The following is a 57,671-nucleotide window of genomic DNA, read 5'->3' on the forward strand; positions in this document are numbered from 1 at the left end:
GCCGGCGGGATTGGCGATCTGCTCCCACGCGGTGAGTTGGAGCAATTGCGCATAGGCTTCATGGACGAGATCGCGCGCTTCATCCTCGTCGATCGTCCAGCGCCGCGCGTGCCAGATCAGGTCGGTTTCGTGGGGGAGGATGGACGCAGCGAACCATGCGTCGATCGGGCGAAGCCAGGACATTGGGGGTCGGAAAGGGCCTGATGGAGAGCGTCGCCGCTCTCCTACGCCGGCAAGGATACGGAACCGTGACAGTGGAGCGTCGCGGCGGAAAAAGCCCGGCGCAGGGCGGCTGCACCGGGGCGGCATGCGGCCTATTTGCGGAAGTTCGGCTTGATGATCAGGCCGAGCCAGACGGTGCGGCCCACCGGATAGCGCGTCTGCAGCAATTCGCGATTCTGCCCGAGATGCGCTTCGAATGAGGTGTTGGTCGCGTTCTGCACCTGACCCATCAGCTGGAGCCAGGATTTGACGTTGTAGCTTGCCTGCAGATCGAGCTGATCGCGTGAATCCTGCCAGATATCGCGCCACGCATATTGCGAATCGACCGACACCGGCGAGGCGCCGATCCGATTGAAGGCGGCGCGGATCGTGAACGGGCCATCGGCATAGAAGATGGTCGCGTTATAGATATGGTCGGGCTGGTTGAAGAGCGCGCCGATCCGCCGGCTCTTGCCATCGGTGACGAAGTTGAAATGCCCATCGAGCCACGTCGCGTTGAGCGATACGCCGAGATTGGCGAGCGGCCCCGGCAGGAAATCGAGTCGGTCCTTGACGATCTGTAGTTCAGCCCCCTTCACCATCGCCTTGGCGGCGTTGACCGGTTGGTTGATCGTCGCATTGTAGGTATGACCGTCGACATAATAAACGGCGGTGCCCTGCGTCGTCAGGTTAAAGATCTCGTCATGGATGTCCTTGTAAAACAAGGCGGCCGAGATCATCCCGCCGCGTCCCAGATAGAGTTCGCCCGACAGATCGTAATTCCACGCGCGGCGCGGCTTCAGATCGGGATTGCCCTGGCTCACCGTCAGCGGCCGTGCCACGTTGGAGCTGTCGAACGACTGGGTCGTCGTCGCGCCATATTGGCCATAATCGGGGCGGCCGATCGTCTCGCTGACGCCGGCGCGCAGCTTGAACGCGCGCGTCACATTCCACGTCGCGATGCCCGACGGCAGCGCATAAGCATAATCGCGCTGGCGTGACACGAGCGCGCTGGTGCCGTTGACATGGGTGGTGACGCCGACTGCCGTGCTGTCGTAGCGCAGGCCCGCCTGCAGGTTCACCGCGTCGCTCTGCCAGCGGATCTGGCCGTAGCCGGCGGTGATCAATTCGCGCAGCTGGTAGAAGGCGTTGTTGCCATCGGCGACGCGGCCGGCGTTCTGGCGGAACCATTCTGGATGGTCGAGCAGGACGCCCTGCGCCTTGGCGGCATCGATCAGGTAGAAATTGATGCCCGGCGCCGAGACCGGAGTCAGCACGGTCGGCTGCGAATATCGATCGAGATTGCCGATCAAAGCTGCCGACGCGGCATCCTTGGCGAACCATTCGCGATAGTTGAGGTCGCTCAGTACATTGGTCAGCGTCTGGTTCACGCCGGCCTGCAGGCCGAGCCCGCGATCATCGGCCGCGAAGTTCCACGATAGTTCGCCGCGCAGGCCGCGCACCTTGTTGTCGATGTCATAGACGATGTTGCGCCAGTAACGCGGCCCGTAATTGGCCGGGTTGGCCGCCGCCGCCGGATCGTTCATCGTGATCGTCGGCTGGCCGTTGATGTTCTGGTAGCTATAACCGTAGGCCGCCTGGTTGGATGTCGCGGCCGAGGTGGCGGTGATCACCATCCCGGTATTCCACTTATACATCCAGCGATTCTCATTATATTTCGCCCGCGAGTCCGATGCGCCGAGCGTCAGTTTTAGCTTGTCGTCGAAATCGTAATGCGCATTGCCGTTGATCAGCCAGGTGCGGCGCTTCTCGGGCTGGCCGACGAGGCCGAGCTGGTAATTGCCGGTGTTGAGCTTGCCCGTGTCGGCGGTGGCGCCCGGCGTGTAGCTGGTCGACGGCAGAGCGAGCGCCTCGTAGCAATTCTCGTCGGACAGTTCGTGATAGTAACCGCCGAACAAAGACGCGCCGAAGCGCTCGCTCGGCCGGAATTCTAGCTTGCCGTTGATGCTGTAGCGCTCGCGCTTCTCGTCGAAGGCATAATCCTGCACGCGCACCGGCACGGCGCGGCCGGTCGAATTGGGGATATCGCCAGTCTGCGCTCCCGCAGCGGTGTAATAAGTCCAGCCCGCGCCCGCGGTATCGCCCGGCAGGCTCGCCAGCGCCGATGCGTGGAGCTGCTGATATTCGCCGGACAAGACGAGGCCGAACTGCTTTTCGGCACCGAACAGGATCGCGCCGGTCGCATCCGCGCGGATATTGGCGTGATCGTCGGGAACGACCCTGCCGGTCTGCGAGGTCCAGCCGCTCAGGACCTGGGCCGCGAGCATCGTGCCGGTGTCGAACGCGCTTTTGGTGACGAGGTTGAGCTGGCCGCCCAAAGCGTGCGGATCATATTGCGCGGTGACCGTCTTGATCGCCTGAATCTCGCCGACCAGAGAGGCCGGCAGCAAGGCGAGTTGCGCGCCGCGATAGCTGCTGTCGGCGCTCGCAATCTGACTACCGTCGACCGTGACCAGATTATAGCGGCTGTCGAGGCCGCGGATCGTGACATATTGATAATTGTCGTGACCGCGGCTGGAATCGCGATCGGAGATCACCGACAGGCCGGGAATGCGGCGCGCAGCCTCGACGACGTTGACGTCGGGAAGCTGGCTCACGTCGTCCTGGCTGATCGAGTCGATGATCTGGTCGCTCTTGCGCTTCGTCTCGATCGCGCGGCGCGTCGCCAGCCGAAAGCCGCGCACGACGATCTCGTCGGCCGTGTCCGCATCGGCCTGCGCCGCTGCCGACGTCGGTACGCCGAGCAGGATATGGCCGCTGCCCACCTCGACGATCGCCAGATTGGTGCCCGCGATCAGCCGGCGGACCGCATCGACCGGCGCCATCCGCCCCTTGAGCGGCGCCATCCGGTGGCCGGTCGCGCTTTCGTAGGGGAAGGAGATCTGGATGCCTGCCTGGCGGCCGAGCTCGTTCAGCGCCGCAGGCAGATCCGATGCGGGCAGGTCGAAGGCGATCGACTGTGCCGCAGCGGGCGCCGGTGCGGCGGTCTGCGCGCCGACGGGTGCGAGCGCGAGCACGGCACTCGACAAGAGGAAGACGGTGGCTGAACGGCGAAGCATAGATCGGTCCCCTAACGTGCGGCGATTTGCCGCTTCGTCGTTCCGATGCTTCGGCTGCCCAAAACCGCCATGCGCGCTCGAGGTTTTTCCGCAGCTGCGAATGTCGTCATTCGGTCATATCCCGCGACCACAGGACTCCGGTGGTGCTGAGCGGCCACGTGCACGCCTTCGTCGCCGGCAACATCCGTCACCCGGATCGCCCCGACGGCGCGCGGATCGCCGCCGAGTCCATCGGCGGATCGATAACTTCGATAAGCCATCATCCGTCGTGGCATGAGGAGGCGAAAGCCAATCCCGGCATCCGGTTTGTCGAAGGCGACCTGCGCGGCTATGGCCGCGTCGACCTCCATGCCGCCGGCGCGGATATTGCCTTCCGCGGACTCGCGGAATCCCGCATCGGCGATCTCGACCATCGCCCGCTTCGAGATCGAGCCCGGCATAGCCGGCATTGCGAAGACCGAGCCCGTTTAGAGGGACGTCTCGTCGTCTTGAGCGGCTAATCGCGGTACCTGACCAGTATCGCGGCCGTTAAGCGGCGCTGGGCCTTTTCTCGAAGCCGGGCGCCCTGGCATGCGGAGCAAGATCAACCGAGTGAATGCTACCCGACAATCGGTAGCCGACAAGGACGTTCGCCCGCGGTGTCCACCGCGGGCGAACGGCCAGATCAGAATAGTCTAAAAGTTGATGCCCGCCCGCGCGCCATAGGTGCGCGGCGCGTCGACATAGACATTGGAATAGGCGCCGACGAGCACGCCACCGACGCGCAGTTGGCTCGGCGTGAACGAAGAATATGTCGCCCGATTCTCGAGATTTCGTCCCCACACGCCCGCATACCAGACATTGCTCGGCGCATGGTATGTCAGCGAGACATCGGTCTTCCAGAACGACGGCTGCTGCCCCGGGAACACCGGCGAATGGGTGTAATCGAGCCACTTGCTGCTCTCGTGATGGGTCGAGACATTCGCAGTAAAATTGCCGCCGCTCGCGAGCGGGAAAAGCTGCTCATACCCCAGATTCAGGGTGACGTGGGGCGAGAACGGCAGATCAAACCCATGCAAACTGGGATCGATCGCGGGGAAGCCATTCGCTCCGGTTTCAGTGCGAGGGAGACCGTTAAGCTGGATCACGGCCAGACGCGTGAAGCCACTATCTATGATTTTCGTGTTGAGCAGGCTCAGGCCGACCGTCGCAGTACCGTTACGAATGATGCGCGCGTTGAGATCGATGTCCGCACCGTAGATGCGAGACTTGCGAATGTTCGCATAGGGCGACTGGAAAACATTGGGGTTCGTTGGATCGGTAACGCGCTGCGTAACCTGGAAGTTCTTATAGTCGTAATAGAATCCTTCGGCGTTGAGCTGGATGCGATTGTCGAAAAAGCGCGACTTCACGCCCGCTTGGTACGCTGTGACCTTTTGGGACTTGTACCGCCGGCCAAGACCGAGGCTGTTCAGCACCGCGGTCGTCGCAGTCTGATAGGCACCGGGCAGATAACCGGTCTGCACATTGGCATAGGTCAGGATGCGGTCCGTGACGTCATATTCGACGCCTGCCTTCCAGGACAGGTTCTTGAAGTTCTTGAAATTCGATCCGTTGATATCGACCTTCTCGTTGCTCAGGAAACCCGTATCGTGCTTGATATCCCAGGATTGCCGGGTCCCCGCCTCGAGGCGGAGCTTCGAGGTGATCGGCACGGTGATGTCACCGAACACGGCATAATTGCTTTCGGTCGGGCTGTGCGGGCCGTTGATGAACGGGCCGGCGCGATAGGCAACCTGGACGACGTTATCCTGAGCCTCGAAACGGTGCTGCAGCGCGCCGATGACGATCGTCACCCCGCCGCGCTGATAGGTTCCGCGGACCTCGTTCTGAAGATCCCAGGAATCCTCTACATAGTAAGTGCTGGCATAGTTGATGAAATAGGGACCGGTCTTGTTGGTGAACGCATTATCCTGTTGCCCCTTATGGTCGAAATAACCGGCCACGTAGGAGAGCTTCACATCTTCGGTGAGTTTGTAATTGATCTCGCCGTTGAGAAGATAGGACTTTTCACGCAGGAAACCACGATTGTGGTTATCGTTGAAGTTGGCGAATCCGACTACACCCGAGCTGGGGACCGGCAACACGACGTAAGGGTTCTGCCCAGCTTCGGTGGGACGCGGAAAGTTTATCTGGGCGAAGCCATGACCCTTACGGTCCGCGCCGGTGGCCGAAAGGAAGATCGACAGGCGGTCGTTGAGATCGGTCTGGAAGCTCAGGCGCCCCGCAATCTGGTCCAGATCGTTTTGGCCATTGGTGACATAGCCGCGGTGGAACTGATAATCGACTGCGGCACGGAAACCGGCATTGTCGCTGACCGGCAGGTTGAGCGCGCCGAAGCCGTGCATCAAGCCATAGTTTCCGAGCTCGAACGAGGCTTCGCCGCCGATATGGCTATAGGTCGGCCGCTTCGAATTGACGAGCACCGCGCCGCCGATGCCATAGCGCCCATAAAGGATGCCCTGCGGGCCTTTGAGCACCTGGATGTTGCCGATGTCGAACAGGGCGAACTGCTGGCCGGAGCGCGGCAGCGTCAGCCCATCCTCCTGCATCTCGATCGCCGGCGATGTCTGATACTGGGCATCGGCTTGGCCCAGGCCCCGCGAAAACATGTAAACGCTCTGGCGGGATGGCTGGATGATCAGACCGGTTACCTGTGTCTGCAACCGCACGATATCCGTGACGCCATGATCGACCAAAGCGGCAGCGCCGATCACCTGGACGGCAGCGGGCGTATGCTGGAGCGTCGAGTCACGCTTCTGCGCGGTGACGACGATATCGGCTATCCCCGTGGTCGCCGCGGGCGGATTGCTTTCTTGTGCGCTTGGCGCCGCCGCTCCGGCGGCAGCCGGGTCGGTGCCGGTCGGATTGGCCTGGGCAAATACCGTCGTCGGTGCGAGGAGCGCCAGCGCGGACGCGCATCGCAGAGCGCGGGTTTTGTAAGTCATGTTTCTCTCCCTATTGAACAATTATCGTTGGCATTACCGGCGACCGTCTATCGGGCATCGCGCCAGTAAACGGGCCGGCCGCGCGTAATGACCGAGCATTCTTTAGCTGATCCGTGCCTCCTGCTCCCGGGGGACGGTTGGCGCAGCAGCGAAACTCGCTACCGAACGCGCCTCTTCAGCGAGCAAGCCGCGCTCGATCTTATGGAGCAAGGTCAGCAGAACCTCGCGCTCTCCTGGCGCCAGGTGTCGGGCAAGTTCGCTCTCAGCGCAGGCATGGCGTGCGAGCAAATCGGTAAGGACTGCGTTTCCCGCAGGGGTAAGGTAAAGCCCCCTGCTGCGCCGATCGCGCCCGGCGCCGCGCATCAACAGCCCCCGCCCCTCCAGCCGGCTCGCGACCTTCATGCCTACTGAGCGGTTGCCTGCCAACGCCCGCCCCAGCACGGTCTGATCACATCCGGGCTGCTCCCGGACCAGAAGAAGCGCGGTGGTGTCTGCCGGCCGGAAGCCTCCGTCTCCGAGACGTCGACGCAAGCTGCGCATCGCGGCGCATCGCGTCATATCGAGCTGGTAGCCCAGGATTTCGGTTAGCTTCAACGGCGACATCGGACCACCGGATTGTATCACATTGATACAATCCGCAAGCCAGTTCCTATCAAGCCTGCGGATTATCCCGCGCCCGAAGCTCGATTTTGGAACGTGCCACCCCGGAGCGCGCTCCTGAAGGCTGGCGTCGCAATGCGCTTCCACTTTTAGCTATGCGTCGCACGACCGATCATCCCCATTCGTCGATGAGATCGATGCCCGCCGACGTAATGTCGGGTTACGACGTGTCGCCAGCACGCCGAATTGCGCCATAGCAATAGTAACGATGTTGGACCCGCCGCCGGCGATCGAGGACCGAGCCGGGTAACTCCGCCAGCGCGCTCGGTTTTTGCGGCGCTACAATGCGACTTCTGGCGCGGCCGGGGCCGTGTCAGGGTAACGTGATAGCCTTCACGCACTTAAAGCAAAATCGAAACGCTTTGCTCAATCTCCCGTGCGGCAGCGCGAAGCGGGGGAAGGATGTCGGAAACCAGCTGTTCGACAGATTTGGAACTGACCGAAAGAGCCGCCACGATCGCGGCGGTCTTACCTCCCCCCAAGGCCAGGGAAGTCGCGATGGAACGCTGCCCAACGAAGATTTCCTGATCGTTGATCGCATATCCCGTCTGGCGGGCTTCGACGATCTGACACATGAGTTGAGAGCGATCGGTCACGGTGTTGGGCGTGAATGGGCTGAGTTCCCATCCTTCCAATTGCTGCTCCAGCCTGGCATCGCTCAGGCTCGCCAGAAGGACCTTGCCCGGAGCGGTGGCATAGGCAGGAAGACGGGCACCAACCTGAATAAAAAACGGTTCGATGTGCTTGTGCGTGCCGCGCGCGACATACACGACCTCGCGCTCGTCAAGCACGGTGATGCAGCAGGTCGCCTGAAGTGTTGCCGCCAGCTTGGTCATCATCGGCTGCGCGATATCGGAGAAAGGCTGAGACGACAGATAGGAGAAACCAAGTTTGAGAACACGGGGGGTCAGGCTGAAGCGCCCATCATTCGCCTCCGCATAACCCAGGACTTCCAGCGTGCGGAGGATGCGGCGGGCGCTGCCCGGGGTTAGTTCGAGCTCGCGGACGATCTGGCTGAGCGTCCACTCGGTGCTATCGCGGCCGAACAGCTCGAGCACCGCCAGCCCTTTTTCGAGTGAAGGAAGGTAATCATCGTCGGGTTGGCGCGACGGACGCTGCTCATCGGGAATTGCAACCACTGACTTGGCCATAGCCTTCCTCGTGACGGGCCAAACCGGCTCGCGTGATGGAAAGAACCCTCTTGCGTGTTCCGATCGGCTGAATCAACCTGACCACGACAACACGGAAGTCCACTGCCGCATGGGCCGCCGATCGCGCTTCCATCTCTCGATGCAAGGCATCGCGATCGGAGCAAGGTCTGATCGAATCCGCGGGTCATGCGCGATGACCCGCGGCCCGATTATCAAAAACGCTTCTCGACCGTCAGATAAAGTTGGCGAGGTGGTGCCGGTTGGGCCTCGGTGTAGGCAGAGCCGAGCGCCTGTGAATCGAACACGTTGTAATAATAAGCCTTGTCGAACAGGTTGGTGGCGCCGCCGGAGATGCTGAAACCATATTTATCGTTATGGTAGGTCAGCCGTGCATTGAACACCGAGCGCGCCGGCAGAAGATTGTTGAACGCGGTTGTCGTGCCGCCCACCACCTGGCTCGATTCAAAGACCCAGTCGAGCCGCGGCGTCACGGAGCCGCCCAGCGCCGGGATGTTCCAACCATATTCGATGCCCGAATTGGCGGTCCAGAATGGGGTATTCTGACGCTGGTTGACGGCCCGTTTGCTGATGTCCGGCGCTGTAAGCTTGGTGTATCCGACCGATCCGTTAATCAGTAGCCCGGCAATCGGATTGAACGTGTATTCGGCCTCGACACCACGGATCTTGGCTGGCTGATTGACATAATAGGTCCGCCCCAGGCACGAGATGCCGGTACCAGCGGGAACCAATACGGGGCTGCACTGGGTCGACCCCGGCGGACCGTCGGGAAGGGGTATCAGCGCGCGATTGCCCGGCACCGGCTTTCCGTTCGCGTCGAGCAGCGCCTCCGATCCCGAGATCGATGTTGGCCAATTCTTGAAATCGGTATAGAAAGCGGCGAGGTTGAGCCGCAATTTCCGATCGAACAGATCGAGCTTCGATCCGATTTCGTAGGCGATATCGTCATTGCCATCGAATTGCTGGATCTGAGATGGCTGCTGCGGGCGCGGATCGAAGCCCGGCAGAGAGTTTCCGGTCGCCGCCGAGGCGTAGAACAATACGTGTCGGGTCGCTTGGAAATTGACGCCCGCCTTCCAGTCCAGTTTGGTTTGCTTCGGCGTGATGTTGAAGACCGTGTCGCTCGCGCTCGGTGAAGTATCGAGTACGTTGTAAAAACGGACGACCTTCTTGTCGTCCGAATAGCGCAGTCCGCCGACGAAACCCAGGCGATCGCCGAAGGGGCGCACGGTGACGTTCCCGAACACCGCCTTGCTCGTCGGATCGAATTGCGAATCGATCAACCGCTGGAACGCGCTTTGCGGCGAGATGAAGCTTCCGTGCTGCAGGCCGTCGGCGGTGAAATAGAATGCGCCCAGGACCCAGTCTGCCAGCGACGACTTACCCGACAGTCGGCCTTCCGCGGTCCAATAATCTTCGACGAAGCGATTGGCGCGCAACACGACGTTGAGCGGCGATCCATCATCATCATAAGCGTGGGTTTCATCCATGCGCCGATGCGAGACGACCGCCAGCAAATTCACGCTGGGCGCGATATCCCAGCTGAGCTTGCCGGACACGCCCCAGTTCGTCAGATTGATATTCGGCGAAAACCGCGCGCCGCCGCGCACGGAGACGCCGTTCACCTTGAGCCCGTTGTAGAACGCATTGCCCGGGATCACCGTGCCCGCGCCGATCGGGTCGTTATAGCTGGCATAGGTGCTGTAGGGACTGCCCGTTACGAAGCGAGCGTCATAAGCGACCCCGAACTGGTTCGCCGCGGACACCACGGTCGCCGAGACGCGCCCCGGAATGATATTGACGATCGTATCGGCAGCATTCTCGCTCGTATCGCGCGTATAATCGCCCGTCAGCGTGATTTTGATCCCGGGGGCCGGCTTCCACAGGGTCGAAGCGCGGATGGCGTGGACATTCTCGCCGCCGAGATGGCCGACGGTACAATCGCCCTGCTTGAATTGTGCCGTGGGCGCGTTTTGGGTCGTGCTGTAGGGCAGCGATCCAGCGAGTTCGGGCGTGCCCCGGCGCTGCATCTCACAGGTGAAGTCGAGAAGCTTCTGATAACCCGTGCGCTTCTTCGCCACCCCGGACACCGACAGAGCGAGATTATCGCTGAGCGGTAAATTCAGCGAGCCGCGGAAGTCGAGCCGGGCATAAGATCCGGTCGTGATTTCGACACGGCCTTTGATGTCCTTGGTCGACGGCTCGCTGCTGACGATATTGACGGCACCGGCAAGCGAATTTCTGCCGAACAGCGTGCCCTGCGGGCCGCGCAGAACCTCGATATGATCGATATCGAGCAGATCGAAGTTCGAGCCGAGCAAGGTCGGGTAATAGACATCGTCGAGGTAGAAGGCGACCACCGGCTCGCTCGCGAGACTGGTATCACGCTGATTGATTCCGCGGATCGTCGTCTCGACTCCGGGGCCGAACGATCCTTGCGACTTGCGGAACTGCGCGTTCGGAACCACCGCGGTCAGATCGGCGACGCCGGTGATGCCCTGCTGCGCCATGGCTTCGGCCGTCACGGCAGTAATCGCGATTGGCGTGTCCTGAAGATTGGTCGCCCGCCGCGTCGCCGTGACGACGATATCCTGAATGCCGATCGCCTGCACCGATTGATCGACCGCTGCGGGCTGAGCACTTGCCCCCCGGCCGTCGTCTGCGCCGATCCTACGCTGGCCACCAACACAAGCGGCAAAGCCAGCGAAGGAATAGCCGAAATCTTTTCTTTTTTCATTGGCACAATCCCCTCCAAGTCTCGCTAAAGGCGCAGAAGCGGCGATCGGCGGCTTAGACCGCTTCTGACACCGTTCCAGGACCGGAAATTTTTCCGGTATCGACCCGCCCTAACGTAATGCGTGCGGATCACCAAATGAAAATCACGGTGCGACAATAAATTTTGCCGAATTCGCGTGGTACCGTCGCCTCGGTTCTTGACGCTTCTCCAAGCACCACCAATCACGCCACACGAATGGCATGACAAATCTATCGAATAAAATCCCAACGCACCGCTATTGTCGCCGATTAGAGGATTACGGTGCCGCCCGTGGCAATTCTCTTCCAAAGAACGGCAAAACTACTGCCCTGAAGCGATCAGCGACCCGATTTGTATGATTTCCCTGATACACCTCGAACACATTTGCTATTGCATAGGAGTCTAGGTTTTTATGCAACATTGTCGCGGCTGAAACGATCGAGTCCTCATTGCCGACGTCGATACCGATCCTCGCATAGGTGCGGAGTGCCGCGATGTGCTGATCGATGAACGCGAGGGGCGCGTTTGCCGCGCGCTTGGCGAGGATGTCATCGCGCACCTTCCCATCGGCATCCACAGCCAGATCGACGAACAGCGGCGGCTTGCGCGGGTTCGGCGAAAAAGCCGCCGCGGTCGCCAGCGGCCCGGCATATTTGAATGGCAGACCGATCGCCGCCGCGGGCGATTTCAATGCCGCGATTTCGCCCACCTCCTTGGCAGTGAGACCCTGGACCCCCAAAGGCAGCAGGCAGCATGGCGACATCAGGTAAAGCGCGCCGAACCGCCCAGGGTGCAGCGCGCCGATCCGGGCCGTGCCATAGCCCCCCATCGAATGCCCCATCAAACCCCGTGCGGCCGGTTTGGCGATCGTCCGATAGTGCGCGTCGACGAACGCGGGCAATTCATCGGCGATAAACCCCTCGAAATCGCCGGTCACCATGGACGATACGAAGAAAGATCCGCCATATTCATTGCCGCCGTCGGGAAAGACGAAGATCATTTCCGGCGTACCCGCGGCGAATGCGGCCTCCAGCGCCGATTGGGCGTGCAATTCGTCCATCCACTTTTCGGGGCCGATGCCGAAGCCATGCAGCGCATAGACCACCGGGTAACGCCGGCGCGGATGAGTTCCATACCCGGGCGGCAACAGGACAAAGACCGACCGCTCGGCCGACGTGCCGAGCAGGTTTCCGGCGATGGCGGCCGAATGGACGATCTGCCGCTCGATCTGCACGGGGGCGGTCGGGCCGGATGCAACGGCCGGCGGCTGCGCGCCCGCATCGCATGTGATGCCCACCGCAAGAAGCAGCCATGCCAAGGAGGCGAGGGCCGAACGAGCCCCGGCACGCTTGCGTACCGCCAAATTACCTCTCCGAGTCTTGAAAGACCTAATAACCCATTGTAGTAGGCTTTACATCACGAGCGGTCAAGTTGGCGATGGTTACGGAGGATCCGGAGGGCGCGACGCGGGCCCATCGCCGGCGGGCGAAACGAGAGGCGACGGGCTATCCGGCACCCTGATCGGACAATCTCCCCGGCGCCTTCTGAAGCACGATCAAGGCATGATCGGCGTGTGCGCGCGGCTACGGATCGTCACCGGTTCGATGGAGGGGATGAAGGGATGAAGGATATGCGGAGCGGCGAACGCTTCCGGCAGAGGCTTGGCTCGGGCGAACCGATGCTCGGCACGTTCATGAAGGTGCCGGCGTCGCAGAATTGCGAGGTGCTTGGCCTCGAAGGGTTCGACTTCGTCGTCCTCGACGAAGAACATGCCCCGTGGAATCGCGGCTCCCTCGATCACGCGCTGCTCGCCTGCCGCGCCTATGACATAGCCGGTCTGGTGCGCATCGCCCGGCCCGACGCCAACAGCGTGCTAAGCGTCCTCGACGATGGCGCCGCCGGTGTCATGGTTCCCCACGTCGCCAGCGCGGAAAAGGCGCGCGAGGTCGTGTCATGGGCGCGTTACCTCGGCGGAAGCCGTGGTTCTGGTGCCAGTCGCGGTGGCGAATATGGCGGACGGGGCGAAGACAATTATCGCATCAGCGACGATATCGCGACCGTGATCTGCATGATCGAGGATCGCGACGCGATCGACGCGGCGGGCGACATCGCGGCAACCGACGGTGTCGACGCTCTGTTCGTCGGTCGCGCCGATCTGGCGCTTTCGCTTCGCAATGCGAAGGGGCCGGCACCGACGATCAGGGAAGCGGTCGAAACGGTCGTCGCGGCAGCCCGTGCCGCAGGGAAGCCGGCGTCGGCGGTCGTCCAGTCCTTTGCCAGCGACGAGGCCAAATGGCTGATGGATCTCGGTCTGACGACCCTGATGGTGGCGTCCGATCTCGGCTTGCTGCGCCAGGCGGCCCGCGGCGCGCTCACCGATTTCCGCCGGGCTGTCGATCGACGGAAAGGCTGAAGGCCCGCTCGACGGCCGGTGCACCCACAGGGTGCCGACAAGATCGATTTACAGGAGAGACGAATGATTGCCCTACGCGGAAAAGGACACCGGAAGACCCTGCCTCTCCTGTCGGCTGCGATTGCGCTCGCGCTGGCCGGCGCGGCTGCGACAAACGCCCGTCCGCGCGAAGCCGCACCTCCGATCGTTCTGGCCGATCAGGGCTCGTTCGAGGCGGGCGGCACGGTGATCGGCGCGGGCGCGACGGAAACGGCATGCGATTATGGCCATGTCGAATATCAAATTCCGGCACGCGCGCGGCAAACGCCCCTCTTCCTCTGGCACAGTTCCTCGGTCGCCGTATGGCAACGCCGGTGGGACGGCGGGGAAGGCTATCAGAATATCTTCCTGCGCCGTGGTTTCCCCGTTTACCTCTGGGATGGTCCCCGCGTCGGCCGCGCCAATTATGGCTGCGCAAGCTACACCTACACCCCGCAGGAAGGCCGCGATGCGCAGAGCTTTCTCGCGTGGCGGCTGGGACCTCAATTCATGGAATTCTACCCCGGCGTCCAGTTCCCGACGGCCGACCGGAACGCATGGGATCAGGCGGTACGCGCGCGCTATGACGAATTCGACACCGTGTTCAACGCGCAGCTCGAATCCAACGCCGCCGCGAAAGCCCTCGATCGCATCGGGCCTTCGGTCCTGGTCACCAATTCGGCCGGCGGCTTCCGGGCGATGCTGACCGCGCTCAAGACCGACAACGTAGCCGGACTGGTCGCCTATGAGACCCCCGGCTTCGTCTTTCCGGAGGGAGAGGGCCCGAAGCCCGGGACCGGCCCGTTCGGCCCAGTGTCGGTACCGCTCGCCGACTTCAAGAAGCTGACCCGCTTTCCGATCCAGCTGGTTTACGGGGACTACCTCGACAGGGCCCCGCAATGGACCCGCGCCTTCGAGCGCGCCAAGGAATGGGTCGCCATCGTCAATGCGCACGGTGGCCATGCCGAGGTGCTGCACCTGCCCGATCGGGGGTTGCACGGCAATACGCACATCGCGTTCGCGGACCTGAACAACGTTGCCGTGGCGGATCTCTTGTCAGAGTTCCTTCACCGCAACGGCCTGGACAAGCGGGCATCAAAGGCCAGGACCGGACGATGAAGGCGCTCGTCTAAAGCCGCTCCACCGCCAGCGCGAGGCCCAGGCCGACGCCGACGCACAGCGTCGCCAGACCGAGCCGCCCTCCGGTCCGTTCGAGCTGGCGGACGAGCGTCAGCACCAGCCGGGCGCCCGACATGCCGAGCGGGTGACCCAGCGCGATCGCTCCGCCATTGGCGTTGACGTGGTCCGCATCGTCCGGCAGCCCGAGCTGGCGCAGGACGGCGAGCGACTGGCTGGCGAAAGCTTCGTTCAGCTCGATCGCGTCGAAATCACCGATACTGAGGCCGAGCCGGCTCATGAGCTTGCGGGTGGCCGGCACCGGCCCCATTCCCATGATGCGCGGTTCGACCCCGGCCGAGGCCATTCCCAGGATCCGGGCGCGCGGCGTCAATCCGTGCGCCTTCGCCGCCGCTTCGGTCGCGACGATCATGGCGGCGGCGCCGTCGTTGATGCCGGACGCGTTACCCGCCGTGACCGTCCCATGCGGGCCGAATAGCGGCTTGAGCCTGGACAGAGCCTCGATCGTCGTGTCGCGGCGCGGATGCTCGTCCACCGACAATGCTACGGTCTCGCCTTTGCGCCCGGTGGCAACACTGACCGGAACGATCTCCCCGTCGAAGAAGCCGTTGCCTTGCGCCTCGGCCGCGCGTCGCTGGCTGCGCAATGCGAACGCATCCTGATCGGTCCGGCTGATGCCATGATCCACCGCGACATTTTCGCCGGTGCGGGGCATGGTTTCGGTGCCGTAGAGGCCGTCGAGCGCCGGATTGACGAACCGCCAGCCCATCGTCGTATCCTCGAGGGTCTGCGCGCGACCGAAGGCCTGATCGGCCTTGCCCATCACGAACGGCGCGCGGGTCATGCCTTCGACCCCGCCCGCGACCGTCAGCGCCATCTCGCCGGCCGCGATCGCACGCGCGGCCACCCCGACCGCTTCGAGCCCGGAGGCGCAGAGCCGGTTGATCGTGACGCCCGGCACGCTGCACGGCAGCCCTGCCAGCAGGAGGCTCATGCGCGCGACGTTGCGATTATCCTCGCCCGACTGGTTGGCGCAGCCGTAAAAGACCTCCTCGATCGCCGCCGGATCGAGGTCCGGATTGCGCGCCAGCAAAGCCGCTATCGGCAACGCGCCGAGATCGTCGGTACGCACCTTCGCCAGACCGCCGCCATAACGGCCGATCGGCGTACGCACGGCATCGCAGATAAACGCCTGGGTCACGACGCCCCTCCCCCATCGGCCCACCGCAACGGCACGCCGGTCAAATCCTGCAAGGCATCCAGCGTCAGCCCGTCGATCGTTTCGACCACCGATGCTCCGTCCGGTCCGACATCGAACACCGCATGGTCGGTGTAGATACGCGACACGCAGGCCAGACCTGTCAGCGGATAACTGCAGTGCTCTACCAATTTACTCTCGCCGCCGCGTGTCAGCAGATCCATCATGACGAACGTGCGCTTGGCACCGATCGCAAGATCCATCGCGCCGCCTACGGCCGGGATCGCGCCGGGCGCACCCGTATGCCAATTGGCAAGATCGCCGTGAACCGAAACCTGGAAGGCTCCCAGCACGCAGATGTCGATATGCCCGCCGCGCATCATCGCGAAACTGTCGGCATGATGGAAGAATGCGCCGCCCGCCAGCAACGTGACCGCTTGCTTGCCGGCGTTGATCAGATCCGGATCCTCTTCACCTGCGGCAGGCGCCGGCCCCATGCCGAGCAGGCCGTTTTCACTCTGCAGGATCACCTCGCGATCGATCGGCAAAAAGTCGGCAACCCGGGTTGGCAGCCCGATCCCCAGATTGACGTAAGCGCCCTCGGGAATATCGCGCGCCACGCGGGCGGCCATCGCATCGCGGTCGAGACGTTTCATCATGCTCTCCCACTCAGGCTGCTTGCGCAATCGTCGGTCGAACGGCGACGATGCGCTGCACGAAAATGCCCGGCGTCACGACCGTTTCAGGATCGATCGCGCCAAGCGGCACGATCTCCTCGACCTGAACGATCGCCGTCCGGGCGGCCATCGCCATGATCGGGCCGAAGTTGCGCGCGGTCTTGCGATAGACCAGATTTCCCCACCGATCGGCGCGATACGCCTTGATCAGCGCGAAATCGGCATGGATCGGATATTCCAGGACATAATCGCGCCCGTCGATGCGGCGCGTCTCCTTGCCCTCCGCCAGCAAGGTGCCGTAGCCGGTCGGCGTGAAGATGGCACCGAGGCCGGCGCCCGCGGCCTGAATGCGCGCGGCGAGATTGCCCTGCGGCACCAGTTCCAGCTCAATCTCGCCGGCCCTGAAGCGCGCGTCGAAATGATGCGAATCCGACTGGCGCGGGAACGAGCAGATGATCTTGCGAACGCACCCCGCCTTGATCAGCGCCGCCAGTCCCGTCTCACCATTGCCGGCATTGTTGTTGATGATGGTGAGTCCGGCCGCGCCGCGATCGATGAGCGCGTCGATCAGTTCGTCGGGCATGCCCGCCGTGCCGAAACCACCGATCATCACCGATGCGCCGTCGCCGATGTCGGCCACCGCCTCCCGCACCGATGCTACCGTTTTATCGACCATCATCTGCTCCTGGCGCGCGGGGGCGAAGGCTCCGCTGGCGCGCGATCAATTCGTAAGGCTTAGGGCCGTCGAGGCCGCCGATCGGCGCATGCGCCGTACCGCAAGCTCGCGCCCCGCATCGTCTCACCCAGAGCGGGTGCGTTCGGTCTCGAACCGTGCGGCGATCACGATCAGCACGCCCCCCAATGCCGCCGCGGCGGATACGACGCCCATCGAATAGCGCAGGGCATGGGCGCCGTGGGCGACGAAGATCGTATCGTTCATCACGCCGATGATCGTCGGACCGATCAGATCGGCGATGAGGTTGCTGAGCAGCAGCGCGAAAGCCAGCCCGGTCGCACGCAAGCCGACGCCCGAAACGTCCATGCAGATCGCGATGGCCGAGGCCTGCGAGCCCATGATCATGATCCCGGTCAGGAGATAGGCCGGGATCCAGACCCAGGCGCTGTCGGCCATCAGATAGGTCAATTCCATCGGCGTGCCGAGCATCAGCATCACACCTGGGACCCAGAAGCGCCAGCGATGGTCGGCTCGGGCGAAGCGATCGGTCAGCCAGGCGCCGAGCAGCGAGCCGACCAGCACGGCGGGCCCGCGCGATATGCCGGAGAGCAGGCCGATCTCGGCGGGCGACAATTCCCGCACGCGCGCCAGGAAAGCCGCTGCCCAGGCGCTGTTGGCCTGAAGCGTGACACCCGACAAGGCGAAACCGCCCAGCACCAGCAGGAATGCGGGCGAACGACGCCACTTGGCCCATGCGTCGCGCAGGCTGACGGGGCCGACCGGCTTGCCATCGGCACCTTTCTCGCGGCCCGGCTCGGGCACCGTGAACAGCATTAGCGGCACGAACAGAATAGCGGGCAGCGCAAGAACGTAGAAGGATGCGCGCCACCCATAGATATCGGACACCACGCCGAGCCCGCTCATCATCCCCAGCACGACCAGCGCGCTACCAACCCGCATGCATGCCAGGGCCATGCGACGGTTGCCAGGCGTTACGAGGTCGTTGACCAGCGCACTGGCCGGGGCATTCCCCGACGCTTCCCCCACGCCGAGCAGCATGCGGCTGACGAGCAGCCCGCCGAAGCTCGTGACCATGCCGATCAGGCCCATGATCATGCTGTAGAAGCCGAAGCCGATGGCGATGATGTTGCGGCGGCTCGAGCGATCGGCCAGCCGCGCGAGCGGAATGCCCGCCAGCGCATTGAGCAGGAAGAAACCGATCCCCGTTGCGATGCTCATCTGGGTGTCGGAGGCGTGAAGCTCGAGCTTGATCGCTTCCAGATTGAGCGCGAGCAGCCCGCGATCGACCATGTTGAAGCCCGCGAGGACGCCAAGGATCGCCAGGGCCCATATCTGGCGACCCGTAAAGCGGGTACGCCCGGCGGATTGTACGGCGGACGGATGGGAGAGCGCCGTCATTCGCGCGGCCCTCCGCCGCCACGGCGCGATTTGACCTCACCGGGTTCAAGGACACCATCGTGATTCTTGTCGAGCTTGGCCATGGCCGCCGGATCCCTCCCGGCCGCGCGCCATTCGGCGACTGAGATGCGCCCATCATTGCTGGTATCGATCGCCGCCAACGCGCCGAATTTGGCTGATGGCGGCAACGGGTGCGTATTCGCCAGCCCGGCCACGCCGAGGGCCGCCGAGAGGATCGCGAGGCTCATCCCAACAATCTGCGGCCGATCCATTCTGATCCTCTCCGAACGCCCTTTGTTGCTAAAACCCATACATCTGGTTTTTAGGTCGGTAAAGGCCCGCCGACATCTCGCTTCGGCTCATTTCGACTTGATGTTCAGCCGCACCACGTCCCCACGGTAGATGTTGCGCGCCAGCAGCGCGATCACGCCGTCGGCATCCATCGCATAGCGTTCGATATACGCGACCGGCGCATTGAGCGGGATCCGCAGGGCATCGGACGCGACCATGTCGGCGACGCCGATCGTCATGATCTGCTCGACGTCCGTGATCGTCAGCCCGCTGACATCGTCCACGAGCTTGAGCGCAGTCTTGCTGGTGAAGGCCGAACGCGGGATGGCGTTGACCCAGCGTTCCGATACGAACACTTCCGCCAGCATATAGGGCTGCTCCTGGCGCCAGTGCCGCCGGCGCAGTTTACGATAAGACTGATCGGCGATCCCGAATTCGACCGTACCGCTGATGGCGACCTTGCGTTCCTCCGAAAGCAATTCGATCTGCGCACCCTCGCGCGCCTGCAGGAGGCCGAGGAAGTTCGTCTCCAGCTGGCACCAGACCTGATCGCGCGGCGTCGCCGTCACGAACGTGCCCTTGGCCCGATGACGGCGAATGAGGCCGTCGTCCGCCAGCATGCCGAGCGCCTGGCGCACGGTTTCACGCGCGACATTATAGGATTGGGCCAATTCGACGACGGTCGGAATCTGGCTGCCCACCTCCCACGCCCCCGTCTCGATATGGCGACGGAATACGGTGGCGAGCTGGTGATAGCGGGTGATCCCCCGGCTATCGATGTCCGCGGCCCCCCTCGCCGCGTCACCCGACGATGTAGGCGGCGCGCGTTCGATCGACCGGGGGATTGTCGGTTTCATTGCTTAGCTCCCATGTCGGCGGGACATTATCCGACTACCGAATATGCACAAACCGTGTTGCTCCAGAGACCGCATAGACATGTTTCGCCGGCCATTCCCTCTTCAGTCCGCCGCCGCGGGCGGAAGATATTCGGCCGCGTTGAACACCCAGTTGCGGGCAATGAAATCGTCACGCGGAGGCGCGAAGACATCGACCAGCACATGGCGCCCCTCGCCGACACCTTCGGTCGTGTGGATGATCTCCGGCGGAATGGCGATGACGCTGGCCGGGCCCGCCGCAAGGTGCGCATCGTCCTGCCAAAGATCGGCATCGCGGCCCCACGGCGTCCGCAGATGGTGAACGAAATTCCCGGCGATCGCCAGCGAGGCTTGTTCGAAATCGGTGTGCGCATGCGGGCTGAGCCCGGCTCGATCGCGCACGCCTTCATATTCGACCCAATTGATGCTCATCGTCTCGCTCTGGAGAAAGCGGAGCCGGCCATTGTCGGGCGGGATCGCGATCTCCGTGATCGGATGGATGCGAACCTCGTCATGACCGACGACCCGTCGGCGTGGCGCGCCGACCGCACGCACGCGATCGTCGCGCGGCGGCGCACCGGCATCGTCCAGATCGCTGCGATCGGTCGACAGGATATAGACGTCCCCGGAGCCCGCCAGTTCGATGCGGTACGAACCCCGCGGCACGATCACCACCGCGTGGCCTGGCAGATCCGCGTCGCGATCGCCCGTCAAAGCGGCGCCGATCACGGGGAGCAGCAGAATAGTTTCGGTCCGTGCGGCAAAGGCGAAGCGGTCGCCTGCCACGCCATGAAGGCGCTCGATGCTGAAGCGCTGCGTCTGCATCAGAGCCCGGCCAGGCGCATCGGCGGCTGGCGCAAGATCCATGAGGAGCGGTTGTCGGAGCGGAAGGGCCATGCGTGGAACGGCTTTCAGTAAGTAGCTTCGTTTGCGCGTGTGAATTTGCGGGTGAGCACGAAGCTGTCTTCGGTGACCGCATATTCTGCACCGCCGAGCCGCGACACCGGCCGCGCGGCAAGCGTATCGAAATGGCCATCGTCGTGGAGGAAACCGGGCGCGATGTGCATCCCGACGACCTGGCCGAAGGTCACGTTGGTCTGCGGCCCCAGATCGCCGCCGCCGAAAGCGACCATGTCGATGACCTTGCATTCGAGGCTGCACGGCGATGCTGCGACCCGCGGCGGTGCGACGAAACGGCAGGCCGCCTTCTCGATGCCGAAATGCGCGAACTCGTCGATGCCGTAGGCCACCGGCGAGGACGTATCGTTCATCGCCGCAACGAGTTCGGCACCGACGAGATTGAACACGAACTCGCCGTTGAGGCGAACGTTGGCCAGCGTGTCCTTGGCCAGCCGGTCCTCGGGCGTGTTGCACGAGAACATCAGGATCGGCGGCAGGTTCGAGACGATGTTGAAATAGGAAAAGGGCGCGAGGTTCGCGCATCCCGCGCCGTCGACCGTGCTGATCCAGCCGATCGGCCGCGGTGCGATGATCGCGTTGAAGACTCCCCGCTTGAAACCGCTGTCGTCGGATGGGTCGATGAAAACGGGATGCGCGTTGGCCATCTCAATCCTCCTGCCGCACAGCGGCTTCCGCGGCTTCGCGGCGGGACGCCAGCCGGGCCATGATGGCGGGAAGGCGCGATCGCGCCTCGTCTTCCAGCGCCTGATATCGGGACACGCCACGCGCATCGATACCGACCGTCAGCGGACCGAGATTCTCGATGCGCAGCCGTGCGAGCCGGAAATGGGGCGGAAAATCGGTCCATGCGACCGCCAGGACGTCCTTGATCGCCTCGGACAGGATCGGGCTCCCGCCACCGAGCAACGACACATAGGCGCAGCCGGTCTCCGCCATCGCCTGCGCCGCCGCCGGGCCGAGACCGCCCTTCCCGCCCACGATCTTCAGATCGAAGGCACGGATCAGCCGGGGCATGAAATCGTCGAAGCGACGACTGGTCGTGGGGTTCACGTAATGGATCAGATAGTGGCCATCCGCCTGCTGCTCGACCATGTGCGGCAAGTGGATGAACACACCGTCCATCGCGATCGGCAGGGGCTCGCCGCGATCGAGATATTCGATCATCCGCTTATGCGCGGGCAACCCGCCGGTGACCACGATCTCGCCGCTCAGATAAACGAGATCGCCGACCTGGAGCGCGGCGACCTCCTCTGCCGATGGCGGGCAATTCAGATGGACGACGGCCATCAGAACAACTGCTCGACGCGGCCATCGCTGTGGAGGCGCGCCTTGGCCCGGCGATTGATCCAGCAATTGAAGCAGACCGCGATCGGCGTGTAACCATGGCCGAAAGCATAATCGACATGCACCGCCAGCGCCGTGGTACTGCCGCCGACGCCCATCGGACCGAAGCCGGTCGCGTTGGCGGCCTCGGTCAGACGCTCCTCCATCGCCGCCAGAACCGGATGCGGGTTGACCGAACCGATCTCGCGATAGGTCGCGCGATTGGCGAGTTTGGCAGTGAGATCAAATTGCCGCCGATGCCGACGCCGACGACGACGGGCGGGCAATGCTGCGAGCCCGCCTGGAGGATCGCGTCCATCACGCAGGCTTCGATTTGCTCGAGCGATGGAGAGATCAATGTCGTCAGCGTCGCCCAGCGGCCCGATCCGAGCGCCTTGGGCACGCAAGTGATATCGATATAATCGGCGTTGCCGATCAGATCGACGCTGATCGACGGCATATCCTTGCCCGGCCCGCCGCGTTCGTTCGTCAGCGGATTGTTGACATGTTTCAGAAGGGGCGGACTGATCGTTTCGACCAGATGCGCGAAACCGCGGGTGATCGCGGCCTTCAGATCGCCCTGCCAGCGCGCCGCGCCGCCGATCTCGACCAGATAGGTGGGCACGCCGCTATCGGAGCAGACGAAACGATCGCTGGATTCCGCGAGACGGGCGCTGCGCACCATTAGGTCCAGCGTTGCCCGCGCGCTTTCAAGCTCCTCCCGCCGGCTCGCCGCTTCCAGCGCGCGCAGCGTGTCGGGCGGCACCCGGCGCAACGTCGCCGAATAAAGCGATTCCGACACCTGCTGAACCAGACCCTCGCCGATCATGCGATATAATCCATAATCATAGGTTTTATTGATCGACCGTTGAGTCGTCAAGCGCATCGCCGCCGCTGCCGAGCAGCATGCGGGGATTGTCACGCAGGCAGCGCACGAAGCCGTCGCTGCCCAACCACGAATGCAATTGTTCGATCAGTGTCGCGGGCTCGGGCACCTGCCCGACGCGCACGAAAGGCCAGTCCGATCCCCAGAGAATACGGGTCGGCGCCCGTTCGGCGAGCGCACGGACAACGGCTTCCATGTCGCCATAATCGCCCCCGCAACGCGAACGCCTAAACCAGGTCAGCTTGATCCATACGTGATCGCCTGCCACCGCATCGGCAATCCGGTCGAACGACCACGTCCCGGGGCGATCGTCCGGACCGAGACCCGCCAGATGATCGAGAACCAATGTGGCGCCGCGCGCGGCGGCTTCCTGCGCGGCCTTCGCACAGGTCGCGGCGTCGGCCCATAATTGCGCATGAAGGCGCGCGTCGGCCATACGCGCCCGAAGACTTGTCCAGGAATTGAGGCCTTGCGTCCCCGGATAGCTCCCTCCGCCGGGGCCGGTCATCGCCACGAAGCGCAGGCCGACGATGCCGCGATCGCGCAAATCCTGCAGCGCCTCGAGCGAAGCAGTCGGATCGCACGAGCCAATTCCTCTGAAACGTCCGCCGCTCCTCTCGATCGTATCCAGCATCGCCCGCTGATCGGCGCCGTATGGCGAAGGCTGGATCAGCAATGCATTCTCGAAGCCTAGCGCAGTGAGCGTTTCCGCGTGCCGCCGGCGATCGGCATCGGGCAAAGCATAAGCCGGCGCCGCAGCGACGGGAAAGCGATCGAACGGGCCGAATACATGCATGTGGCAATCCCAGGCCCCGGCGGGAATGGGAATGCGGGGAGCTCTGACCCGCGCGGGCTCGACCAACTCTGCCACCCTCTCGCTCCTCTTGCCGCCAGCCACGCGACGGTGCCCGCCAACCGGTGGGCCGGTCTATTGACCTAAGTATGTAGGTTATGCAAGCGGGCGGCGCGAGGAGCATAAGCATGGTGACGGAACGCGACGAGATTGTGGTGATCGGCGACGTACCGGCCGATATCCGCGCCGCTCTCTCCGCCGAGTTCACGCTTCAAGATCATCCCCTCGAAGGAACGGCAGCGCGCGGCGTGGCCGACCTACCGCGCGACTGCCGAGCGATCGCAACGCGCGCCGTCCTGGGAGTCCCGCCTGGCGTGATCGACGCGCTGCCCAACCTCGGGCTCGTCCTTTCGCTGGGCGCCGGGCTCGACCGGATCGATCAGCCGGCTCTCGCCGCGCGCGGCATCACCCTCGCTTACACCGCCGATCAATTTACCGAAGACGTCGCCGATTTCGCGCTGGGCCTGATCTACGCGGCGCAACGCCAGATCGTCGCGGCCGACCGCTTCGCCCGCCGCGGCGCATGGCCGGGCGCGCGCTTTGCGACGACGCGGCGTGTCAGCAACCGGCGGGTCGGAATCGTCGGGCTGGGCCGGATCGGCAATCGGATCGCCGGAAAATGCGCGGCGCTGGGCATGGACGTCGCTTATCATTCCCGTTCACCGCGACCGGACAGCGAATATACCTATCACGACGATCTCGCCGGTCTTGCGCAGGCGAGCGACATCCTCGTGCTCGCCTGCGCGGCATCGGCAGCGCCCCGTAAGCTCGTCACGGGCGAAATATTGTCCGCGCTCGGTCCCGAAGGCATACTCGTCAATATCGCGCGCGGATCGGTGGTCGACGAAGCAGCATTGCTCGACGCGCTGGAGCAGGGACGTTTGGGGGGAGCGGCGCTCGACGTTTTCGAGAGTGAACCCGATTTCGATCCGCGTTTCCGCGCACTCGATAACGTGGTGCTGACACCGCATGCAGCAAGCTTCACGTTCGAGGCGCGCCGTGCGGTCATCGACCATCTGTTGGCAGAAGCACGCCGCTTTTTCACAGCAGCGCGGGGCTGACGGCAAACAGCCGTGAACGCGAAGGAGTAGCCATGTCCGATCTCTCTGAACTCGAAGTGGCTCGCCGCTGGCCCCCGAGGCACGCCGACCGTATTCAGCTCTATTCGGTACCGACCCCGAACGGCGTAAAGGTGTCGATCATGCTCGAGGAAATCGGGCTGCCTTACGATGCCCATCTGGTCTCGTTTGCGGACGACGCGCAGAAGAGCGCAGAATTCCTGACGATCAGCCCCAACGGCAAGATTCCAGCGATCGTCGATCCGAACGGCCCCGGCGGTGCGTCGATCGCGCTCTTCGAATCGGGCGCCATCCTGCTGTATCTGGCGGAGAAGAGCGGCCAGCTCATGCCCACCGACCCCGTCGAGCGCTGGGAGGCGATGCAATGGCTGATGTTCCAGATGGGTGGCGTCGGCCCGATGATCGGCCAATTGGGTTTCTTCCACGTTTTCGCCGGCAAGACGTGGGAGGACAAGCGCCCGCGTGATCGCTACCTCGCCGAAGCCCGGCGTCTTCTCGGCGTCATGGACAAAAGGCTCGAGGGGCGCATGTGGTTTGTCGGCGAGGCCTTCTCGATCGTCGACATCTCGCTGCTTGGGTGGATCCGAAACCTCATCGGGCTTTACGCCGCCGGTGATCTCGTCGAGTTTGCGACCCATCACAACGTGGCAGACTGGCTGGAGCGTGGACTGGCCCGGCCGGCGGTGCAACGCGGGCTCAACATCCCACCTCGCCAATAGCCGCCGTCGCAAGCGGCGATCCGGCCATCACCTAAAAACCACCATTATAGACTATTGAACTCGGTGCGCCGCGAATCGGCTTGCACCAGGGACTCAAACGGGGCATTTACAGAGACCGAAAAATATTCCGGTCTAATTTCCAGCGAAAGACGGCCTGTCGGCGAGACGATGCAGGGCCTTCTTACGGTCCTTCGCTGCAAGGTCCGTGCAGGCAAAGCGAGGAAGAAGGCATGTCCACGAACGACATGACCGTGACGCGTATCAACGGATTGATCGGGGCGGAGATCGGCAACGTCGATATTGCGAGCGATCTGGACGATCGGGTCATCGCGCAGATCACCGACACGGTTGCCCGGCACGGCGTCGTCTTCTTTCGCGATCAGGACCTTTCGCCCGAGCGCCAGCTCGCGTTCAGCAATCGTTTTTCGCTGACCGGCGGGCCGAACGAAAACCCGATGTCTCTGTCCCAGATCACGATGATCGAGAAGGAGGAGCAGCAACTCAAGAATGTCGGCGGCGGCTGGCATGCCGACCAGACCTTCAACCCCGTTCCGTCCTGGGGATCGATCCTGGCGGCCAAAGTGCTGCCTTCGGCGGGCGGAGACACGGCCTTCGCAACGCTGGCCGCTGCCTATGACGATCTGTCCCCGGGCCTTCAGGCCCAGCTCGAGACGATGCGGGCAGTCCATGACAACACCCGGGTGATCACCGCGATGTCGCAGCTGCCGCAATATGCCAACGCGAACCCGAAGTTCGTGCGCGCCGCCCATCCCGCGGTCATCCGCCACCCGCTCACCGGCCGCAAGTCGCTCTTCGTCAATCGCGGCTATACCACCCATTTCGAGGGCTGGACGGTCGAGGAAAGTGCGCCCCTGCTGCAATATCTGTTCCAGCGTTGCGAGCGCCCCGAATATCAGGTTCGGCTGAAGTGGCGGCCCGGAACGGTCGCCTTCTGGGACAATTTGCAGGTGCTGCATTATGCGGTGAACGATTATCATGGCGAGCGCCGCCTCATGCAGCGCACATCGGTCGCGGGAATAGCGCTCGACGAAGCGGGTTGCACCGCCGCGGCCAACACCGCATTGGCCGCCTGAGGCTCCAACCATGCTCTTCAACCACGTCTTCGTCGGCACCAACGATCTGGAGCGAGCGCGCATCTTTTACGACGCGGCGATGGGCGCGCTCGGTATCGCAAACTCGGCTTCGCAGGATGCTCCGGTCCTGTCATACCGCGTCGGCGAGCAGGGCTTTGCCGTTCGCGCGCCCCGTAATGGCGAGCCGGCGACATGCGCCAACGGCGGCACGATCGGCTTTCGTGCCGCGAGCCCTGAGCAAGTCGATGCGTTCCACCGCGCCGGCGTGGCCAATGGCGGCACGGACGATGGCCCACCAGGCATTCGTCCGGCAAGCTATGGCCAGCCCTACATCGCCTATCTGCGCGATCCTGACGGCAACAAGATCTGCGCAACATGGAAGAGTTCCTGGGCCAGTTGAGCGCCCGGATGATCGCTGCGGAGCGGGTGTCACGCTCAACCATCACCGACCGCGCCTTCCTCGCTCCTCGTTCAGCATCGCCAGCAAGGCATGCACCATCGCGTCCTTGTCGCGCTCGATGCGCGCCATCAACCAATCGCGCTCAGCTTCCAGCAGCGGGCGCAAGTGACCGCCGACTTTGCCGCCAAGACCAGCGTCTGGCACCGTACCGTATCCACAAATCTTGCGATAAGGGTTGTCCAGACTGGCCTCCTCATCTGTGGCCAGCTTAATCGATACCCTGCCCCCTGGGAATCTCCCGATTCACCCAATTACGGAAAGACTTTAGGGTCCGCCTCCTCAATCCTTCGGCGGCATCGCAAACAGGCCGTTCACCATCTCGCGCCGCAGATTCTCGAACGTGGCGCGCCCCGGCGAAGGGGCCTCCTCCTCGAAAAACGACTCTTCGATCATGCGATTGCGGTCGCGTACCTCGTCGAGAAATTCATGATGGGTGAGGATGTGGAGGCGGTTCTCGCGGATCGACTGCACGACGCGCCGGCCGAGTTCGATCGGCTCCATCGCCTCGCGCATCGCGGCCCAGAAATTGCGCTGGAAATCACCCTCGGGGCCGTCGGGCGCGCCGCTGTCATCATCGGGGATGTCGACCAAGGCGGTGCGGACCGCGCCCGGATACAGGCAGGACACGCCGATGCCGTGCGGGGCGAGTTGCATCCGTAGTGCCTCGGTGAGGCCGCGCACCGCATATTTGGCGGTGGAGTAAGCATTCATATCGGGCAGCGGCACGACGCCAGCCATCGATGAGGTGTTGACGACATGGCCGCCCTCGCCATGCGCCTTGATCAGGGGCACGATGATCTTGGTCCCGTTGACGACCCCGCCTAGATCGATGTTGATCACCCGATCCCATTCGTCGAACTCGGGATCGTCGAGGTTGCTGCCGCCGGCGACGCCGGCATTGTTGCAGAGCACATGGATCTTGCCGAACGCGCGCACGGCCTCGTGCGCCGCTTCGCGGACCTGCGCGCGATCCGACATGTCGACCTTGATGAAACAGGCCCGGTTGGAGCCCTGCAGCGCCGCGCGCGCGGCGGCGAGGTGCGCGTCGTTATAATCGGCGATTGCGACCTTCATCCCCTCTTCGAGGAAAGCGGCGACGATCCCAAAACCGATCCCGCTTGCGCCGCCCGTGACGAACGCGACTTTGCCTGACAGATTCTGCATTACCTCACCTTTGCCTTATGATTGGGATCGAGCGCGCGATTTTCCGCGATCACATTGCGCACGAACGACGCGACATCGTCGTCGCCGCGAAAACCGAGCGCAAGGGCACCTGTCGCTTCGAGCGGGCGCTGGCCGAACATGCGGCGCGCATCTTCATTGGGATCGAAGCGGATTCCTGCGAGATTGTTCAGTCCGTAGACTGCACCTAGGCACGTCACCAATTCCAGCATCGGCACCGGCAGCGCGGGCAATGTCCAGTAGCGCCGCATCGGCAGACTATCGCGCGGCAAGCCGTGCGCATGGAGCAGGTTGAAGACGATCTGGCGGAGCGACATCAGCCAGCACATATCTTCGGGCGCCATCGGCAGGGTGAAGGCGCGGCCGTCGCGTGCGGCGTAGAAGACGTCACTGAAGAAGGCCGACAGCATCGTCGCCGATCCCTCCGGCCGCGCGATCACCCCCGGGAAGCGCAGCGCGAGGCCATCGACGAAGCCGGCGCGTGTATAATCGGTGAGCAACAGCTCGCCGACCAATTTGTGCGTGCCGTAGCTGTTGTTGGGCACCGGCAGCGTATCGTCCGCAACGATCGGCGGCAGCGGCGGACCGAACACGCCGACCGAGCTCGAATAGATGAAGCGCGGCGCATTGCCCGATCGGCGCGCGGCCTCGAGCATCGCCACCATCACGTCGAAATTGGTCGCCTTGCCCAGATCGAAGCTTTTCGAGCCGACCCCGGCCACCGTCGCGAGGTGGAAGATCGTGTCGTAGGGCGCATCGAACAGGCGTTCGACCGTCGCCACCGTCAGCGGGCCCTCGCGATAGTCGATTGCGGGATGATCGAGCTGTGCGCCGAAACCGATATCCGCCGCGACGATCGTGTCCCCCTCCGCCGCTCGCTCGACCAGCCGGCCGAGCAGGGCCGATCCGACGAAACCACCCGCACCCGTCACCAATATCCGCATCTTGTCCTCCGCCTGTCAGATCAGCGAGACGTGGAGATGTTCGGTCTCCGACACCGCATTGGCGTCGCGCGACGACCAGTCGCCCGCGATCTTCATGGTGGGGAAGCGCGCGAGGATCGCCCGGATCGTCTCGTGGATCTCCAGCCGCGCCAATGTCTGGCCGAGGCAATTGTAAGGTCCGCCGCCGAACATCAGCGCCTTCGATGGCCTACGCTGGATCTGGAACGCGTTGGGATCGTCGAACACCAGTTCGTCGCGATTGACCGAGCGGATCGAGACGAAGATCCAGCTCTCGGCGGGCAGGACGATGTCGTCATAAGCCGCTTCGTTCGGCACATAGCGGAAGATCGTGCCGAAGCGGGGCCGCAGCCGGATCGTCTCCTCAACCGCGGTCGGCAGCAAGGCGGGTTGCGCGACGAGCGCCTCCCAGCGCGCAGGCTCTTCGAGCAAGGTGCCGAAGGTCAGGCCGAGTTGGTGGACCGTATTGTCGATGCTCGCCTGGAGGATGCTGACCGCCTCGTAGATCAACTCTTCCTGCGTCAGCAGCCCTTCCATCTGCTGGCGGATCATGACCGAGGTGAAATCGTCGCCCAGATCGCTCCGCCGCGCCTCGATATGCTCTTCGACGAAGGCTAGGGATTCATAGAAAGCGTCGATCGTCTCCTGCACCCGCGCGCGATCGACCGTCAGCAGAGGCGAGAGCGTGCTGTCGGACAGGCGTGCCACGAGGGGCGCCTGCTCGACCGGCGCCGAGACGAGGTGACAATAGATGCGCGGCGGGATCTTCCACGCGATATCGCGCATGAAATCGACGTTCGCGGGATCGGGAATCTCGTCGAGCACCGTCTCGATGATCGCGCGGACATGCTTTTGCAGCTTGGCCATCTGCGCGGGCTTGAAGATCGTCGTCAGCGGGATGCGCAGGCGCGAGCGCGCCTCACCCTCGTTTGACACCAGCATCCGCTCCCAGCGTTCGCGCACATCGCCCGAGACGATCCCGATATCGTCGAGCCGGCGGCGGAAGGAGGCGCCTTTCTCGAAGGCAGGATGTTCGAGCACTTCGAGACCCTGCCGGTAGCGCAGCACCTCGAACCCGCGCGGGCTGCGCGCGACCCAATTGAGACCCCGCATCCGCTCCAATTCGTCCAACGAGACGATCGTCGGATCGAAATAGGGCAGTTCTGCCTCGGCGATCATGGTCACATCCTCCCGATATGGTCTGAAGCGGCGTGGCGCGCGGCGATGTAGCCGAAGGTCATGCCCGGCCCGAGCGTGCAGCCGCCGCCGATATAATCCCCGCCCGTGATCGAGGAGAGATCGTTGCCCGCCGCGTAGAGGCCGGGAATGGCGTGGCCATCGGTGTCGATCACGCGCGCATGTTCGTCGGTGCGCAGCCCTGCGAAGGTGGCGATCGCGCCGGCGACGATGCGGACCGCATAATAAGGGCCGGCGCCGAGCGGGCCGACGCACGGATTGGGTCGATGATCGGGATCGCCGCGGCCGAGATCATAGGCGTTGCCTCCCTTGTCGAATTCGGGATCGTCGCCAGTGGCGGCATGGCGATCATGGGCCTCGACCGTCCGTTCGAGCGCGGCACGATCGACCCCGATCGCGTCGGCCAGCGCACCGATGGTCGCAGCTCTCTTGAGATAACCCGATCGCAGGTGCCGACCGATCGGCAGCGGGAATGGCCGTACCGCGCCGAGGCCGTAGCGGCGCAGTGCGCGATGGTTGGCGATCAGCCACGCGACCGGATCGCCATCGAGCAACGCCTTGCCGAAATCATGATAGGATGACGCCTCGTCGGCGAAGCGTCGTCCGTCGCGCCGGACCGCGATGACGCCGGGGCCACCGCGCGTGCCGAACACCGGCACCATCTCCATCGAACCCTCGCGCGTGTCGATCCGTGAGAGCGGCGCCATGCCGATCGACAGCGCCATGCGATCCTCGACCGCGGCGCCGATCGCCTCGCCCATGCGCAGCCCGTCGCCGCTATTGCCGTAGGGCAACATCGCCCAAGCTTCGCTTTGCGCGGCGATGTGCGGGACCAATGCGGCTCGACGACCGGCGTCATGGGGGAATCCGCCGGTCGCCAGCAAGACGCCACGCGTGGCGGCGATCTCATTATCCTTCCCGTCGATCGTGGCGACCGCGCCGGTGACGGTGCCGTCGCGCAGGATCAGCCGCTGCGCCGGTGCGTCGGTCAGGATGCGCACCCCGCTGTCGATCGCCGCTGCCGCCAGGCCGCCGATCAGCGCATTGCCGCCGGCCAGCCGCATCGTCCGCCCGCGTGTGACGAGGTCGAAGCCAAGCCGCACCATCGATCGCGCGACATAAAGGAATGACCCGAGCCGCCGCCCGGCCGCCATGAAGTGGCCGCCATCGGGAATGCCGATCTGCATCGAGAGGAACATCGAGGCGGCAAGCGGACGGCGCAGACGTGTCCGGTCACGCCCGAGCATGCGCGCGTTCAGCGCCATTGCCGCGATCGATCGTCCGCCGGCCGAGCCGCCGGGATAATGCGGATGATAATCGGTCATGTCAGGCAGCAAGGTGAAGCGTACCGGCGTCGCCTGCTCGATGAAGGCCACCATCTCGGGACCATGATCGAGGAAGGCGGTGACCCGGGCCGGATCGTAGAGCGGCCCGGCATGGGTGCGAAAGTAAGTAAGCAAATCCTCGCACCGCTCGGTGATACCCGCCGCGACCGCCTGCGGGCTGCCGGGAATCCAGAGACCGCCACCCGATCGCGCGCTGGCACCGCCGAACACTGCCTCTTTTTCGAGGACGATGACGGTCAGCCCCGATCGCGCCGCCGTCACCGCGGCGGTCAATCCGGCCGCGCCCGATCCGATCACGAGCAGATCGCATGCGAGCGGACTCATGCGGGTTCGGCATCACGGGCAAACAGAGCGATGAGCGCGATCGCCACCAAGATCGGCAGCGCCAGAATGATACAGGTCGCGGGCTTCCCCGCCCCGCTCGCCAGCAGCACGCCGCCGAGATAGGGCCCGATCACCGCCCCGATCCGCCCGATCGCGAGCGTCAGCCCGGTCGCGGTGGCACGCACCTCAGCGGGCAGGCCGGTGAGCATGATCGAATAGAGGATGACGCTAGACGCATACATGCACAGCCCGATCAGGAACGCGCAGAGGAACAGCGAATAAGGCCCGGGCGGGACCAGCCCGTAAGCAGAGAGCATGACAGCGAACCCGACGAGCGCGACGACCACGCCCCGGCGCCGCCCCCACAAGCGCACCGGAATGCCCGCACACACTGCCCCGACGCCGCTGCCGAGGCTCAAGGCGGTCGAGACGTTGATCGCGGCGACGGTCGAGAGACCCAGTTCGCTCGCGATCTTCGTCGCCCAATTGCTGATGAAGTAGAAGGCAATGTGGAAGAAGCAGAAGACCGCGCCCATCACGCAGATCGCGCGCCGTACCCTTCCTGCCAACAGGCCCGAGCCGACGCCGGCCTTCGCAGGCGGCGCGACCGGCCGGTCGATCGGCGGAATGCCGAACCGCGCGAGTTCGCGGTTGATCGCGCCGAGCCGGTGCGATCGTTTGCGGAACAGGAATTCGAGCGATTCCGGCAGCGCCGCCAATGCCAGCGGCACCGCCAGCAGGCTGATGATCGCACCGAAGAAGAAGACCCCCCGCCACCCGAAATGCGCGCTGATCGGAATCGTCGCCAGGCTGCCGAGGAAGCCGCCGATCGGTCCACCGACGACGACGCAGCCGAGCGCGGTCTCGCGTGCCTTGGCCGGCGCATATTCGACCACTAGTGTCGAGATCGAACTCAGCATCGCCCCGAACCCGGCACCGGTGATGAAGCGGCCGAACGCGAGCGGGGCGAGCGACGAGGAGAAACCCCCGATCAGCATGCCCGCCGCCAGGATCAGGATCGACAGGATGATGTTGAAGCGCCGCCCATAGATGTCGGCGAGCGGCGACAGCAGCAAAGTCCCGAAAAAGGCCCCACCAAGCCCCCAACTGAACAGGCTGCCGAGCGCGACCGGGCCCAGCGCAAGCTCCTTCGAGATGTCAGGCGCGACCAACGCCATCGTTAGCAGATCGAAGCCGTCGATCGCCGCGATCAGGATGCACAGTGCGAGCGCGCCGATATGCGTCGCGGTAATCGAACGGTCGCGTAATCGCGTTTTGGCGTCGTCGAGGGTCATGGCGCTATCCCGGGCGATCAATTGATCAGGAATACCGCTTTGCCCGCCGCCTGGGCATCGACCCTGGCATAGGCTTCCTCGGCCTGATCCAGTGTCCAGTAGTCGGTGAAGATCGCGTCGAGATCGATCCCGCGATCAGCGGCGAACCGTGCGCAATCGAGCTGGCCGACGAGCGAGAAGGTCCATGAGCCGAACATCGACACCTGCCGCAGCATCAGATCGCGGCCGACATCAATCGTGACGTCGCCGCCCGCGCCGACCATCGCCACCGTTCCCCACAATTTGACCGCGCGGATCGCCTGGATGCGCGCCTGCGGCGATCCCGCCGCCTCGAGCGCGCAGGTGGTGCCGCGGCCGCCGGTATATTGGCGGATCATCTCGATCGGATCGTCGCGCATCGGATTGACGATTTCGGCCGCGCCCAGTTCGCGCGCCTTGGCAAGGCGCGCATCGTTGACGTCGACCGCGATCACCTTGGCGCCCATCGCGGTCGCCAACTGGGTCGCGGCGAGCCCGACCGGGCCTTGCCCGAAGATCGCGATCGACTGATCGCCCGACAGGTTCAGCCGCTTGAGCGCGCCGAACGCGGTGCCGGTACCGCACGACACCGCCGCCCCGCCCGCAAAACTCAACTCATCGGGCAGATGGACCAAAGTCGCCGCCGGCACCTTGAGGTAAGGCGCGTGGCCGCCATGCTGGCTGACCCCGTAAACGTCAGCGCGCTTGGTCTCGCACATTTGGGTCCAGCCGGTGCGGCACTGATCGCAGGTGGTGCAGCCCCAATAATGGTGCACCATCACGCGCGACCCGACCGGGAAGCTGCCGTTGCGCACGCCCTTGCCGAGTTCGCGGACGATCCCGGCGGGCTCATGCCCGGCGATGATCGGCGCGCTCGAACTCAGCCCGGTCCCCATCGCCGCCGCATCGCCGCTGCCGCGATAGACATGCAGATCGCTGCCGCAAATCCCTGACGCCTTCATTTCGATTATTACTTCATGATCATCTGGTGTCGGATCGACGACATCGATCATCCTGATTTTTCTATTACCTGCAAAACCAAAACCGATCATGTATATTTCCCAAATACTTTCAAATTTGTGTTTGATTATCGGAATATTTTATTTATCTAAACTTCACAATTCGAACGAGAGGCTGAACCATGAAGGATTTTAGCGGCAAAGGGGTGGTCATCACCGGCGGTGCCAGCGGCATCGGGCTGGGCCTGGCGCAGGCTTTCGCCGCCCGCGGCGCGCGCGTGGTGGTAGCCGATATCGACGGAGATGCCGCGGGTGTCGCCGCCGCCGCTATCGTTCGCGACGGCGGGCAGGCAATCGGCGCTGCGTGCGACGTATCCGATCGGGCTTCGGTGGAGGCGCTGGCGCAGACCACCGTCGCGGCGTTCGGCCGGGCGCATGTCATCTGCAACAATGCCGGCGTTGCGGTGAGCGGCGCGCTCGGCACGATCCGCCCGAAGGATTGGGACTGGATTTTCGACGTCAACCTCAAGGGCGTGATCCACGGCGTCGAGACCTTCCTGCCGCTGATCCGTGCGCATGGCGAAGGCGGCCATGTCCTCAACACCGCGTCGGTCGGCGGCTTCGTCGCCGGGCCGTTCGCCGAGCCCTATGCCGCCACCAAATATGCGATCGTGGCGATGAGCGAGGGCTGGGCGGCGCAGTTGCGCGGCGGGGATATCGGCCTTTCGATCCTGTGCCCGCACTTCGTGAAGACACAGATCGACCAGAGCGAGCGCGTCCGCCCGGGTCGCTTCGACGCCGGCGGCGCGCGCGAGGAGAATGAGCGGTCGAAGATCGCCAGTAAGGCGATGCAGGCTGGTCTGCCCCCCGAGATCGTCGCCGCACGCGCGATCGAGGGGATCGAGCAGGACGAACTCTATATCTTCACCCATCCGACCGCCCGCGCTGTGGTCGAAGCGCGCTTCGCCCGCATCCTGGCAGCGTTCGATGCGACCGACCGCAGCCAGGCGCTGAGCAGTATCTCCGAATGGCCGCCCTTCTGGCCCGGCTGAGGGGACCTCACGCATCGGCATCGTCCAGCACGGGATAATCGGTGTAACCGAGCCCGCCGGCCGCATAGAGCGTGTCCGGATTGATCGCGGCGAGTGGCTTGCCCGATCGAAAGCGCGCCACCAGATCGGGATTGGCGATGAAGGGACGCCCGAAAGAAACCATATCGGTGTCACCCCGTGCTACCGCCCGTTCGGCCCGCTCCCGATCGTAGAAATTGTTCGCGATCCACGCGCCATCGAATGCGCGGCGCAGCCCCACGAAATCGAACCCGCTGATATCGCCCGGATCGGTCACGCGCGCGCCACCAGGCTCGCCCTCGACGCAATGGACATAGGCCAGCCCGATGCGGCTCAGTTCGTCCATCAACAAGAGATAGAGCCGATCGGGATCACTCACCTTCGCCGCCTGATAGCCCGACAGCGGCGAGATGCGGATGCCGACGCGCGCGGCACCGATCGCGGCAGTCACCGCCTCCGCCACCTCTATCGCGAAGCGGATGCGGTTGGCCGGCGCACCGCCATAGGTATCGCTGCGCTGGTTGGCGTCGTCCGAAAGGAATTGGTGGAGCAGATAGCCGTTGGCGCCATGCAGTTCGACGCCATCGAACCCGGCCGTGACGGCGTTGCGCGCGGCCTGCGCGAAGCCGTCGATCAAGCGCTGAATTTCGCCCCGTGTCGCCTCGCGCGGCATGTCGGGCTCGCGTGCCAGCCCCGTCCGATCGCGGATGCGCGCGCCCGCCGCGCGGATCGCCGAAGGCCCCAGCGGTGAGCCGCCATCGGGCTGCCAATCCGTGCTGGAGACCCGGCCGGCATGCCAGAGCTGCAGTGCGATATGCCCGCCCGCTTCATGTACCGATCGGGTCACCGCAGCCCAGCCGGCGACATGGGCGTCGCCGTAGATCGCCGGCACGCCGATCGAGCATTCGCCGCCGGGCAACGGGCATGTCCCCTCGCAGATGATCAAACCTGCCGATGCGCGCTGCGTATAATAATCGACCGTCAGCGCGTCGGGCGCGCCCGATGGCGGGATGCGCCCGCGCGTCATCGGCGCCATCGCCATGCGATTGCCGAGCGTGGTGCCGAACAAGGGGAATGGCTGAAACAGCGCGCCGGCCTGCGTCATGCCCCGCCCCGCAACATCGGGCGCTCGCGCGCGAGTACGAAGCCTTGCGACGTGCCGACCAGTTCGCGCCAGTCGGGCGCTTCGGCGATGCCGAGAATGTCCGGCAGATCGTCGAACCAATATTCCTCCCAGCCGTCATGTGTGATGCGCGCATCGCCGGTTTCGACGCGGTGGATCTGCGTGTAACGACGCAGGCTGGGCAGGCTGGAGGCAAGTGCGGCCCTGCCCGCCCAGCCCGTGCCGCCCGGTCTACCGAGCAGCAAGATAGCCTTGATCATCGACGGTCTGGTTAGCCCGTCGACGATCACCTGTTCGGCGCCGATCGCGAATTGGAGCGGGCGCGCGAACAACGGCCGGCCGCCGAACACGCCCTGATTGGCGTCGAGGCTCAGTCGCTGCCAGGGCGGCGAGGTTTCGGCCGAATAGAAAGCCTCGACGCTGTCGAACTCGACGGTCGAGCAGCCGTCATGCGTGACCGGCGCGCCCACCGCCGCTGCCGCCGCGTGCGTGTGGTGCTGCATATAGCGCCGCATCCCCGGCGCGGTCAGGCAGTAAGGGCCGTGCCGTTCGAACCAATGCTGGCTGAAGGCGTAAGGATCGAGATCCGCGGGCCGCGAAACAAACCAGATCGCTTTGATCATGACCGATCCCCGATGTCGGGCAGGATGAAAGGACGCGCGTAAGAGGGATCGCTGCCGTCGCGCGCACCAGCCGGATAGCCCTGCGTGCCGACCGCCATGTCGCCCTCACCCTGCAGGCGCCAATCGAGGATCAACTGACGCGCGGCGATCCGCCAGGCGCCGCCGCGTGCCTCGAACCGATCGGCATAGCGTCCCCCGCCCGCGAGGATCCGGCGCTCGCCCTCGACGACGAACCAGGTCACGTAGGATTCGACGTGCGCAACATCACCGTCGATCTCGCAATTCTGCGTCGTGATATTGTGGTGAGTGCGCGCATAGCGCCCCTCGATCTCGATCGCCCACGGTACGAAAAGATCGACCCCGCCGCGGAAATCGCCATGATGGTCGATCGCATCGGGATGGAAGCAGGACCGCAGCAAATCCGCGTCGAGCCGATCGAGCCCGCGGCAATAACAGTTGAGGCAATCCGCGATTTCGAGACGCGCGGACAGATAAGCGACCGTCCGCGCCAATTGGTCGATCTGATCGGATCGGGGGATGGCTTCGATCACGTCTGCTCCTGCCTCAAAAGGGCGGCCGGCCCGCGTACGGCCCGGCCGCTCGAACCATCAGCGATGGACGGTGATCTGCACCCCGACCGCGCGGCCGCGTTCGGGCAAGGCCAGTACGCTGCCCGCCGAGGCGAAGAGCGGCTGGCGAATGCCCGCCGTGATCTTGTCGGTCAGGTTGGTGGCAATGACCGCCAGTTCAGCATGGTAAGCCGGGATCGCATAGGTCGCGCGCAGATCGAACTTGGCAAAGCCGCTCTGGCTGATCAGCGGATCGGCGGTCGCATTCTGGAAGAAACGCGAGCTGAAATTGACCGACGGATCGAGCCGGATCTCGTTACGTCCCACAGGCACCGTGATCGTCGCGTGGACGCTGCCGCTATACTTGGGCGCGAACGGGCGGCGCTTGCCCGACATGTCCTGCGTGCAGCCAACCGGCGTCGCCAACGATTGCGCAGCGGTGCACGACGCGCCCTTATAATCGATATAATGGGCGTCCAGATAGGCAACGTCGGCGCCGAAGCTGAAATAATCGGTCAGCCGCACATTGGTCTGCGCCTCGATGCCACTCGATCGCGCCGCCGCCACGTTCTTGATCGCAGAGGCGAAGCCGCCATTGACGATCGGCAGGATCACGCCCTCCTGCAGATTGCTGTAATTGTTGCGGAAGGCGGCGACGTTCAGCGTCAGGCGATGATCCCAGCCGGTGATCTTTACGCCGGCCTCATAGGATTTCACATATTCGGAATCGTATTGATTGACCTCACGCGCGTTGAACAGGCCATAGCCGCCCGCCTTGAAGCCTTCCGAGTACGTGAAATAGGTCATGACCCCGTGGGTCACATCATATTGCACACCCGCCGACGGCATGAAGTCCGAGAAGGTGCGCTTCGGATTCTTGAATGTGCCCGGATCGTTCACGCGAATGGTCGAGAAATAGGTCTGGATTGCGGGATTTGCGTAAGCGACGAACGTGTCGCGATTGCCGTTGATCGACGTGCCCCAGATATTGGAGTGGAACGCGGTCTTGCGCACCGAGGAATAGCGCCCGCCGGCATTGAGCCGCAGTCCATCGAACGGTCGGATCGTGATCGAGGCGAAACCCGACAGGGTCCGCGTCTTCTGGCGCAGCGTACCGAACGCGCTGAGCGGAGGATCGGGCGGCAGCCCCAAAGAGGCGGGCGCGCTCGCGGCCGCCGCGGCGTTGAAGAAGCCCGCCTCGCTGGTGCCGAGCAATTTGTCACCGGCCATGTAGCCGCCGAACATATATTCGAAGAAACCGCCGCTCCTCGATTCGAACCGCAACTCCTCGCTGATCTCATGATAGCGCTCGGTGATCTCGGCCGGCGCGCCGTCATAGCTGTTGATCGATCCGGTGATCGGCACCGGGATATTCATCGAGCGCGCATAATAATCATGCCAGAAATAGCCCGAGATCGACTTGATCGTGCCGGGCCCAACATTAAGCGCATTGGTCCAGGCCGCTTCGTGAAAATCGTAATTGGCGAAGGTGCGCGGCGTATAAGCGTGCGAGTCCAGCACATCCTCGATCTGGCCGCCTTCGTAGGCGATGAAGCGGCCGCAGGTGGTGGTCGCCGACTGCGCGAACGGTGCGCCCGGCTGGCAGTTGAGCACCTGCGCCGGGAAGGCGTTCTGGACGCGCGATCGACCAATATCGAAGCGGACGTCGGACCGGAAATTGGAATCCGGCTCCCACCGCGCCGAAGCGCGCCCCTGCACGCTATGATCGTTCGGCCCCTTCGCGTGCGGATCGATATCGATATAGCCTTCCATGCCCGAGACGCGCGCGGCAGCCCGGACGCTCAAAGTATCGGACAGCGGCACGGTGATGCCGCCCTCGACATTATATTCGCCGTCGGAGAAGCCGTAGAGAGCTGAGGCGTTATAGTCGAAATCCTTGCCCGGCTTGCGCGTGGCGATGTTGAGCGCGCCCGCAATCGCGTTCGCGCCGAAGAAGGTCGTCTGCGGCCCTTTCAACACCTCGACCCGGTCGAGATCGAACAAGGCGGCGCGCACCGCGCGCGAGCGGCTGCGATAGACGCCGTCGACGAAGGTTGCGACCGATTGCTCGAAGCCCGGATCCTGGCCCGAACCGATGCCGCGAATATAGATCTGATCGACGGCGGTGCCGTAGGTGATCTTGACGTTGGAGAAGTGGGTGGTGACGTCCGCCAGGGTACGGATGCCCTGCGATTGCAGCGCTGCGCCCGACACGACCGAGACCGAAACGGGGACATCCTGCAGCAATTGCGTGCGGCCACGCGCGGTAACGACGATTTCCCCGGTGTCGCTGGCCGCCGCAGCCGGCTGATCGCCCCCACCGCTCGGCACCGGCGCGTTTTGCGCGAGCGAGGCCGTCGGGGCGATCATGAGCAGGGTAACCAACGCACTATGCTCGAGTAAATGCCGTCGCACTTTGCCTGTCGAACGGATCATACTTCCCCTCCTTATTATATATATTTTCGCATTTTTAGTTCGAACATAGAATTATATATTAGATTATAATCGATTTTAATTCATCCGACTGTATCTGATGCAAATATAGCGACGCGAGGGCCGGCAGCTTGGCGAATTGCGAAGCACTTCATTCTCGAAACGAAGCACGTGCGGGCATGGCACGAAGGGGCCGATCGCGCACATACGATCGGCCGTCATCCCCGCGCAGACGGGGATCCATAAACTCCGAACCTTTGAGACTATGGGTTCCCGCCTTTGCGGGAGCGACGCGTTATAGCTGAGATGTTCTACCTAAAAACGCGACGCTTAATGCTCGCGGCGAAGCTTGCGCGCATCGCCCTGGACGCCGGCGCGATATTCACGTGGCGAAACGTTGAAACGACGACGGAAAGCGCGGCAGAAGGAGCTTAGATCGTTGAAGCCGACATCGAAGGCGACGCCCGTAATCGAACAGCGTGCCCCCTCCCGCAGCAGCCGCGCGCCCGCCAGATCGAGGCGCTGATTCTGGATATACGCCGACGGGGTCGTCGCCATCTGCGCAAACATCATCTGCACATAGCGCACGCTGACCCCCAGTGCCTTGGCGATGTGATGCACGCTCAGATCCGGATCGCATAGATTATCAGCGATGACTTGGAACAAAGCGCGGCGGCGGCTCTCACCCTGTCGACCGCCGGCTTCCGGGCGTTCCGAGGCATAAGCAAGATCGAGCATTGACCATATCACATCATCGACCGCGTGAACCCAGGCACCCTGATCGCCATCGTTGAATTCGCGCCAGGCGGATCGCAGGAAATGGGAGAAAAGCGCCGCCGGCCCGCCCTTGCCGCTCTTCTTGAGACCGACCGCCTGGCGGAGATGCGGTAATCGTTGCTCGACCTTGGACAGCGGCAGCCGGACGAACAGGAATTCGACCTGCCGATCATATTCGTGATGGGTTTCGTCGCTCGGATCGTAGAGAAGGAAATCGCCCTCATCGAGATCGCAGATCCGTCCGCCGACCCGGTTCAGGCTGCGGCCGCTTTGCTGGATCTGAAGGTTAAGCATGGTGGACGAATAATCGCCCTGCCCGATTACCTGCGCCGGGCTCGATAGCACCGAGACGATCTGACATTGGGGAAAGCTCACTCGCCGCATCAACGCGCTGAAACCGTCGTCGAGTTGCTTGACGCGAAACGAACCGACCATGCGCGAGCGAAGGTTATTCCAGTAAGGCAGACGATCCTTCGGTGCCCAATCGGCGGTCGTCAGTTGCTCAACCAACATGTACCCCTCCTTCATACACGCACGTTTTCCCGCGCTCTTGTTTTTGACGGCTAAGTCTGTTTGCCGGTTTAGGCAACATCGGCGCGCACGGCTTGTTGCCGGCCCTTTATTCCTGCGCACCCGCGAGCCTGGCCTGTTCGCAGGATTACCGGGGGGGCCCTTACCCGCGGCATGGATCATGGCGCGTCGACCGGCAACCTGATGTCGTTCAACGATGTCGACCGGGTCGAGTTGCTCAAAGCCCGCACACGACGCTTTTCGGGCGCCATGCGACCGCGCCACCAAAACCGCATCCGCTGCGCGAAGTCACGCCGACATGCTGCGCACGTCGGAGGGCACCCCGATCAAGCAGCGCCAGGATTTGTGTTGATCGAAGTTAAGGGGTCATTTTCCCATGCGACTTTGCATCCCTGCGTGGGTTCCTCCGCATGACCAACCGCTGCACCCGCAGCCCGGAGACACATCATGGCCGCTACCAAAACCGCCCGCAAACCCGCATCGAAAACCGCGCGCAAGACCCAGCGGGCGGCAGCCAAGCCAGCCGATGCGATCAAGCTGCTGAAGGACGACCACAAGGAGGTCAAAGGCTGGTTCAAGGACTATGAGAAACTGGAAGACGAGGGCGAAAAGCTCGCTCTGGTCCAGAAAATCTGCCTTGCGCTGAAGGTCCACACGCAGATCGAAGAGGAAATCTATTATCCGGCGGCGCGTGAAGCGATCGACGATGACGATCTGCTCGACGAGGCCGAAGTGGAGCATGCCAGCGCCAAGCAGCTCATCGCCGAGATCGAGGCGATGTCCCCCGGCGACCGGCTCTACGATGCCAAGGTGACCGTATTGGGCGAATATGTCGCACACCATGTCGAGGAAGAGGAGAGCGAGATGTTCCCCGAAAGCCGCGACAGCCCGCTCGATCTGAAAGCGCTGGGCGTGCAGATGGCGGCTCGCAAGGCCGAGCTCATGGCGCAGGCCGCGTGACCACTTCGCGAGCGCGCAGGATCGATCCCTTCGCCAGCTGGAGCCGCATGATGGCGGCCAGTTTCCAGCTGGCGCAGACGGGGGTTCGCATGGTCGAGACATTGTCCGCTTCGGCCGACGTGATCGCATCGCGCGGCGCCACCATCGGCGCCGCCATGCGTTCGCCGCGCGATGCGGATCATGCCGAGCTCGGGCGCATGATCCCGGAAAAGCTCGAAGCCTTCTCGCGCTCCGGATCGGCGATCGCCGATGCCTGGTGGGCGATGGGCTCGGCCTGGATGGACGAGGCGCAAAATCTGACGTCGCTCTCGATGCGCGGACGCGTGCCGACGATCGGCGAACTGGCGGCGCTCTCCGATCGCGCTGCGGCCTGGTCGCTCGGTACGGTCGAAGCGGGCGCGCTGCTCGGATACGACGCTGTGGCGCCGATTCATCGCAAGGCCACCGCCAATGCGCGCCGCCTCAAACGACTTCCCGCCAAACGGTGAGTGAGCCCGTTGTCGGGGAGATCGTCGTCGCGCTGGCGGAAGCACTGACCGGCGGCGATATCCTTTTTGCCGCCGCCGACGAACCGGCCGCCCTCGCGGTGGTGCAGGCGCTCGGGGCGGCATCGCCCGATGCGCTGGTCCTGTTCTGCCCGGGAAGCGATGCACTGCCGGGCGAACGGGCTCCAGCCTCCCCTGCCAATGTCGGGCAGCGCGTGTCCGCCCTTCGCCGGATGCGCATCGAACTGGTGCTAGAGGGCCGCGCGCCGATCGCCTGCGTCACGACCGGCGAGGCGCTCGGCCGGCTCTACCCGCCGCCCGATGCCTTTGCGGCGGAGCCCCCGCGCGTCGATGTCGGCGCCGCGGTTTCGCTGGCGACCTTGTTCGAACAGCTCGAGGCGATCGGCTATATCGCCGACGACCGCGTCGACGAGCCTGGCGAGGTGGCGCTGCGCGGGCAGGTGCTGGACGTGTTTCCGGCCGACACGATCGAGCCACTGCGCATCGAGGCGATCGATGGCCACATCGCGTCGATCAGATCCTACGACCCGGCGGATCAGCGCACGACGGGCGAATGCGATGGCCGCGAGCTCGGCCGGGTCAGCGAACCCGCGCTGGACGAGCATGCGGTGGTCCTGCTGGATCACCTCCCCGACGCGCGCGTCGCGCTCGCGCCCGGTGCAGACGATCGCCGGCGCCGCTTCCTCGCACTAGCGGCCGACGCTGCCCGCGGCCGGAGCAAGCGGGCGTTGCGGGATGTCGCCGGGGAAAAGTCTTGGGCTGCCGCGTTGACGGCGCGGGAGCCGATCTCGATCGAAAGCGCGGGCGATCTGCCACCGCGCTTCGTCGAGGGACGGGTGCCGCTGAAGAGCTTCACGCGGATTGCCGCCACCGCATTCGAAGCGGGCGATCGCGTCGTTCTGCTGGGGAGCGCACGTGACTTGCGCTTCCTGATCAAACGGGCCGGTAAGGCGCTCGGCCGAGAGGTGCAGACGGTCCGCTCGTGGGCGGACGTCGTCGCCGCGGAACCCAGCATGTTGCTGGCCCTTCCAGTGGTGGTCGATCGCGGCTTCCGGCGCGACGGCATCGTCGCAGTCGCCGCGGCCGATCTGATCGGCAGCCGCGCCGAGCGTCACGATTCCGGTGCGGGCCATGCAGACGCTTCGTTGTTCGATTTCAGCGAAATCCATATCGGTGACGTCATCGTGCACGAGGATCACGGCATCGGCGTGGTCGCGGGGCTGGACCGCATGTCGTCCGGCGACGCTGGCGAGCCCGGCGACGCCGTCAAACTGACATATGCCGATAATGGCGTGAGGCTGGTGCCGGTTGCCGAAGCGGACCGCATCTGGCGCTATGGCGGCGAGGCCGATGCGGTTGCCCTGGATCGGCTCGACGGATCGAGCTGGGAAAAGCGACGCCGTGAGATCGATGCGGTGATTGCCGAAACCGCACGCGGCTTGACCCAGCTCGCGGAGGAGCGCGCGACACGCACCGCGCCGATCCTGGAGCCCGATGCCGCCGCCTATGAGCGGTTTGCCGCCGGCTTCGCTTTTACCGAGACGTCCGATCAGGCGCGCGCCATTGCAGCGGTGCGGGCGGATCTGGCTTCGGGCAAGCGGATGGACCGTCTGGTGGTTGCGGACGTCGGCTATGGGAAGACCGAGGTGGCGTTGCGCGCTGCCGCGATCGCAGCGCTCGCGGGCCATCAGGTCGCGATCGCCGCGCCGACCACGGTGCTTGCCCGCCAGCATGTCGAGACGTTCACGGCGCGGTTCGAAGGCACCGGGATCGTCGTCGCCGGCCTTTCACGCCTGTCGACTGCGGCCGAAAAGGCCAGGGTCAGGAAGGGTCTCGCCGACGGATCGGTGCATATCGTCATCGGAACCGGCGCGGTCGCGGCCAAAGGCGTCGCCTATCAAAATCTTGCCCTCGTCATCGTCGATGAGGAGCAGCGTTTCGGCGCGGCCGACAAGGACCGGCTGCGCTCGCTATCGGCCGGCCACGTGCTTACGCTTTCGGCCACCCCTATCCCGCGCACGCTGCAGACGGCGCTCGTCGGCCTGCAGCAATTGTCGCTGATCGCCACCCCACCGGCGCGGCGCCAGCCCATCCGCACCTCGGTCGGGCCGTTCGTGGACGCGACCGTGCGCACCGCGTTGCTGCGCGAGAAAAGCCGCGGCGGCCAGAGCTTCGTGGTCGTCCCGCGGGTCGAGGACATGGCGTCGCTGGCCGGGATCCTGGCGCGGCTGGTGCCCGAGCTCGAAATCCTTCAGGCGCACGGCAAGATGCCCGCAGCCGCGATCGACGAGGCGATGGTCCGGTTCGGCGGCGGCGATGGCGACGTCCTGCTCGCAACCAACATCATCGAGGCCGGGCTGGACGTGCCGCGCGCGAACACGATGGTGATCTGGCGTGCCGATCGCTTCGGCCTCGCGCAGCTCCACCAGTTGCGCGGCCGCGTCGGCCGCGGCAGTCGGCGCGGCCAAGTCATCCTGCTGACGGACCCTGCGCATGAGATCGCGCCGCGCACGCTGAAGCGGCTGCGGACGCTGGAGGTGTTCGACCGTCTTGGCGCGGGGTTCGCGATCAGCGCCCGCGATCTCGACGTGCGCGGTGCCGGCGATCTGCTGGGCGAAACCCAGGCCGGGCATATGAAGCTGATCGGCATCGATCTCTACCAGGAACTGCTCCAGGGCGCGCTGCGCACCGCACGCGGCGAGCAGGTCGATCGATGGTCGCCCGAGCTTCGCCTCGGCATAGAAGGCCGGCTGCCCGAGCGGTGGATTCCCGACGAGGAATTGCGCGTCACCCTTTATATGCGGTTGGCGCGATTGACCGATAGCGATGCCCTGGCCGCGTTCGAAGCCGAACTGGAGGATCGCTTCGGCGTGATTCCCGATGAGGCGCAAACCCTCCTCACGATCGCTCGGATCCGTGCCGACGCTCGCTCGGCCGGGATCGCACGGATCGTCGCCGGGCCGGCCGCGATCGCTTTCACGCCACGGTCCGGCGCCGGTTCGGCCGTTGCCGCGCCCGGCCTGGTTTCCAAGGATGGTCGATGGCTGCTGCAGGAGCGGATCGACGACCCAATCGAGCGGCTACGACGCATCGAACAGATTCTCCTGCAGCATGCACAAGCGGACGCCGACTGACGATCATACCAATCATTCCGCACCCGATTCCTATCCGCGGCAATTGTGCAACAATCCTTTTCAATGAGTTAGGGCGAGCAACTCCGTTAGATTGGCCCGGTTATGCCTCCCCGCACGACGTGACGTCGCTGCGTTTGTAACTCTGGAGTTTTCCCTACATGAAGACATTCGCTCTGGTCGCGGCTCTGGCCGCAGCCCTTCCCGTGGCCGCGTTCGCGCAGGACACCGCGCCGGATGGCAGCAAGGCATTCGGGTTCGAGCCCTATATCGGCGTGCTCGGCGGCTACAACAGCTTCGATCGCGACAGCAAGTTCGGTCGCAAGGCTGAAGGCGCGCTAGTCGATGCGATTGCGGGCGTGAACGTTCCGCTCGGGCCGTTGTTCGCCGGCGTCGAAGGCAATGTCGGCAAGGGTTTCAACGATCTGAACTGGGAATATGGCGTCAAGGGCCGCGGCGGGTTCCGCGCCGGCGCGAGCGGGCTGCTGTTCCTGTCGGCCGGCTATCAATGGACCGATGGCCGTAGCAGCCGTGGTTTCGGCAAGCAGCATGGCTGGGTCTATGGCGGCGGCGTCGAGCTCGGCCCGAAGGACATCGGCCTCAGCGGTGTCGTGAACGAGGCCGGCCCGCGCCTCCGCCTCCAGGTCGATACCCAGGACATGAAGAACCTGCGCCCGATGGCCGGAGTGCTGTTCCACTTCTAATCGCGATAGCGGCGGGCGCGAGCCCGCCGCTCCACAAGCGTCTGCTTTGCGATATGCCGGCCGACAAGAGCTCCGGCCCTGCCGAATTTTCGATCCGGTCAGGCATCTTCATCCGCCTCGCTCAGCTTTAATCTGATTACGGGGTGAGGCTGAGACAGTTATTTCCCCCGAATAATGGTGCGGCAGGCCGCCAAGCAGCGCATTTCCGCGTTTTGATCATGATGGTTCAACGTCGAATTGAGCCGTTCGATTATTGGAGCCGATCTTTAGGGAATCTCGCACGAGCGATACGGTCCAAAACGATGTCGAGATGGCGAACGACGAGGGCGCCGACCCCAGCGAAGACATTCAAAAACAAAATCCGAATAGGGCCCCCGCTACGGCTGATACCGTGGGCGAGGACGATCCCTACAAGATCGAAAAATGACCAAAGCAGGCCACGACCGGGACCCTGACGAGGGTACCGACTGAAGGCAGCAGATGTCGCCAACCGGTGCCCTTGACGCTCGACCGAAAGGGCAGTTCCGACGGTTTAAAAATATGCACATGTCGGAGGTCGACAGCCCGCGAAACTCGCAAGATGAGCGCTCGGCTGGCGATGAGAAGTGGACGGCAAAAAGCCCGCTGGGTCGTTGGACCTGCGGGCTTTTTTGTTGGTTGCGGGGACAGGATTTGACCGCTGTAGAACTCGTTTTCGCCTGCTTGGCGGAACGATTGTTCCGCCGCGAGGGTGACGTGCAGGGTCGAAACGCATGCGTTGAAGTTCGCCATTTCTGGGTTCGGGCGCCGGCCGGTGCAAAGCCGGTTCTTCGGCTCCGTTCCGGTAAGCGACCGCAACCGACCAATTCACGTCCTTCAGTGGCCGTGCTGTGGATGACCGGCCGTGCCGAAAGCTGCCACCAGATGACGGAGCTTGTCGGGATTACGAACTATATAGATCGCCGCGATGCGCCCATCGCGCACGTCGAGCGCGGTGGTCTGGAGCACGTCACCACGATCGATACTGATGTAGCCGGGCAGACCATTGATCGTCGCGGTGCGCAGTAGCGTCGGTACTGACGTGTACTTCCGACGTAGCCCGGCGAACAAGCGAAGCGCTCGCTCGATCCCGCGCACCACATTGCGGAAGGCGATCACCTTACCGCCGCCATCGGAATGTATCTCGACATCGCGCGCCAGTAGCGCAGACAGTGCGGCAGCGTCACCGTCGCGGGCGGCAGCGAAGAAGGCGCGAGCGATCCGATCGGCCTCAGTTGCCTCCACGGTGAAACGCGGTCGCGCATGCTGGACGTGCCTGCGTGCGCGGGAGGCAAGCTGCCGGACGGCGGCGGGCTCGCGTCCCAATGTCGTCGCGACATCGGGGAGCGCCATGTCGAACACGTCGTGAAGCAGGAAGGCGGCACGCTCCAGAGGGGACAGGCGCTCCATTGCAAGCATCAGTGTGAGCGTCACGTCGTCGGCGATCGTCTCCTCTTGCTCAGTAGTACCCATCAACGGTTCAGGCAGCCAGGCACCGACATAGGTCTCCCGACGCACCCGGGCGGACTTGAGCTGATCGAGGCATAAGCGGGTGACAATGCGGGTCAGATAGGCTGCCGGCGTGTCAACGCTCTGCGCCGTTGCCGCCCAACGCAGCCACGCTTCCTGCAAAATATCTTCGGCCTCGCTGAGAGAGCCAAGCATCCGATAGCCAAGACGCAACAGCCTCGGCCGCTCAGCTTCAAAATCTGCGAGGCGTTCATCACCGTGCCGCACGAGTGTCCCCCATCGACAATGCTTGGCTATCGCGCGCGGCATCATGCCAGGCCCAGAGGGCAAGAGCGGTCGTCAATATAGCCGGTAAGGTCACAGCAGGAAAATCCTGGGACAGCGCACCTGTCCCACATATGCCGACCGCTACCTCCCAGAAATGGAACAACGCGTGACCGGCAAGCCAGAGAGCGGCGGCGCACCACAGGGGAACGCGCAACGCCGGTCGCGCGACACCAATGAGCATAGCGATCGCTACGAGCACGAAAATCAAACCGATGTCACGGATGAAATGCTGGTTGAACGGGCCGGTGGTGGTGACGCCGGGCACCGCAAAGTACCAGTTTGCTGGTGAGATCAGCATAAAGAGGCCGTTCGCAGCGGACGCGAGACCGAGCACTGTGGCCAGTGCGAGCGGAAGGTTCCGGCTCATGCTGCGCTCTCCTGCGACTGAGCGGCAAGCCACTCATCGAAGCGTGTAGGCGCAATCCGTGGATTTTCGCCCGGGACCAGCGTCCGGTCGTCGGCAGGCGCGCCGAAATAGTCGCGTTCGGCGGTAACGCTGATCCGGCGCGGATCGTCGCGGGTGCCGAGCCAGCTAGCCGTAAACTCGGCCAGCGGTGCGCGCTCCGGTCCTGCCACTTCGATGATGTCAGCGGTCGGGGCAGCTGTGGCTATCTCAGCAAGCAGCACCGAGACATCGGCTGCGGCGACCGGCTGGAGCGCGATCGCTGGCAGGTACACGGCGTCGCCCCGCGTATAGCCGTCCGCGATGGTGGACAGGAACTCAAAGAACTGGGTGGCGCGCACGATTGTGTAGGGTACGCCACCGCCGGCGATCAGTTGTTCTTGCGCCAGCTTGGCGCGAAAATAACCCGATGCCTGAAGGCGATCGGTCCCCACCACCGAAAGTGCGACGACGTGGCGCACGCCTGCGTCGCGTGCTGCTTCCAACAAGTTTGGTTGTCGTGCCGCGGAAGAAAGCGAGAGCGGCCTCGTCCTCGAACGAGGGGGCATTGCTGACATCGACCACGACGGCGGCATCCGTCATCGCTTGTGCCAGGCCGACGCCAGTCAGCGCATCGATGCCGGTGCTCGGTGAAGCGGTGACGACCTCATGGCCCTCGGCCCGCAGCAACCCGACGAGGGGTCTACCGATCAGCCCGGTGCCGCCGATGACAACGATCTTCATGTCCATGTCTCCGATGCAAGTGTCTGCCTGCATGACGAGATGGCCACCACCGGTGTGACATAGGACGACAGCGGGAATGAAAAATATCGGCGCCATGATGTCACAATGCGCCGGCCTACCTCGTCACGTCAGCGAGCGCCGATGCCCGGCGCGGGTGACGAGGAAAGCAAAGCATGACCGCTATGAAGCGTTTGAACTGGTCGGAAATCGCCCCCGAAGGCGCCAAGGCCCTGTTCGGAGTCCATCATTATGTGACCAAGACTACGGATCTTCCCGAAGAGCTGATCCATCTGGTGTTCCTACGGGTGTCGCAAATCAACGGGTGCGCCCATTGCATCGATATGCACACTCGTGATCTGCTAAAGACCATGGCGATCGACAAGATCGCGCTGGTCCCTGTCTGGGCTGAGGTGCCGCACCTGTTTTCCGACCAGTATCGAGCAGCGCTGGCCTGGGCCGAGGAAGTGACCAACATCAGCACGACCCATGCTTCGGACAAAGCATATGCGGCTGCTGCCGCCGCCTTTGCTGAAAAGGATTTGGTCGACCTCACGCTAGTTATTGCGGCGATGAACGCGTTCAATCGTCTTGGCGCGCCATTTCGCCTTCCAGTCGCCGCGAAGCCATAGGCTCATGAAAGGGGGAGCAACCTTTGCTTTCCCCTTCGGCGGCACGCGACCACTTCACGTCATTCGCTAGTCCGGCGTTGAACGGCTGCTTCTCCCGGAACCTGCCACTCTTGTTCGAGCACGGTCCAGACCGCGACCCAACCTAAAATCGGCGGTTCCGGCTCAAGCAAAGCGTTGCTAACGGTCACTCTTTCCGCGCCCTGCAGGGGCAGAAAGCAGGGCTCCCGTATCAGGGTCATAGCGATAGTCGTTGGTCAGCCGATCATTGAGATACAGTCGCAAACGGCCCGCGGCGGGATGGTCAACCGCCCGAATCGTGATGATTGCCTGTCCATTATTGCATGAGAGCCGCACACCGGACTCAAAGCCGTCCGCGATCGGTTTGAGCAGGCAGACTCCATGCTCCGAAGCGATTTCGAAGTAACCCTCAGCTGTGATCATATGGGAATAGACGAGTTTGCCGTCCGGCGTTCGCGTTTCATCGGTAGCGCCACGGGCATATAGGCGGGCGCGACCGCCGACTTTATCCGCGGCCGTCGGATCATTCGACTCGTTTCGGACAAGCAACCCTTCTGACGAAAGATAGAAATGGCCCACTTTGCGGACCCTAGGAGGGTCTTGCCACAAGACATGCATGTGCCAGTGGGGCGGCCAGTCGCCATGAGCCTTATCCGGCTCGAGCGTAGGGTAATTGGTATCAAAGTTCATCAGCATGATCGTCGTCACGCCGAGCGCGGGCAAGGTTCTCACGATCTTCAGCGCGTTGATCGCTTCCCGCGCCGCGAACTCCAGGTTGAGCGCAGCCTGCGCCTGGAGCGTGGGCCAAGGGCCCGTGGCATAGTCACCGCGTCGGCGCGCGATATCCGCATGTCCAACCCGGATATAAACCCCCGGCGTCTCGATATAGGTATATTGCTGCGTGACATCGCCGAGATCGTCGGGCGGCAAGCTGGCTCCGCCAGTGCGGCGCGGTAGCGCGAAGACGATGCCACCCGACACGGGTCTGTAGCTGATCGCCCCCATGCCTTCGGCGCGGGGTTCGGGCCGCACATAGCCGTTCTTGGCCATCTCCGTATTTGTGATGCCGAACAGGACGCCGCGGACAGCCTTTGGATCAACCGTCACGTGGACGGGGCCGACGTTCGAGATCGCGGGCGGAACAAGGATGTGAAAAAAGAATTCCTTGTCGTTCTGCCCGCTCGCGAAATCGTTGAGGACAATCTCGCAACCCTTGCAAGTCGGTGACAATTGCACCGTCCAAGCGAGCCGACCGACGCCCGACCTCTTCAGGACGCGAACGCCAAGGAACGAGCGCGCCGCGCCTGTCGCCGCCTGCGGCTGAGCTTCAGCAGGTGAAGCAACAGCAACAGCGAGCATGAGGGTAGCGAGCAAGGAGAGCGGGCCAGCGCGGGTGTGCGAGCTCGCCATCGATTTGGGGCGCATCGATATTTCCTTATCCGCGGATCGAATTGGCGCATGTTCGCCATGATCAGGTGGTGGGCCATCTTTGCCGCGGCGAGATGACCTGCCCAAACCTAGAGCTTCGGGGTGAACCGGATCCCGAGCCAGAACGTGGTCGGGATCGAATAGGTATCCTTCAGGAGATTTTTGCCAGGTCCGGTGACGCTCGTGATGGGACTTTTCGTCACATTACTCACTTGCCCGATCAGCGACACGCCCGGTCGGACTTGGTAGGTCGCGGAGAGGTCGAGTTGCGACCGCGGAGCCCAGTAAAGGTCCTGCCAGCCGATGTCGGCCTGGATCAAGCGAAGCGCGCGGCCTTGGCGGTTGAACGCCGCACGAAGCTCCATATTCCGCAAAGTATAGAAGAGCGTCGCGTTGATCATGTCGCTGGGCTGCCCCACCAGCCGATCGATCGTGCGCGTTCCGCCGGCGCTGAGCGGGACTTTGATCTGTCCACCGAGCAACGACGCGTTCGCGCTGGCACCGAAGCCAGACAGAAGGGGGGAAAGGCCGCCGAAGGAGTTGATGATGATGTTGCCTTCCACGCCACGGATCCGAGCACTCGAGGCATTCGTAGGGGTCGAAACGATCGCGTTCTTGTAGAAGATGCCACTCGACGGATCGACGAATCCAAGCGTTCCGAGCGTGAAGATTTCGTCCTTGATCTGTTTGTCGAATATGGCGACAGCGATCAGCCCGCTGCTCTTACCGGGAAGACGCCATTCGGCCGACAGGTCGAAATTGTCCGAGACGCGCGGCTTGATGCCAGGGTTACCGATCGAAGCGGTGACGCCGATGGCGTCGCCGTTGCCGATGTCGGATACGTTCACGAAATTGAGCGAGCTGCGGGCAGCATAGGCGTCATAAGGCGGCCGCCCGAGGGTGCGGCTATACGCGCCGCGAAGATCGAGCGTATCGGTGATATGGTAGATCGCGATCGCCGACGGCAGGAGACGCCCGTATCGCGACGACGTCTTCAGGTCGGTATAGGTGATCGGCGTTCCGGGGACACGAGCCCGCGCCGTCGTAGACTGGTCGGTGTGGTCATACCGAACGCCCGCTTGGACGATCAACTGGTCGCTGCGATAGCTCGCCGAAGCATAGGCACCGACGATCTTTTCGCGATGCGTGAAATTGTCTTGGTTATCGACCGTCGTCGGATCGGTGGCGTTGAACATCGACTTGGGCAAGGCGTCGAGGATGGCCTTGGCCTTGGCGGGATCCATCGTCAAAAGGTTGAGCGTATTGTACGGCAGGGGAACCGAAGGGCCGGCAGCGTCGGACAGCGACAAGGCGGGCGCAGTGGTGTTTGGGTCGTATTCCGTGCGGTGGAATTGGTAAAAGGACCGGTCGTCGACATAGGCAGCGCCCAGCCCCGCGCCAAAGCCGCGGTCGGATTCATCCTGATTGAACCGATAATCGACGCGCTGATTGAAGATTTTGTCGCCAGCACTTCTGCCCATATCCGGGCGCCAATAGAACAGCGTATATTTGCTGAGGTCGTAATAGGCCGTTGGGTTGGGATTGAAGGTGTGCTGCAGGCTACTGGTGTCATAATTGAAGGCGAGGGCGGGATTTCCCACCGTTGCCGCGCCGGTAGTCCCCGGCGCGGCGCGGGCTACGGAATTAATGTACTTGATCATGTACCACGGCTCGACATAGCTCATTCGTGAATAAGAGCCGCGGACCGAGAGCTTCTGACGGTCGCCCGGAACCCAGTCCAACCCAAGCTGAGCGAGCCGAGTCCGGGTCGTCGTCACTTGGTTGTCGTAACCGACTTCAATGCTCGCATTGGGGAAATAGCCTGAAGCCGCCGCTTGATTCTGGACGTTCAGGTTGCGCGAATTGATAAGATTTTCATTCCGCGTCATATTATCGCGGAAAAAGTAATATCCGCCGAGCGCATAGATATAGAGGCTATCGCTTGGACGAGCCTCGAGTTTGGCGGTTACGCCAACGCGGCTGCGTTCATCCTCAACATACCAGTTCTTGTCTTGCTGTGGCAGGGCGTAGCCATTGCCGAGGTTGTTTCCCGCCTGCAGTTTTCCGGCGTTGTCGTAGAAATTGTAGAACACGGTGTCGGTGGTCATGTGGGTCACCGTATAGCTGCTCAACCGTTGATAGTTGGCGGAGAGAACGGCACCGAACATGTGGCCAGGCCCAAACGTCGTGCTTGCCGTGCCGACCAAGCGGTAGCCGGGATCAGGCTGCGAATAGGGTTTGCCGGTGTCACTCGAATGGCCAAGCGATCCTTCCAGCGTGACGAATGGCGTTCCGCCATGTTCGAACGCGCTGCGCGTCTTCAGGTTGATGGCGCCGCCGACCGCATTGGGGTCGAGGTCCGGCGTAAATGTCTTCACCACTGCAATTTCGCTGATCATCGACGATGGCAGGATATCCAGTCGGAGACCACGCGTGATTGAACCGTTCGGTGCATTCAGCGCGCCGAGCGATGCGATGTTCAACCCGTCGACGGTCACGTTGTTATAGGACGCATTAAGGCCCCGGATGACTGCCGTGGTGGCCTCGTCACGCGAATGCTCGTTGTCGGCGGCCGGGACTACCGACAAGCCGGGAACGCGGCGCAAGGCTTCCGCGACCGTGTTGTCGGGCAAGGCGCGCACATCGGTGGCGCTGACCACATCGGTGATATTAAGGGCCTGCCGCTTGCTTTCGATCGCCGCTTCGTTTGAACGACGCTGACCGGTGACGACGATGTCGGAATCCTGCCGTGCTAGGCTTGTACCTTCGGGCGGTTCTTGTGGCTCCGCGCGCGTTTGTGCCGAGGCAAGCGTGGCTGTCGCGACGGCCGCAAAGGCAGTCCCAATCAAGAATGCTCTTTTCATTATTTCCCCCATATGATCCGCGCTCAGCGCTTCGACCGACTCGCTAGGGGGCGTCGATGACATTCCTATTTATTTCGTCAGAAATAAATATATGCCTCATTCTTGCGACAGGATTTTGTGAATTGGTATGAGCGCAGCACCGATCGCTCCGGCCCAACTGCCTAGCCTCGAGACATGAAAGGTGGGGACCGGAAGCCAATCGGGGCGTTTCGTCCAGTTCGCGCCGCGGAGCCGTTCGCCGAGCGAATCCAAAATGGATTGCGGCAGGGCGCCGGAAAGCACGACAGCACCGGGATCAAGCCAAGCAGTTCCGCTATGGATCGCCAAACCAAGTTGCTCTGTAGCGCGTTCGATCCACGCATCGATCACAGCCGCGTAGTGATCCTGGTGGCACCCGATATCGCGTACCGAATGCACGTCGGCACCCGCACGCTGCAGACAGCCCAGCAAGTCGAGGCCCGATGGTCGCGGTGCCGTGTTGGGGAACAGGCGACCGATGTCGCCGGCGTTTCCGAACTCTCCGCGCAGGATATCGCGACTGCTAATCACGCCGCCCCCGACCCCGTGGCTCACGAAAATGATCATGGCGGCAGCACAGGTTCGAATGAGCCCAGTGTCATAATATTCCGCTAGCCCGGCCGCGGTGGCGGTTTCCTCGACCCATGCCGGAATGCCGAGCGCATCCTCGAAATAATGGTGATTATCGATAACGCGCCATCCGGCCAACCAGTCGACAGTCCAGCGTCGGGCGCTATCTTCCGCCATCACCTGCCCGGGTGTTCCGACGCCGAGCCCCAGAAATCGCGACCGCATCATGTTGTTCTCGGCCGCCAACGCGCGCAGCCGGCGATCGAGATGCTCGACGAAGTCCCTCGGATCGGGGCTGTCGAACGGTTCGGACTCCCGCACGAGGACGGCGCCCGAGAAGTCCACCAAAACCAGCTCAAGCCAGCCTGGATGCACCGTCGCGCCAGCCGCGTAACCGGCACCGGGGGAGACGGCGAGCGGAACGGTTGGCCGGCCACGCGGACCGCTATGAACCTGTTCGGCTTCTTCGATGACCCCCAAAGCGAGGAGTTCTCGGCTCAGCCGAGTCAACGCGCCGTTATGAATGCCGAGCTGCTGCGCGAGTTCGGACCGCGCCGTCGGACCAAAGGTTCGCAGATGCCACACGATTCGCTTCTGCTCGGGCGACAGCAGGATCCCAGGTCTGCGGGGCATTGTCCTCCTCATCCGCACTACCAAACGAAATCGCGCAAGCACCTTGCGCCGTACCGGACATCCGCCCTGGCGGCGCCCGTCGTCGTTAGCGCAGCAAATCCAGGCTCACCGCTACGCTGCATGCACTGTCCTCAGGTTAACGAGCAAAGCGGCAATTGCGATGCCGCTCATGCTGACCAGCGCGGATTTAATGAGTGCCGATGACGTTCCGCCTGCTGCGAAATCATCGAGCAGGGGCGCAAAAAGCAGCGATCCTATGGCGACCGCGCACTGGATCGTGAAAATCACCAGCCCGAACAAGAATCCGTCGGTACGCTGGCCGGTACGCGCGGCATGGTCGCGAACGAGCCTGCTTGCGGTTTGCCACTGAAGTGTACCCATCACCCCAAGACCAACGCCATGCAGGAAGGCCAATCCGAGTGCGATCGCGACGGGCCCCCGGATTGTAAACAAAAGGACGTCGCCCGATAGAACGGCAAGTCCGATCGAACCCAGCCAAGTGCGGTGCCACCCGTGCTGCTTTTCGATCCGCGTCGTCAAGAGCGGGCCGGCGACGCTGCCCAGCGTAAACAAGACAAGCAGCCACGCACCCAAGCGCGGAAGTGCCGCCGTGCTCGGCGCGAAAATAAGCAGGCGACTGATGACGGGCATCGCGGCCACCGCCAGGGCAAAGCTCCCCAATAAGCGCACCGTTCCGATCGGCAGCGCGAAGCGTCGCGACTTCGGGACCGGCCTCGGCCCGCTCGCAGCTGGTCGCGTGGCCGAACGCCTCAACAACCAGGCCGTGGAAATGATTGCTATCGAAATGGCGGCAAGCACAACGCCCGCGCCAAAGTGGACGATTGGGCCGGGCCATCCCGCCAGCAAAAGATTTGCGACCGTTACCGCGAGACGCGCAATAGCTGCCAGTGAGGAACGCAGCCGGACATAAGCCGTCGCCTCGGCGTCTCCATCGGGCAGCAAGGAAATCATCGCGGTTTGCGGGACATCGTAAAGCGCGAATGCGAGCCTGAACATCAGAGCGGCGAGGATAAAACCTCCGGAATGTTCGAAAGCGAGACCAAATTGCGCCCACGCTGTGGCGACGATCAGCAACGCTCCGCACAGGTGCATGTCGAGCAGGATACGTCGTTTCGTTTTTAGCGCATCGATGAGGAGCCCAACCAGAATATTAGACAGCGCTCCGAAGCTGAGCATCACAAAAAGCAATGCGCCAGTATCGATAGCAGAGTATCCGATGCCGACGTGCAGAAAAAAGGCCATCAGGACATCGGTAAACGACCAAGCCAGACTCTTAGAGAAATAGGCGGCAGCGAAGAATCGACGAACTTCTTCGTGCTCGCGGTGGGTTGTCGATATCATATCGCTGGATATTCCTCGCAGCGACCCGTGCTGCCGACCTGATGCCAGCATGCTGACCGAGCACTTCACCTCTTGGGGGGTGTCGAGTTATCTAGATGCCGTGCGGCAGTCGCCGTACGGTCACAGCCTAACTACCCCCCTTGCGCGACTGAAGCGTCAAGGCGTTCGCCGTAGATGATGTCTTTATCCATATCCAATATAAATTTGTTACGTCGTTGTTACGCTGCCGCCTAGCGAGGGCGTGGCTGCCTGCTTTTTGCTCTTTCGTTCCCCGCATAATTGATTGGACTAAACCGCGGTTCGTCTGGCCACGCTGTCGTGCGCGCTTGATCGCTGCGTGAAGCATCATGCTGTTCGCGTCTCGACCGGAGTGACCGTCAGTCACCTCGGAATGTATGCGAACCGGGTAGTGGCGGCGGTCACCTTATGCAAGGCGACCCCAACCGCCTCGACGCGCGTTAGATCTTCCGCGGCTTTTCGGATGGAGCACAACGGATAGCCATCTGCCGGCAATCGGCCAGCCTTGGTCAATCGACCATGGCATCAGTGCTACCGGGAACGGCTGTTCTTGCCGAAAGCCGTCACTAAACTGGCCCGTCGGCAAAGA

The 57,671-nt window shown here is 63.4% G+C and carries 48 protein-coding genes and 1 pseudogene (1 of these 49 running past the window's edge); 12 read left to right on the top strand and 37 right to left on the bottom strand.

Annotated features, from left to right (window positions below; all coding sequences use genetic code 11):
• The 7 genes from AB4Z44_RS09330 to AB4Z44_RS09360 form a co-directional block, all read right to left on the bottom strand.
• Positions 1 to 183, bottom strand: the 5' end (the start) of a protein-coding gene (locus AB4Z44_RS09330) for an RNA polymerase sigma factor (protein WP_404713765.1). The gene continues 381 nt to the left of window position 1, outside the view; only the first 183 of its 564 coding nucleotides appear in the window; its start codon is at positions 181 to 183; the stop codon falls past the left edge of the window.
• Positions 184 to 314: 131 nt separating this feature from the next.
• Positions 315 to 3,281 (bottom strand): TonB-dependent receptor, encoded by a 2,967-nt coding sequence (locus tag AB4Z44_RS09335; RefSeq protein ID WP_404713766.1) that lies wholly within the window; start codon positions 3,279 to 3,281, stop codon positions 315 to 317.
• A gap of 11 nt (positions 3,282 to 3,292) precedes the next feature.
• Complete coding sequence (locus AB4Z44_RS09340; RefSeq protein WP_404713767.1) at positions 3,293 to 3,694, bottom strand: hypothetical protein; 402 nt, start codon at positions 3,692 to 3,694, stop codon at positions 3,293 to 3,295.
• A gap of 261 nt (positions 3,695 to 3,955) precedes the next feature.
• Positions 3,956 to 6,268 (bottom strand): TonB-dependent receptor, encoded by a 2,313-nt coding sequence (locus AB4Z44_RS09345; RefSeq protein WP_404713768.1) that lies wholly within the window; start codon positions 6,266 to 6,268, stop codon positions 3,956 to 3,958.
• A 1,001-nt stretch (positions 6,269 to 7,269) separates the two neighbouring features.
• Positions 7,270 to 8,079 carry an IclR family transcriptional regulator C-terminal domain-containing protein gene (locus tag AB4Z44_RS09350; protein WP_404713769.1) on the bottom strand — a complete coding sequence of 270 codons (810 nt, stop codon included), beginning with the start codon at positions 8,077 to 8,079 and terminating at the stop codon, positions 7,270 to 7,272.
• 212 nt (positions 8,080 to 8,291) lie between these two features.
• Positions 8,292 to 10,709: a TonB-dependent receptor gene (locus tag AB4Z44_RS09355; RefSeq protein ID WP_404713770.1), complete on the bottom strand. Its 2,418-nt coding sequence runs from the start codon at positions 10,707 to 10,709 to the stop codon at positions 8,292 to 8,294.
• 420 nt (positions 10,710 to 11,129) lie between these two features.
• Positions 11,130 to 12,215 (bottom strand): alpha/beta hydrolase, encoded by a 1,086-nt coding sequence (locus tag AB4Z44_RS09360; protein WP_404713771.1) that lies wholly within the window; start codon positions 12,213 to 12,215, stop codon positions 11,130 to 11,132.
• Positions 12,216 to 12,473: 258 nt separating this feature from the next.
• On the opposite strand from AB4Z44_RS09360, the gene AB4Z44_RS09365 reads away from it, so the two are divergent.
• Positions 12,474 to 13,265: an HpcH/HpaI aldolase/citrate lyase family protein gene (locus AB4Z44_RS09365; protein WP_404713772.1), complete on the top strand. Its 792-nt coding sequence runs from the start codon at positions 12,474 to 12,476 to the stop codon at positions 13,263 to 13,265.
• Positions 13,266 to 13,328: 63 nt separating this feature from the next.
• Positions 13,329 to 14,402: an alpha/beta fold hydrolase gene (locus AB4Z44_RS09370; protein ID WP_404713773.1), complete on the top strand. Its 1,074-nt coding sequence runs from the start codon at positions 13,329 to 13,331 to the stop codon at positions 14,400 to 14,402.
• Between the two features lie 10 nt (positions 14,403 to 14,412).
• Here AB4Z44_RS09370 and pcaF read toward each other — a convergent pair whose 3' ends face one another.
• The 11 genes and pseudogenes from pcaF to AB4Z44_RS09425 all read right to left on the bottom strand — a co-directional run bounded on the left by pcaF (position 14,413) and on the right by AB4Z44_RS09425 (position 23,482).
• Positions 14,413 to 15,621 (bottom strand): 3-oxoadipyl-CoA thiolase, encoded by a 1,209-nt coding sequence (gene pcaF, locus AB4Z44_RS09375; RefSeq protein ID WP_404713774.1) that lies wholly within the window; start codon positions 15,619 to 15,621, stop codon positions 14,413 to 14,415.
• Positions 15,618 to 16,274, bottom strand: coding sequence for a 3-oxoacid CoA-transferase subunit B (locus tag AB4Z44_RS09380; RefSeq protein WP_404713775.1), 657 nt, complete (start codon positions 16,272 to 16,274; stop codon positions 15,618 to 15,620). The genes pcaF and AB4Z44_RS09380 overlap by 4 nt, the downstream gene beginning before the upstream one ends.
• A gap of 13 nt (positions 16,275 to 16,287) precedes the next feature.
• Positions 16,288 to 16,971 carry a 3-oxoacid CoA-transferase subunit A gene (locus tag AB4Z44_RS09385; protein ID WP_404714202.1) on the bottom strand — a complete coding sequence of 228 codons (684 nt, stop codon included), beginning with the start codon at positions 16,969 to 16,971 and terminating at the stop codon, positions 16,288 to 16,290.
• A 123-nt stretch (positions 16,972 to 17,094) separates the two neighbouring features.
• Positions 17,095 to 18,390, bottom strand: a complete 1,296-nt coding sequence (locus tag AB4Z44_RS09390) for an MFS transporter (protein ID WP_404713776.1) — start codon at positions 18,388 to 18,390, stop codon at positions 17,095 to 17,097.
• Entirely contained in the window at positions 18,387 to 18,638 is a 252-nt protein-coding gene (locus AB4Z44_RS09395; protein ID WP_404713777.1) for a hypothetical protein, read from the bottom strand. The genes AB4Z44_RS09390 and AB4Z44_RS09395 overlap by 4 nt, the downstream gene beginning before the upstream one ends.
• Positions 18,639 to 18,749: 111 nt before the next feature.
• Entirely contained in the window at positions 18,750 to 19,538 is a 789-nt protein-coding gene (locus AB4Z44_RS09400; RefSeq protein ID WP_404713778.1) for a GntR family transcriptional regulator, read from the bottom strand.
• 102 nt (positions 19,539 to 19,640) lie between these two features.
• Positions 19,641 to 20,423 carry a hypothetical protein gene (locus AB4Z44_RS09405; RefSeq protein ID WP_404713779.1) on the bottom strand — a complete coding sequence of 261 codons (783 nt, stop codon included), beginning with the start codon at positions 20,421 to 20,423 and terminating at the stop codon, positions 19,641 to 19,643.
• 44 nt (positions 20,424 to 20,467) lie between these two features.
• The gene (locus AB4Z44_RS09410; protein ID WP_404713780.1) at positions 20,468 to 21,121 is read right to left on the bottom strand and encodes a flavin reductase family protein; all 654 of its coding nucleotides are present in this window, start codon (positions 21,119 to 21,121) and stop codon (positions 20,468 to 20,470) included.
• Between the two features lies 1 nt (position 21,122).
• Positions 21,123 to 21,764: a fumarate hydratase C-terminal domain-containing protein gene (locus AB4Z44_RS09415; protein WP_404713781.1), complete on the bottom strand. Its 642-nt coding sequence runs from the start codon at positions 21,762 to 21,764 to the stop codon at positions 21,123 to 21,125.
• Positions 21,764 to 22,686, bottom strand: a pseudogene (locus AB4Z44_RS09420) (fumarate hydratase). Before AB4Z44_RS09420 ends, AB4Z44_RS09415 begins: the two are co-directional and overlap by 1 nt.
• On the bottom strand, positions 22,655 to 23,482 hold the full coding sequence (locus tag AB4Z44_RS09425) for an amidohydrolase family protein (RefSeq protein ID WP_404713782.1): 828 nt from the start codon (positions 23,480 to 23,482) through the stop codon (positions 22,655 to 22,657). Before AB4Z44_RS09425 ends, AB4Z44_RS09420 begins: the two are co-directional and overlap by 32 nt.
• Positions 23,483 to 23,667: 185 nt before the next feature.
• On the opposite strand from AB4Z44_RS09425, the gene AB4Z44_RS09430 reads away from it, so the two are divergent.
• The 4 genes from AB4Z44_RS09430 to AB4Z44_RS09445 all read left to right on the top strand — a co-directional run bounded on the left by AB4Z44_RS09430 (position 23,668) and on the right by AB4Z44_RS09445 (position 26,831).
• A complete protein-coding gene (locus AB4Z44_RS09430; protein WP_404713783.1) occupies positions 23,668 to 24,600 on the top strand; it encodes a 2-hydroxyacid dehydrogenase in 933 nt (310 codons plus the stop codon).
• Between the two features lie 32 nt (positions 24,601 to 24,632).
• Positions 24,633 to 25,337 carry a glutathione S-transferase family protein gene (locus AB4Z44_RS09435; protein ID WP_404713784.1) on the top strand — a complete coding sequence of 235 codons (705 nt, stop codon included), beginning with the start codon at positions 24,633 to 24,635 and terminating at the stop codon, positions 25,335 to 25,337.
• Between the two features lie 230 nt (positions 25,338 to 25,567).
• Entirely contained in the window at positions 25,568 to 26,431 is an 864-nt protein-coding gene (locus tag AB4Z44_RS09440; protein ID WP_404713785.1) for a TauD/TfdA dioxygenase family protein, read from the top strand.
• A gap of 10 nt (positions 26,432 to 26,441) precedes the next feature.
• Positions 26,442 to 26,831, top strand: coding sequence for a VOC family protein (locus AB4Z44_RS09445; protein ID WP_404713786.1), 390 nt, complete (start codon positions 26,442 to 26,444; stop codon positions 26,829 to 26,831).
• A gap of 42 nt (positions 26,832 to 26,873) precedes the next feature.
• Here AB4Z44_RS09445 and AB4Z44_RS09450 read toward each other — a convergent pair whose 3' ends face one another.
• From AB4Z44_RS09450 to AB4Z44_RS09480, 7 genes are all read right to left on the bottom strand, one after another.
• On the bottom strand, positions 26,874 to 27,035 hold the full coding sequence (locus AB4Z44_RS09450; protein WP_404713787.1) for a hypothetical protein: 162 nt from the start codon (positions 27,033 to 27,035) through the stop codon (positions 26,874 to 26,876).
• Positions 27,036 to 27,170: 135 nt separating this feature from the next.
• Complete coding sequence (locus AB4Z44_RS09455) at positions 27,171 to 28,055, bottom strand: SDR family oxidoreductase (protein WP_404713788.1); 885 nt, start codon at positions 28,053 to 28,055, stop codon at positions 27,171 to 27,173.
• On the bottom strand, positions 28,055 to 29,017 hold the full coding sequence (locus AB4Z44_RS09460; RefSeq protein WP_404713789.1) for an NAD-dependent epimerase/dehydratase family protein: 963 nt from the start codon (positions 29,015 to 29,017) through the stop codon (positions 28,055 to 28,057). Before AB4Z44_RS09460 ends, AB4Z44_RS09455 begins: the two co-directional genes overlap by 1 nt.
• Positions 29,018 to 29,032: 15 nt before the next feature.
• Positions 29,033 to 30,214, bottom strand: coding sequence for a cytochrome P450 (locus AB4Z44_RS09465; protein ID WP_404713790.1), 1,182 nt, complete (start codon positions 30,212 to 30,214; stop codon positions 29,033 to 29,035).
• A 2-nt stretch (positions 30,215 to 30,216) separates the two neighbouring features.
• Entirely contained in the window at positions 30,217 to 31,902 is a 1,686-nt protein-coding gene (locus tag AB4Z44_RS09470; protein WP_404713791.1) for an FAD-dependent oxidoreductase, read from the bottom strand.
• Positions 31,899 to 33,197: an MFS transporter gene (locus AB4Z44_RS09475; protein WP_404713792.1), complete on the bottom strand. Its 1,299-nt coding sequence runs from the start codon at positions 33,195 to 33,197 to the stop codon at positions 31,899 to 31,901. The genes AB4Z44_RS09470 and AB4Z44_RS09475 overlap by 4 nt, the downstream gene beginning before the upstream one ends.
• A gap of 17 nt (positions 33,198 to 33,214) precedes the next feature.
• Positions 33,215 to 34,177 carry a zinc-binding dehydrogenase gene (locus tag AB4Z44_RS09480; protein ID WP_404713793.1) on the bottom strand — a complete coding sequence of 321 codons (963 nt, stop codon included), beginning with the start codon at positions 34,175 to 34,177 and terminating at the stop codon, positions 33,215 to 33,217.
• A gap of 179 nt (positions 34,178 to 34,356) precedes the next feature.
• On the opposite strand from AB4Z44_RS09480, the gene AB4Z44_RS09485 reads away from it, so the two are divergent.
• Entirely contained in the window at positions 34,357 to 35,226 is an 870-nt protein-coding gene (locus tag AB4Z44_RS09485) for an SDR family NAD(P)-dependent oxidoreductase (protein ID WP_404713794.1), read from the top strand.
• 7 nt (positions 35,227 to 35,233) lie between these two features.
• Here the strand turns inward: AB4Z44_RS09485 and AB4Z44_RS09490 are convergent, their stop codons facing one another.
• The 5 genes from AB4Z44_RS09490 to AB4Z44_RS09510 all read right to left on the bottom strand — a co-directional run bounded on the left by AB4Z44_RS09490 (position 35,234) and on the right by AB4Z44_RS09510 (position 41,564).
• Positions 35,234 to 36,349, bottom strand: a complete 1,116-nt coding sequence (locus AB4Z44_RS09490; protein ID WP_404713795.1) for an alkene reductase — start codon at positions 36,347 to 36,349, stop codon at positions 35,234 to 35,236.
• Entirely contained in the window at positions 36,346 to 36,990 is a 645-nt protein-coding gene (locus AB4Z44_RS09495; protein WP_404713796.1) for an EthD family reductase, read from the bottom strand. The genes AB4Z44_RS09490 and AB4Z44_RS09495 overlap by 4 nt, the downstream gene beginning before the upstream one ends.
• Positions 36,987 to 37,541, bottom strand: coding sequence for a nuclear transport factor 2 family protein (locus AB4Z44_RS09500; RefSeq protein WP_404713797.1), 555 nt, complete (start codon positions 37,539 to 37,541; stop codon positions 36,987 to 36,989). Before AB4Z44_RS09500 ends, AB4Z44_RS09495 begins: the two co-directional genes overlap by 4 nt.
• Before the next feature lie 57 nt (positions 37,542 to 37,598).
• On the bottom strand, positions 37,599 to 39,995 hold the full coding sequence (locus AB4Z44_RS09505) for a TonB-dependent receptor (RefSeq protein ID WP_404713798.1): 2,397 nt from the start codon (positions 39,993 to 39,995) through the stop codon (positions 37,599 to 37,601).
• A 327-nt stretch (positions 39,996 to 40,322) separates the two neighbouring features.
• A complete protein-coding gene (locus tag AB4Z44_RS09510; RefSeq protein ID WP_404713799.1) occupies positions 40,323 to 41,564 on the bottom strand; it encodes a helix-turn-helix domain-containing protein in 1,242 nt (413 codons plus the stop codon).
• Positions 41,565 to 41,747: 183 nt separating this feature from the next.
• On the opposite strand from AB4Z44_RS09510, the gene AB4Z44_RS09515 reads away from it, so the two are divergent.
• From AB4Z44_RS09515 to AB4Z44_RS09530, 4 genes are all read left to right on the top strand, one after another.
• Positions 41,748 to 42,260 carry a hemerythrin domain-containing protein gene (locus AB4Z44_RS09515; RefSeq protein ID WP_404713800.1) on the top strand — a complete coding sequence of 171 codons (513 nt, stop codon included), beginning with the start codon at positions 41,748 to 41,750 and terminating at the stop codon, positions 42,258 to 42,260.
• Positions 42,257 to 42,748, top strand: coding sequence for a hypothetical protein (locus tag AB4Z44_RS09520; protein ID WP_404713801.1), 492 nt, complete (start codon positions 42,257 to 42,259; stop codon positions 42,746 to 42,748). Before AB4Z44_RS09515 ends, AB4Z44_RS09520 begins: the two co-directional genes overlap by 4 nt.
• The gene (locus AB4Z44_RS09525) at positions 42,745 to 45,900 is read left to right on the top strand and encodes a DEAD/DEAH box helicase (RefSeq protein WP_404713802.1); all 3,156 of its coding nucleotides are present in this window, start codon (positions 42,745 to 42,747) and stop codon (positions 45,898 to 45,900) included. The genes AB4Z44_RS09520 and AB4Z44_RS09525 overlap by 4 nt, the downstream gene beginning before the upstream one ends.
• Before the next feature lie 158 nt (positions 45,901 to 46,058).
• A complete protein-coding gene (locus tag AB4Z44_RS09530; protein ID WP_404713803.1) occupies positions 46,059 to 46,601 on the top strand; it encodes an opacity protein in 543 nt (180 codons plus the stop codon).
• A gap of 855 nt (positions 46,602 to 47,456) precedes the next feature.
• On the opposite strand, the gene sigJ is transcribed toward AB4Z44_RS09530, so the two are convergent.
• From sigJ to AB4Z44_RS09545, 3 genes are read right to left on the bottom strand one after another with little or no spacing between them, the layout of a single operon-like run.
• Positions 47,457 to 48,284, bottom strand: coding sequence for an RNA polymerase sigma factor SigJ (sigJ, locus tag AB4Z44_RS09535; RefSeq protein ID WP_404714203.1), 828 nt, complete (start codon positions 48,282 to 48,284; stop codon positions 47,457 to 47,459).
• A gap of 58 nt (positions 48,285 to 48,342) precedes the next feature.
• Positions 48,343 to 48,783 (bottom strand): hypothetical protein, encoded by a 441-nt coding sequence (locus AB4Z44_RS09540; RefSeq protein ID WP_404713804.1) that lies wholly within the window; start codon positions 48,781 to 48,783, stop codon positions 48,343 to 48,345.
• On the bottom strand, positions 48,780 to 49,280 hold the full coding sequence (locus AB4Z44_RS09545) for an SDR family oxidoreductase (protein ID WP_404713805.1): 501 nt from the start codon (positions 49,278 to 49,280) through the stop codon (positions 48,780 to 48,782). Before AB4Z44_RS09545 ends, AB4Z44_RS09540 begins: the two co-directional genes overlap by 4 nt.
• A 435-nt stretch (positions 49,281 to 49,715) precedes the next feature.
• On the opposite strand from AB4Z44_RS09545, the gene AB4Z44_RS09550 reads away from it, so the two are divergent.
• A complete protein-coding gene (locus AB4Z44_RS09550) occupies positions 49,716 to 50,171 on the top strand; it encodes a carboxymuconolactone decarboxylase family protein (protein WP_404713806.1) in 456 nt (151 codons plus the stop codon).
• A gap of 177 nt (positions 50,172 to 50,348) precedes the next feature.
• On the opposite strand, the gene AB4Z44_RS09555 is transcribed toward AB4Z44_RS09550, so the two are convergent.
• The 4 genes from AB4Z44_RS09555 to AB4Z44_RS09570 all read right to left on the bottom strand — a co-directional run bounded on the left by AB4Z44_RS09555 (position 50,349) and on the right by AB4Z44_RS09570 (position 57,064).
• Positions 50,349 to 51,614 (bottom strand): hypothetical protein, encoded by a 1,266-nt coding sequence (locus tag AB4Z44_RS09555; protein ID WP_404713807.1) that lies wholly within the window; start codon positions 51,612 to 51,614, stop codon positions 50,349 to 50,351.
• Positions 51,615 to 51,706: 92 nt separating this feature from the next.
• Positions 51,707 to 54,481: a TonB-dependent receptor gene (locus AB4Z44_RS09560; RefSeq protein WP_404713808.1), complete on the bottom strand. Its 2,775-nt coding sequence runs from the start codon at positions 54,479 to 54,481 to the stop codon at positions 51,707 to 51,709.
• A gap of 96 nt (positions 54,482 to 54,577) precedes the next feature.
• Positions 54,578 to 55,702 carry an ROK family protein gene (locus AB4Z44_RS09565; RefSeq protein WP_404713809.1) on the bottom strand — a complete coding sequence of 375 codons (1,125 nt, stop codon included), beginning with the start codon at positions 55,700 to 55,702 and terminating at the stop codon, positions 54,578 to 54,580.
• A 111-nt stretch (positions 55,703 to 55,813) separates the two neighbouring features.
• Positions 55,814 to 57,064, bottom strand: a complete 1,251-nt coding sequence (locus AB4Z44_RS09570) for an MFS transporter (protein ID WP_404713810.1) — start codon at positions 57,062 to 57,064, stop codon at positions 55,814 to 55,816.
• Positions 57,065 to 57,671: the final 607 nt, after the last annotated feature.

The organism is Sphingomonas sp. MMS24-J13 (assembly GCF_044905095.1).
Lineage (GTDB): Bacteria > Pseudomonadota > Alphaproteobacteria > Sphingomonadales > Sphingomonadaceae > Sphingomonas_I.

What these genes read in the sequence shown, in the direction of transcription:
- AB4Z44_RS09430 (WP_404713783.1), top strand. Translation starts at nt 23,668, where the DNA reads ATGGTGACGGAACGCGACGAGATTGTGGTGATCGGCGACGTACCGGCC.
- AB4Z44_RS09495 (WP_404713796.1), bottom strand. Translation starts at nt 36,990, where the DNA reads ATGATCAAAGCGATCTGGTTTGTTTCGCGGCCCGCGGATCTCGATCCT.
- AB4Z44_RS09440 (WP_404713785.1), top strand. Translation starts at nt 25,568, where the DNA reads ATGTCCACGAACGACATGACCGTGACGCGTATCAACGGATTGATCGGG.
- AB4Z44_RS09395 (WP_404713777.1), bottom strand. Translation starts at nt 18,638, where the DNA reads ATGAGCCTCGCGATCCTCTCGGCGGCCCTCGGCGTGGCCGGGCTGGCG.
- AB4Z44_RS09515 (WP_404713800.1), top strand. Translation starts at nt 41,748, where the DNA reads ATGGCCGCTACCAAAACCGCCCGCAAACCCGCATCGAAAACCGCGCGC.
- AB4Z44_RS09350 (WP_404713769.1), bottom strand. Translation starts at nt 8,079, where the DNA reads ATGGCCAAGTCAGTGGTTGCAATTCCCGATGAGCAGCGTCCGTCGCGC.
- AB4Z44_RS09570 (WP_404713810.1), bottom strand. Translation starts at nt 57,064, where the DNA reads ATGATATCGACAACCCACCGCGAGCACGAAGAAGTTCGTCGATTCTTC.
- AB4Z44_RS09410 (WP_404713780.1), bottom strand. Translation starts at nt 21,121, where the DNA reads ATGGCCAACGCGCATCCCGTTTTCATCGACCCATCCGACGACAGCGGT.
- AB4Z44_RS09390 (WP_404713776.1), bottom strand. Translation starts at nt 18,390, where the DNA reads ATGACGGCGCTCTCCCATCCGTCCGCCGTACAATCCGCCGGGCGTACC.
- AB4Z44_RS09345 (WP_404713768.1), bottom strand. Translation starts at nt 6,268, where the DNA reads ATGACTTACAAAACCCGCGCTCTGCGATGCGCGTCCGCGCTGGCGCTC.
- AB4Z44_RS09560 (WP_404713808.1), bottom strand. Translation starts at nt 54,481, where the DNA reads ATGAAAAGAGCATTCTTGATTGGGACTGCCTTTGCGGCCGTCGCGACA.
- AB4Z44_RS09475 (WP_404713792.1), bottom strand. Translation starts at nt 33,197, where the DNA reads ATGACCCTCGACGACGCCAAAACGCGATTACGCGACCGTTCGATTACC.
- AB4Z44_RS09490 (WP_404713795.1), bottom strand. Translation starts at nt 36,349, where the DNA reads ATGACGCAGGCCGGCGCGCTGTTTCAGCCATTCCCCTTGTTCGGCACC.
- AB4Z44_RS09555 (WP_404713807.1), bottom strand. Translation starts at nt 51,614, where the DNA reads ATGCGCCCCAAATCGATGGCGAGCTCGCACACCCGCGCTGGCCCGCTC.
- AB4Z44_RS09340 (WP_404713767.1), bottom strand. Translation starts at nt 3,694, where the DNA reads ATGGTCGAGATCGCCGATGCGGGATTCCGCGAGTCCGCGGAAGGCAAT.
- AB4Z44_RS09405 (WP_404713779.1), bottom strand. Translation starts at nt 20,423, where the DNA reads ATGGATCTTGCGCCAGCCGCCGATGCGCCTGGCCGGGCTCTGATGCAG.
- AB4Z44_RS09480 (WP_404713793.1), bottom strand. Translation starts at nt 34,177, where the DNA reads ATGAAGGCGTCAGGGATTTGCGGCAGCGATCTGCATGTCTATCGCGGC.
- AB4Z44_RS09415 (WP_404713781.1), bottom strand. Translation starts at nt 21,764, where the DNA reads ATGGCCGTCGTCCATCTGAATTGCCCGCCATCGGCAGAGGAGGTCGCC.
- sigJ (WP_404714203.1), bottom strand. Translation starts at nt 48,284, where the DNA reads ATGCTTGGCTCTCTCAGCGAGGCCGAAGATATTTTGCAGGAAGCGTGG.
- AB4Z44_RS09505 (WP_404713798.1), bottom strand. Translation starts at nt 39,995, where the DNA reads ATGATCCGTTCGACAGGCAAAGTGCGACGGCATTTACTCGAGCATAGT.
- AB4Z44_RS09445 (WP_404713786.1), top strand. Translation starts at nt 26,442, where the DNA reads ATGCTCTTCAACCACGTCTTCGTCGGCACCAACGATCTGGAGCGAGCG.
- AB4Z44_RS09470 (WP_404713791.1), bottom strand. Translation starts at nt 31,902, where the DNA reads ATGAGTCCGCTCGCATGCGATCTGCTCGTGATCGGATCGGGCGCGGCC.
- AB4Z44_RS09380 (WP_404713775.1), bottom strand. Translation starts at nt 16,274, where the DNA reads ATGAAACGTCTCGACCGCGATGCGATGGCCGCCCGCGTGGCGCGCGAT.
- AB4Z44_RS09335 (WP_404713766.1), bottom strand. Translation starts at nt 3,281, where the DNA reads ATGCTTCGCCGTTCAGCCACCGTCTTCCTCTTGTCGAGTGCCGTGCTC.
- AB4Z44_RS09540 (WP_404713804.1), bottom strand. Translation starts at nt 48,783, where the DNA reads ATGAGCCGGAACCTTCCGCTCGCACTGGCCACAGTGCTCGGTCTCGCG.
- AB4Z44_RS09365 (WP_404713772.1), top strand. Translation starts at nt 12,474, where the DNA reads ATGAAGGATATGCGGAGCGGCGAACGCTTCCGGCAGAGGCTTGGCTCG.
- AB4Z44_RS09425 (WP_404713782.1), bottom strand. Translation starts at nt 23,482, where the DNA reads ATGCATGTATTCGGCCCGTTCGATCGCTTTCCCGTCGCTGCGGCGCCG.
- AB4Z44_RS09465 (WP_404713790.1), bottom strand. Translation starts at nt 30,214, where the DNA reads ATGATCGCCGAGGCAGAACTGCCCTATTTCGATCCGACGATCGTCTCG.
- AB4Z44_RS09565 (WP_404713809.1), bottom strand. Translation starts at nt 55,702, where the DNA reads ATGCCCCGCAGACCTGGGATCCTGCTGTCGCCCGAGCAGAAGCGAATC.
- AB4Z44_RS09370 (WP_404713773.1), top strand. Translation starts at nt 13,329, where the DNA reads ATGATTGCCCTACGCGGAAAAGGACACCGGAAGACCCTGCCTCTCCTG.
- AB4Z44_RS09455 (WP_404713788.1), bottom strand. Translation starts at nt 28,055, where the DNA reads ATGCAGAATCTGTCAGGCAAAGTCGCGTTCGTCACGGGCGGCGCAAGC.
- AB4Z44_RS09460 (WP_404713789.1), bottom strand. Translation starts at nt 29,017, where the DNA reads ATGCGGATATTGGTGACGGGTGCGGGTGGTTTCGTCGGATCGGCCCTG.
- AB4Z44_RS09435 (WP_404713784.1), top strand. Translation starts at nt 24,633, where the DNA reads ATGTCCGATCTCTCTGAACTCGAAGTGGCTCGCCGCTGGCCCCCGAGG.
- AB4Z44_RS09530 (WP_404713803.1), top strand. Translation starts at nt 46,059, where the DNA reads ATGAAGACATTCGCTCTGGTCGCGGCTCTGGCCGCAGCCCTTCCCGTG.
- AB4Z44_RS09485 (WP_404713794.1), top strand. Translation starts at nt 34,357, where the DNA reads ATGAAGGATTTTAGCGGCAAAGGGGTGGTCATCACCGGCGGTGCCAGC.
- AB4Z44_RS09550 (WP_404713806.1), top strand. Translation starts at nt 49,716, where the DNA reads ATGACCGCTATGAAGCGTTTGAACTGGTCGGAAATCGCCCCCGAAGGC.
- AB4Z44_RS09400 (WP_404713778.1), bottom strand. Translation starts at nt 19,538, where the DNA reads ATGAAACCGACAATCCCCCGGTCGATCGAACGCGCGCCGCCTACATCG.
- AB4Z44_RS09385 (WP_404714202.1), bottom strand. Translation starts at nt 16,971, where the DNA reads ATGGTCGATAAAACGGTAGCATCGGTGCGGGAGGCGGTGGCCGACATC.